At 63.0% G+C, this 57,671-nt stretch carries 40 protein-coding genes; 20 read left to right on the top strand and 20 right to left on the bottom strand.

The annotated features are described in order from the left end of the window. Nucleotides 1-110: 110 nt before the first annotated feature. The 5 genes from repB to HNQ95_RS17035 all read right to left on the bottom strand — a co-directional run bounded on the left by repB (nt 111) and on the right by HNQ95_RS17035 (nt 7,985). Nucleotides 111-1,166 carry a plasmid partitioning protein RepB gene (gene repB, locus HNQ95_RS17055; RefSeq protein WP_067968382.1) on the bottom strand — a complete coding sequence of 352 codons (1,056 nt, stop codon included), beginning with the start codon at nt 1,164-1,166 and terminating at the stop codon, nt 111-113. An 11-nt stretch (nt 1,167-1,177) separates the two neighbouring features. Then, nucleotides 1,178-2,371, bottom strand: a complete 1,194-nt coding sequence (gene repA, locus HNQ95_RS17050; protein WP_182574706.1) for a plasmid partitioning protein RepA — start codon at nt 2,369-2,371, stop codon at nt 1,178-1,180. A gap of 375 nt (nt 2,372-2,746) precedes the next feature. Then, nucleotides 2,747-2,992 carry a WGR domain-containing protein gene (locus HNQ95_RS17045; protein WP_182574746.1) on the bottom strand — a complete coding sequence of 82 codons (246 nt, stop codon included), beginning with the start codon at nt 2,990-2,992 and terminating at the stop codon, nt 2,747-2,749. 95 nt (nt 2,993-3,087) lie between these two features. After that, a complete protein-coding gene (locus HNQ95_RS17040; RefSeq protein WP_182574708.1) occupies nt 3,088-6,573 on the bottom strand; it encodes an indolepyruvate ferredoxin oxidoreductase family protein in 3,486 nt (1,161 codons plus the stop codon). An 8-nt stretch (nt 6,574-6,581) separates the two neighbouring features. Then, the gene (locus HNQ95_RS17035; RefSeq protein ID WP_182574710.1) at nt 6,582-7,985 is read right to left on the bottom strand and encodes an FAD-binding oxidoreductase; all 1,404 of its coding nucleotides are present in this window, start codon (nt 7,983-7,985) and stop codon (nt 6,582-6,584) included. Nucleotides 7,986-8,126: 141 nt separating this feature from the next. Here HNQ95_RS17035 and HNQ95_RS17030 point away from each other — a divergent pair, with 141 nt between their 5' ends. Genes HNQ95_RS17030 through HNQ95_RS17020 form a run of 3 tightly spaced genes read left to right on the top strand, consistent with a single transcriptional unit; the run spans nt 8,127 to nt 10,728 of the window. Next, nucleotides 8,127-8,876, top strand: coding sequence for a FadR/GntR family transcriptional regulator (locus HNQ95_RS17030; protein ID WP_154384421.1), 750 nt, complete (start codon nt 8,127-8,129; stop codon nt 8,874-8,876). A gap of 35 nt (nt 8,877-8,911) precedes the next feature. Further along, the gene (locus HNQ95_RS17025) at nt 8,912-9,904 is read left to right on the top strand and encodes an MDR family oxidoreductase (RefSeq protein WP_154384420.1); all 993 of its coding nucleotides are present in this window, start codon (nt 8,912-8,914) and stop codon (nt 9,902-9,904) included. Nucleotides 9,905-9,918: 14 nt separating this feature from the next. Further along, nucleotides 9,919-10,728: an enoyl-CoA hydratase/isomerase family protein gene (locus HNQ95_RS17020; protein ID WP_182574712.1), complete on the top strand. Its 810-nt coding sequence runs from the start codon at nt 9,919-9,921 to the stop codon at nt 10,726-10,728. A 12-nt stretch (nt 10,729-10,740) separates the two neighbouring features. Here the strand turns inward: HNQ95_RS17020 and HNQ95_RS17015 are convergent, their stop codons facing one another. Together HNQ95_RS17015 and HNQ95_RS17010 are read right to left on the bottom strand one after the other, a co-directional pair. Further along, a complete protein-coding gene (locus tag HNQ95_RS17015) occupies nt 10,741-12,438 on the bottom strand; it encodes an AMP-binding protein (RefSeq protein ID WP_182574714.1) in 1,698 nt (565 codons plus the stop codon). Further along, the gene (locus HNQ95_RS17010) at nt 12,438-13,196 is read right to left on the bottom strand and encodes a FadR/GntR family transcriptional regulator (RefSeq protein WP_182574716.1); all 759 of its coding nucleotides are present in this window, start codon (nt 13,194-13,196) and stop codon (nt 12,438-12,440) included. Before HNQ95_RS17010 ends, HNQ95_RS17015 begins: the two co-directional genes overlap by 1 nt. A gap of 171 nt (nt 13,197-13,367) precedes the next feature. On the opposite strand from HNQ95_RS17010, the gene HNQ95_RS17005 reads away from it, so the two are divergent. The 7 genes from HNQ95_RS17005 (at nt 13,368) to HNQ95_RS16975 (ending at nt 20,151) form a co-directional block, all read left to right on the top strand. Beyond that, nucleotides 13,368-14,402, top strand: coding sequence for an ABC transporter substrate-binding protein (locus tag HNQ95_RS17005; protein ID WP_083948853.1), 1,035 nt, complete (start codon nt 13,368-13,370; stop codon nt 14,400-14,402). Nucleotides 14,403-14,482: 80 nt separating this feature from the next. Continuing rightward, nucleotides 14,483-15,559 carry an ABC transporter ATP-binding protein gene (locus HNQ95_RS17000; protein WP_067968361.1) on the top strand — a complete coding sequence of 359 codons (1,077 nt, stop codon included), beginning with the start codon at nt 14,483-14,485 and terminating at the stop codon, nt 15,557-15,559. Then, nucleotides 15,556-16,443 carry an ABC transporter permease gene (locus tag HNQ95_RS16995; RefSeq protein WP_083948852.1) on the top strand — a complete coding sequence of 296 codons (888 nt, stop codon included), beginning with the start codon at nt 15,556-15,558 and terminating at the stop codon, nt 16,441-16,443. The genes HNQ95_RS17000 and HNQ95_RS16995 overlap by 4 nt, the downstream gene beginning before the upstream one ends. Beyond that, on the top strand, nt 16,440-17,255 hold the full coding sequence (locus HNQ95_RS16990) for an ABC transporter permease (RefSeq protein ID WP_182574718.1): 816 nt from the start codon (nt 16,440-16,442) through the stop codon (nt 17,253-17,255). The genes HNQ95_RS16995 and HNQ95_RS16990 overlap by 4 nt, the downstream gene beginning before the upstream one ends. 225 nt (nt 17,256-17,480) lie before the next feature. Then, nucleotides 17,481-18,362, top strand: a complete 882-nt coding sequence (locus HNQ95_RS16985) for an ABC transporter substrate-binding protein (RefSeq protein WP_083948850.1) — start codon at nt 17,481-17,483, stop codon at nt 18,360-18,362. 65 nt (nt 18,363-18,427) lie between these two features. Next, entirely contained in the window at nt 18,428-19,351 is a 924-nt protein-coding gene (locus tag HNQ95_RS16980; protein WP_067968357.1) for an amino acid ABC transporter permease, read from the top strand. After that, complete coding sequence (locus HNQ95_RS16975; protein WP_067968354.1) at nt 19,348-20,151, top strand: amino acid ABC transporter ATP-binding protein; 804 nt, start codon at nt 19,348-19,350, stop codon at nt 20,149-20,151. The genes HNQ95_RS16980 and HNQ95_RS16975 overlap by 4 nt, the downstream gene beginning before the upstream one ends. A gap of 109 nt (nt 20,152-20,260) precedes the next feature. On the opposite strand, the gene HNQ95_RS34095 is transcribed toward HNQ95_RS16975, so the two are convergent. The 3 genes from HNQ95_RS34095 to HNQ95_RS16960 all read right to left on the bottom strand — a co-directional run bounded on the left by HNQ95_RS34095 (nt 20,261) and on the right by HNQ95_RS16960 (nt 21,774). Continuing rightward, nucleotides 20,261-20,428: a Thivi_2564 family membrane protein gene (locus HNQ95_RS34095; protein ID WP_154384416.1), complete on the bottom strand. Its 168-nt coding sequence runs from the start codon at nt 20,426-20,428 to the stop codon at nt 20,261-20,263. A gap of 56 nt (nt 20,429-20,484) precedes the next feature. After that, the gene (locus tag HNQ95_RS16965) at nt 20,485-20,841 is read right to left on the bottom strand and encodes a hypothetical protein (RefSeq protein ID WP_182574720.1); all 357 of its coding nucleotides are present in this window, start codon (nt 20,839-20,841) and stop codon (nt 20,485-20,487) included. Nucleotides 20,842-20,976: 135 nt separating this feature from the next. Further along, on the bottom strand, nt 20,977-21,774 hold the full coding sequence (locus HNQ95_RS16960) for a SapC family protein (RefSeq protein ID WP_067968349.1): 798 nt from the start codon (nt 21,772-21,774) through the stop codon (nt 20,977-20,979). A gap of 167 nt (nt 21,775-21,941) precedes the next feature. On the opposite strand from HNQ95_RS16960, the gene HNQ95_RS16955 reads away from it, so the two are divergent. Beyond that, nucleotides 21,942-22,217 carry a DUF6916 family protein gene (locus HNQ95_RS16955; protein ID WP_067968347.1) on the top strand — a complete coding sequence of 92 codons (276 nt, stop codon included), beginning with the start codon at nt 21,942-21,944 and terminating at the stop codon, nt 22,215-22,217. Between the two features lie 5 nt (nt 22,218-22,222). Here the strand turns inward: HNQ95_RS16955 and HNQ95_RS16950 are convergent, their stop codons facing one another. The 6 genes from HNQ95_RS16950 to HNQ95_RS16925 form a co-directional block, all read right to left on the bottom strand. Beyond that, nucleotides 22,223-22,780: a GNAT family N-acetyltransferase gene (locus HNQ95_RS16950; protein ID WP_067968340.1), complete on the bottom strand. Its 558-nt coding sequence runs from the start codon at nt 22,778-22,780 to the stop codon at nt 22,223-22,225. Beyond that, on the bottom strand, nt 22,780-24,264 hold the full coding sequence (locus HNQ95_RS16945) for a DUF8189 domain-containing protein (RefSeq protein ID WP_157097252.1): 1,485 nt from the start codon (nt 24,262-24,264) through the stop codon (nt 22,780-22,782). Before HNQ95_RS16945 ends, HNQ95_RS16950 begins: the two co-directional genes overlap by 1 nt. A gap of 29 nt (nt 24,265-24,293) precedes the next feature. Beyond that, complete coding sequence (locus HNQ95_RS16940) at nt 24,294-24,821, bottom strand: phage tail protein (protein ID WP_067968333.1); 528 nt, start codon at nt 24,819-24,821, stop codon at nt 24,294-24,296. Nucleotides 24,822-24,830: 9 nt separating this feature from the next. Beyond that, the gene (locus tag HNQ95_RS16935; RefSeq protein ID WP_067968330.1) at nt 24,831-25,334 is read right to left on the bottom strand and encodes a phage tail protein; all 504 of its coding nucleotides are present in this window, start codon (nt 25,332-25,334) and stop codon (nt 24,831-24,833) included. 12 nt (nt 25,335-25,346) lie between these two features. Next, nucleotides 25,347-25,865 carry a phage tail protein gene (locus HNQ95_RS16930; RefSeq protein WP_067968327.1) on the bottom strand — a complete coding sequence of 173 codons (519 nt, stop codon included), beginning with the start codon at nt 25,863-25,865 and terminating at the stop codon, nt 25,347-25,349. Nucleotides 25,866-26,013: 148 nt separating this feature from the next. Next, entirely contained in the window at nt 26,014-38,499 is a 12,486-nt protein-coding gene (locus tag HNQ95_RS16925; protein WP_246340819.1) for a hypothetical protein, read from the bottom strand. 363 nt (nt 38,500-38,862) lie between these two features. On the opposite strand from HNQ95_RS16925, the gene HNQ95_RS16920 reads away from it, so the two are divergent. Next, a complete protein-coding gene (locus HNQ95_RS16920; RefSeq protein ID WP_154384414.1) occupies nt 38,863-39,411 on the top strand; it encodes an invasion associated locus B family protein in 549 nt (182 codons plus the stop codon). A 54-nt stretch (nt 39,412-39,465) separates the two neighbouring features. On the opposite strand, the gene HNQ95_RS16915 is transcribed toward HNQ95_RS16920, so the two are convergent. Beyond that, a complete protein-coding gene (locus HNQ95_RS16915) occupies nt 39,466-41,934 on the bottom strand; it encodes a DNA translocase FtsK (protein WP_182574724.1) in 2,469 nt (822 codons plus the stop codon). A gap of 453 nt (nt 41,935-42,387) precedes the next feature. Here HNQ95_RS16915 and HNQ95_RS16910 point away from each other — a divergent pair, with 453 nt between their 5' ends. The 6 genes from HNQ95_RS16910 to HNQ95_RS16885 all read left to right on the top strand — a co-directional run bounded on the left by HNQ95_RS16910 (nt 42,388) and on the right by HNQ95_RS16885 (nt 49,083). After that, nucleotides 42,388-43,947: a putative bifunctional diguanylate cyclase/phosphodiesterase gene (locus HNQ95_RS16910; protein ID WP_246340822.1), complete on the top strand. Its 1,560-nt coding sequence runs from the start codon at nt 42,388-42,390 to the stop codon at nt 43,945-43,947. Nucleotides 43,948-44,095: 148 nt separating this feature from the next. Next, nucleotides 44,096-44,611 (top strand): ubiquinone biosynthesis methyltransferase UbiE, encoded by a 516-nt coding sequence (locus HNQ95_RS16905; protein ID WP_246340823.1) that lies wholly within the window; start codon nt 44,096-44,098, stop codon nt 44,609-44,611. After that, nucleotides 44,608-45,798, top strand: coding sequence for a class I SAM-dependent methyltransferase (locus HNQ95_RS16900; protein WP_182574728.1), 1,191 nt, complete (start codon nt 44,608-44,610; stop codon nt 45,796-45,798). Before HNQ95_RS16905 ends, HNQ95_RS16900 begins: the two co-directional genes overlap by 4 nt. 8 nt (nt 45,799-45,806) lie before the next feature. Beyond that, nucleotides 45,807-48,164: a SpoIIE family protein phosphatase gene (locus tag HNQ95_RS16895; protein WP_376769261.1), complete on the top strand. Its 2,358-nt coding sequence runs from the start codon at nt 45,807-45,809 to the stop codon at nt 48,162-48,164. Nucleotides 48,165-48,168: 4 nt separating this feature from the next. Further along, nucleotides 48,169-48,726, top strand: a complete 558-nt coding sequence (locus HNQ95_RS16890; protein WP_182574732.1) for a slr1658 superfamily regulator — start codon at nt 48,169-48,171, stop codon at nt 48,724-48,726. Nucleotides 48,727-48,744: 18 nt separating this feature from the next. Beyond that, on the top strand, nt 48,745-49,083 hold the full coding sequence (locus HNQ95_RS16885; RefSeq protein WP_182574733.1) for a slr1659 superfamily regulator: 339 nt from the start codon (nt 48,745-48,747) through the stop codon (nt 49,081-49,083). A gap of 91 nt (nt 49,084-49,174) precedes the next feature. Here the strand turns inward: HNQ95_RS16885 and HNQ95_RS16880 are convergent, their stop codons facing one another. From HNQ95_RS16880 to HNQ95_RS16870, 3 genes are all read right to left on the bottom strand, one after another. Next, entirely contained in the window at nt 49,175-51,370 is a 2,196-nt protein-coding gene (locus HNQ95_RS16880; protein WP_182574735.1) for an esterase-like activity of phytase family protein, read from the bottom strand. 181 nt (nt 51,371-51,551) lie between these two features. Further along, complete coding sequence (locus tag HNQ95_RS16875; protein ID WP_154384410.1) at nt 51,552-52,460, bottom strand: hypothetical protein; 909 nt, start codon at nt 52,458-52,460, stop codon at nt 51,552-51,554. 244 nt (nt 52,461-52,704) lie between these two features. Continuing rightward, a complete protein-coding gene (locus HNQ95_RS16870) occupies nt 52,705-53,769 on the bottom strand; it encodes a helix-turn-helix domain-containing protein (protein ID WP_182574737.1) in 1,065 nt (354 codons plus the stop codon). A gap of 508 nt (nt 53,770-54,277) precedes the next feature. Between HNQ95_RS16870 and HNQ95_RS16865 the strand changes: the two genes are divergently transcribed. Both HNQ95_RS16865 and HNQ95_RS16860 read left to right on the top strand, forming a co-directional pair. Continuing rightward, a complete protein-coding gene (locus HNQ95_RS16865; RefSeq protein WP_182574739.1) occupies nt 54,278-55,807 on the top strand; it encodes an ABC transporter substrate-binding protein in 1,530 nt (509 codons plus the stop codon). A gap of 67 nt (nt 55,808-55,874) precedes the next feature. Then, a complete protein-coding gene (locus HNQ95_RS16860; protein ID WP_182574741.1) occupies nt 55,875-57,500 on the top strand; it encodes a serine hydrolase domain-containing protein in 1,626 nt (541 codons plus the stop codon). Nucleotides 57,501-57,671: the final 171 nt, after the last annotated feature.

The raw sequence follows: 57,671 nt of genomic DNA, 5'->3' as shown, positions 1-57,671 counted from the left end.
TATCCTTCTGTTTCCGATCCTCTACGCGTTGGAACCCACGCTTTACGCTCCATCACCAGCGGGTGGCGCTGCGTTGAGGCAAACGCCCGTGCCGCTGGCTGTGGACAAACCTAGCCTTGCCCGGCCGAGCGGCCACGCTCCTGTTCGAACCTCTCCAACAGCTTGGGCAACTCCTCATCGAGGAAGTCTGCGAACCCATCCGCTGCCTTTTCCAGAAAATCGATCCTGGCTTTGCCCTTGGAAACAGTCAGGCTTGCAACCGCCCTGCCCTTGCCATCGCGGATTTCGCGCACGGCGCCGGCGATTGGCTGCGTCTTGCGCTGCAGGTGCATGAACAACATGTTGAAGCGTTCGTCGCTCGTTGCAGCAAGGAAGCGCTGGCTGGTGACCTCGTCGTCGGCCTTGACGCGAGCCGCCTCGCTCTTCAGCAGCTCGGCCAGTGCCATCCAGCGCGGACGGCCAATCTTGGGGGCCGCGCCGATCGCGCGTACGACCTGTTCAGGCACCGCGTCGGCCACCTGCAGGAAGCGCGTCATCTCGGCCTTGTGCAGCGACAGCGCGTCCTGAACGACGGCGCGCTCGAAGCCTCTGGCGATCAGCTCGTGGGCGAACAGCGCCCGCTCGATGAAGGAGAGGTCACGCCGCTCGCTGTTTTCCTTACCCTGGGCGAGCACCAGCTCGACGTCGGAGAGCGGCCGGACGATGGCCAGGACGGGAACGCCGAGCTTTCCGGCAGCGCGCACGCGGCGATGGCCGTAGGCGGTCTGGTAGCGCCCCGGCTTGTCGGGATGCGGCCTGAGCAACACCGGAACCTGCTGCCCAGACGTCTCGATGCTGCTGACCAGCGCGTCGAAATCCGGATCCTGCGCGCCATGGTCGAGCCGGTCGGCGACGAACGACGCCTCGATCAGTGACGCGTCGACCTGGCTTACACGCTCTGCGGCATCGAGGCTTTCCTTGAGCCTGCGCGCCTCCTCGATCTCCCTGGACAGGCCACCGAGCGACAGGCCCATGGCCTTGACGGCTCCAGAGGCGCTGCGCTGGCGCGCGGCATCCGGCTCAGCCGTTTTCGTCTCAGGCGCCTTCTCGGTCGGAGTTGCGGCCACAGGCGCCGGTTCGACCGTACCGAACAGCGCCTTGAGCTGATCCTTGCGGTTCAATGCCATGCCAGCCTCCCTCACGCCGCCCGGTTCCATGCCTTGAGCATCAGGCTCTCGATCTCGCCGTTGACAGCTGTCAACGACTCCATGGCGCGGTCATAGGTGGCACGGCTGAAGCTCTCACGTGACACTTCGTAAAGCGTCTGCTTGGTCAGGCCCGCATCCGAAAAGGCGGTCGACTTGACCAGCGGCGCGGTCAGCACCCGATCGCCGAACAGCGAGCGCAGGAAACCGACGATCTGGGTCTGCGGTCCGTCATTGGGCTCGTAGCGCGTGATCAGGTAGCGCATGAAATCGAAATTCAGCTCGCCGCCGGCCTCCCGCACCACCGACAGAAGGTCGGCGGTCATGAACAGGAACTGGCTCATCGAGGCAACGTCGAGCATCTGCGGATGAATGGTCACCAGCACCGAGGTCGCCGCGCACAGCGCCGACAGGGTCAGGAAGCCGAGCTGCGGCGGGCAGTCCATGACGACGACGTCGTAATTGTCGGCAACGGTCTGCAGCGCTTCCTGGACACGTGCAAAGAACATCGCCTTGTTGTCGCCGGCCTGCCGCGCCGCCAGCATCTGCGGCGTCGTATGCTCGAACTCCTGAAGCTCAAGATTGCCGGGCACGAAGTCGAGCCCGTCGAAATAGGTGCGGCGGATGATGTCGGTCAGCGGCCGGCGCTCCTCGTCATAGCGGATCGCGCCATAGAGCGTGTCGTTGCCGTCGAGATCGAGTTCCGGCTGGTAGCCCAGCAGTGCCGACATCGAAGCCTGCGGATCGAGATCGATCGCCAGCACCCGGTAACCGGCCAGCGCAAGATGCTGGGCAAGGTGCGTGCTGGTCGTGGTCTTGCCCGAGCCGCCCTTGAAATTGGTGACAGCGATGACCTGAAGGTGTTCGCCACGCCCGGTGTCGCGGCGCGGCAGATAATGGCGCGCCTTGGTGGGGTTCTGCTCGGCCAGATGCCGGCGCAGCCCGTTGATGTCGTCGAGTGCGTAGTAGCGTCGCCCCCCTGCCCCGGTTTCGGGCTGCGGCCCTTCGCCTGCGATGGAGAGCTGGCGCAGATAGCCGTCGGTGACACCGATCAGACGTGCGGCTTCGCCGCTCGAAAACTTGCGCAGGACCTTCTTCGAGGTCGGCGAAAACAGCCGGTCGCGCATTGCCTGCAATTGCGCCGACAACATCTCGGCGTCCCGCGCAATGGCACGATCAGTCGCCATGACCTCGGCCTCGTCGCTCGCGTTTTCCGCCCGTGCTTGAACTGCCCCAACCAAGTCTTTAGTCCCCTCTCGCCCAGCAGCGCATACGTAAGCGACGCACCGTCAGGCTTCGTTAAGATTTATGCGCCGATTCGCTGCAGAATCCGAATCCAGGTTACGCCTTCGCACATTTTAACGTGCCGGAGCGTGGATAACGGTTTTCTGAGGCGGTTACGCTGGACGCATCGAATTACGACCAATTAGCGTAACAAGGGTGCTGGAGAGGGCGAGTCGAGTCAACTTGTTTATAGTTAACGGAAATTAACCATTGTGACGGAGGCGTAACGGCGACCGTCGAGGACCGTTTCGGTCCCGGCATATCGTCGTTGACAGCTGTCAACCGACGGAGCTGTAGCCGCGCTTGACCTTGGACACCATCAAACGGCGCATCGCCTCCTGCGCTTGGGCAACGTTGGCAAAGAGATCGAGACGCCTCCGGCCCAGCGTACCTATGCGGCCCCATTCGCGCACCAGCACCGCGTCGCCAAACAGCGAACGCTCAACCGACAGGCAATAGAACCGCGCCATGTTACGGCTCGGATCACGACGCTGGAGGTGCAGGATGGGGCTCGGTTTGTGCATGGACGGCAGAATCGCGCGCGGCGAACCCACCGTCCAATGAAACTCCTGAATCGATCAGCCGTGGTCGATTCAGGCTGTTGATGGGATCAGGCTCGTCAGGCCGCCTGCCCTACAGCCGTGGCCTGATCAAATGCGGCGAGCAGTTCGAGCTTACGCTTTTCGTAACGCTCGACGGCAGCCAGCTTGATGTGGCCATAGCCGCGGACGGTCTCGGCCAGGCTGGCGATCTCTGTCGCCATTGCCAGGTTTGAAGCCGACAGGCGGGCGGCAAGCGCCTCGACCAGCGTGAAGTAGTCCGCCGCCAGTTTGCGTTCCATCTTGCGCTCGGCGGTGCGGCCGAATGGATCGAAGCGGGTGCCACGCAGGCTCTTGAGGCGAGCCAGCACGGCAAAGGCCGGCTCGATCCAGCGGCTGCCGATGGCGATCTTGGCGGGATGGCCGGTGCGCGGATCGGTACGGGTCAGCATCGGCGGCGCGAGATTATACTGGAGCTTGAAGTCGCCTTCGAACTGCTCGGCGAGCTTTTGCCGGAAGGCCGGATCCCGATGCAGCCGCGCTACCTCGTATTCGTCCTTATAGGCCATCAGCTTGAATGCGGCCTTGGCAACGGCCGTCGCGAACATAGCCTGCCCCGGAGCCACTCTCGCCTCGGCTTGCCGCGCCTTGTCAACAAGCGTCCGATAGCGCTCGGCATATCCCGCGTCCTGATACCCGGTGAGGAACACGACGCGCTGCGCGACGATCTCATCAAGCGACTTGGCTTCGGGCGCCGAAGCGGGTGCCGTCCCAGCCTGCCGGCTGACGAAGTCCATGTCGTCGACGGAACGCCGGCCCCAGGCAAAGGCAGCGCGGTTCATGGCGACGCCGGCGCCGTTGAGGTCGATCGCCTTCTCGATCGCTTCGCGCCCGATCGGCACCAGGCCCTTCTGCCAGGCATGGCCGAGCAGGAACATGTTGGCGGCGATCGCATCGCCGAACAGCGCGGTTGCCAGCTTCATTGCGGGAAGCGTGGTGAGCGCGTCCTCGCCGCCGGCAGTGCGCAGCCGCCGCAGCGTCGCGCTTTCGCGGAAGTCGATCGTCGTGTCCTTGACGAAGGACGCCGTCGGGGCGAAGTGGTCGTCGACCACGGCCCTGGTACGGCCCTTGCCGAAAGTGGCGACGGCATTCTGCGATGCAGCGACCACGATATCGAAGCCGAGCACCAGGTCGGCCTCGCCAGGGCCGATGCGGGCTGCGTTGAGCATCTCAGGCTGTCGCGCCAGGCGAATGTGCGAGACGACGGCACCATTCTTCTGTGCCAGGCCGGTCTGGTCGAGCGTCACCAGTGACAGGCCGTCGAGATGGGCTGCCTGTGACAGTATGGCACTGACGGTGATGACGCCTGTGCCGCCGATGCCAGTAAGCAGCAGGCTGTAGGGCGCATCGCCCAACCTGGGCAGGCTGGGCTCGGCCAGGCCGGCGTCGACGCCGCCGGCAGCCTTGGCGCGCGGCTTGCGCAGGCGCCCGCCTTCGACGGTGACAAAGCTCGGGCAAAAGCCCTTGGTGCAGCTGAGGTCGGTGTTGCAGCTCGACTGGTTGATGGCGCGCTTGCGGCCAAACTCGGTCTCGCGCGGCTCGATGGAGATGCAGTTCGAGACCGCCGAGCAATCACCGCAGCCTTCGCAGACCAGTTCGTTGATGAAGGCACGCTTGGGCGAGACGGCATAGGTGCCACGCTTGCGCCGGCGGCGCTTTTCGGCGGCGCAGACCTGGTCGTAGACCAGCACGGTGACACCTTCGACGTCGCGCAGCTCACGCTGTACCTCGTCGAGCTCGTCGCGATGCCGCACATCGACCGCACGCGGCAGCAGGCCGGCCAGCAATTGCGGCCTCTCGGAGACGACGACGACCCGCTTGGCACCCTCGGCGAGCACCTGGCCGACGATCGACGGCACCGACAATTCGCCGTCATGGCGCTGGCCACCGGTCATGGCGACCGCATCGTTGTAGAGGATCTTGTAGGTGGCGTTGACCTTGGCGGCGATGCCGGCGCGGATGGCCAGCAGACCGGAATGGAAATAAGTGCCGTCGCCCATGTTGACGAAGATGTGCTTCTCGTCGGTGAAGGGGGAAAGGCCGATCCACGAGCCGCCTTCGCCACCCATCTGGGTGAAGGTCGAGGTGTCGCGCTCCATGCCGATCACCATCATGTGGCAACCGATACCGGTGGAGGCGCGGCTGCCCTTGGGCAGAACCGTCGATGTCGAATGCGGGCACCCTGAGCAGAAATAGGGTTCGCGGTTGAGCAGACCCGGTTCGGCAGGGGAGGGGGCTCCAACCGTTGACAGCTGTACGGCGCGGGCCGCGAGGCCTGCGTCATCAGTGCCCAGCCATTGCAGGATGGCACGTGCCACCGAGAGCGCGCCAATCTCGCCGATCGAGGGCAGGAGTGGAGAGCCGTCCGGCCCGGTCTTGCCGAAGACTTGCGGCCGGCGGTCGCCCGGCTGGTTGAACAGCTGCGACTTGATCTGCTCCTCGATGACCGGACGCTTTTCTTCGACGACGAGGATCTGCTCCAGCCCGTCGGCAAATTCGCGCAGGCCCTCCGGCTCCAGCGGCCAGACCATGCCAACCTTGTAAAGGCGGATGCCAAGCTCGGCAGCGCGGCCCTCGTCGATGCCGAGCAGTGCCAGTGCACCCTTGAGGTCGAGCCAGGATTTGCCGGTCGAGACAATGCCGAGCCGTGCGGCAGGGGAGGGCCAGACCGGACGGTCGAGGCGATTGGCGCGGGCGAAGGCGAGCACCGCGGCAAGCTTGGTCTCGAGCCGCCGTTCCATCGCTTGCTGTCCGTCGGGCCAGCGCATCGACAGGCCGTCGGCGGGGAGAGGCATGTCTGGCGTGACGATCTCCAGCCGGGTCGGATCGAGGTCGACAGTTGCCGAGCACTCAACGATCTCGGTCTGGCATTTGAAGCCGACCCAAGCACCGGAATAGCGGCTCATGGCCCAGCCAAGCAGACCGTAGTCGATATATTCACTGATGCCGACCGGCGACAGAAGCGGCACCATGGCCGAGATCAGGTTGTGCTCGCTCTGGTGGGGCAGGGTCGACGACACCGCGCCATGGTCGTCGCCGACGAGCAACAGCACGCCGCCATGCTTGCTGGTGCCGACGGCATTGGCGTGGCGGATGACATCCATGGTGCGGTCGACGCCCGGGCCCTTGCCGTACCACATGGAAAAGACGCCGTCGTAGCGCGCGCCGGGGAACATGCCGGTCTGCTGCGTGCCCCACACCGCGGTCGCCGCCATGTCCTCATTGAGACCGGGCTGGAAGACGATATGGCTTTCCTTGAGATGTTTCCGGGCGCTGGCCATCTCGCGATCGAATCCGGCTAATGGAGAGCCGCGATAGCCCGAGACGTAACCTGCGGTGTTGAGCCCGACGGCCAGATCCCGCTGGCGTTGGACCATCGGCAGGCGCACCAGCGCCTGCGTGCCCGAAACCAGGATGCGGCCGCGTTCGAGCGTGTAGCGCTCGTCGAGCGCCGAGGGCATGTCGACCGGGCGGGCGCCATTTTCAGGAGAAGTCACAGCTTTCATTGCGGCACTCAGACGTTGGGCAGGGCAGGGGGCATGTCGAAGATGCGGCCCGGATTGAGAATGTTGTTGGGGTCGAGCGCGGCCTTCAGGCGGCGCATCGCCGCGAGCTCGGCCGGCGCGCGCGTCAGATGAAGATAGGCCTTCTTGTCCAATCCGATGCCATGCTCTGCCGAGATCGAGCCGCCGCTTTTCGCGACGCAATCGAACACCGCGCCGGCGACCTGGTCGGGCCTGTCGGTTCGCACGACGTAATGCAGGTTACCGTCGCCGAGATGGCCGAAGACATAATCCCGCGCCGCCGGGTCGACCTGCCGCTGGGCCGCACGCGCCATATCGAGGAAGGCGCCCATTTCAGGCAGCGGCAGGCTGACATCGAGGCTGAGCATCGCATCTTCGGCGAACAGGAAGCGATTGACGTCATCGCGCAGCGTCCACAGCGCATGAAACTCGCGATCCGACTGCGAGACCACGACGTCCTCGACCAGTCCGTCCTCGATTGCCTGCGACAAAGTCTCGATGAAGGCCTCCTCGTCGGTTCCCGGGCTCATGCCCTGGATATCGGCGAGCACGTAGACCGGTGTCGACAGGGCGACCGGCGCGGTGAAGCCGAGCGCTGCGACCATGTCACCCATCAGCGGCGCCAGGATGACTTCGAAGCCTGACAGCAGGTTGCCGAGGCGGGCACGCAGGAATGTGAGCAGGCCGAAGGCCGCGCCCAGCGACGGCAAGGAGCAGAAGGCCGCGGACTGCGTCACGGGCCTGGGATGCAGCCTGAGGCAGGCGCGGGTGACGACGCCGAGCGTGCCTTCGCTGCCAATGAAGAGCTGGCCGAGGTCGTAGCCCGAATTGTCCTTGGCGAGCCCCTTGAGCGAGGACAGAGCACTACCATCGGCGAGCACGGCCTCGAGCCCCAGCACCTGGGCGCGGAAGCTGCCATAGCGCAGAACGCGAATGCCGCCGGCATTGGTGGCGATGTTGCCGCCGATGGTGGCGGTGCCGCGTGCGCCGATGTCGACGCCGAAGACGAGGCCCGCAGTGTCGGCCTTTTCCTGCACGAGTTGCAGCGGCACGCCTGCATCGGCAACGATGGTTCCGGCCGTCGGCTCGACCTCCTGCAAGGTGGTCATGCGCTCGAGCGACAACACTGCCTCGCCTGCCAGCACCCTCGCCCCGCCCGACAGTCCGGTGCGGCCGCCCTGGACGACCAGCGGCAGGCGCACGTCGTTGCAGACCTTCAGGATCTCGGCGACCTCGTCGGTGCCGCGTGGCCGCAGCACAAGCTCCGGCCGGGCGCCCCGCTCACCGGCAAGATCGTCGCTGTAGCGTGGATCGATGGCGTCGCCTACCAGGATGGCGGCCTTGTCGAGCCGTGCCTGGAGGAGGGAGAGAACCTGATCGCTCTTGGGTGTCATGGCGCCTGGATGGCCCGGAGGAAGCCATTTCCGGGCGCTGTCTCGGTCAAGCTTATTTCGCTTGCAATATTTGTCAAACCTATATTGTTTATCTTCATATCGAAACGGAGGCGGCCGCAAGGCAGCACCGACGGAGGGCGAATGCCGATCGAATATCAGGACGTGGTTCGCACTGGCGTGGCCCGGCAGGTCGCCGACAAGATCCGCGCGGCCATTCTCGACGGCCGCCTGCAGATCGACGAACGCCTGCCGACCGAAGAAGACCTCGCCAAGAGCTTCGGCATATCGCGCCCGACGGTGCGCGAGGCGCTGAAGCGGCTTGCGGCACAGAACCTGATACGCTCGCAGCGTGGGCCGACCGGTGGCACCTTCGTCAGCCGCCCCGATCCGGAGGGCCTGTCATCGGCGATCACGGGGGCCGCGACATTGCTTGTCGGCGTCGGCGCCTTCGACATCGACGAGATCATAAGCGCGCGGCTGGAAACGGAAGCAATCTGCTGCCGGCTTGCCTGCGAGCGACGCAGCGACGCCGACCTTGCCGCGATGCGCGCCGAGATCACGCTGCAGCGTTCCAAGCTGCTCAGCGACGAGGATTTTTGCGCCTCAGACGTGCGCTTCCACCGCGCCGTTGTACAGGCGGCGGGCAACGGCCCGCTCAGCCTGATGATGTACACGGTGGTCGAGGCGTTCATGCCGATCACCAACATGATCGTTTCGCATGTGCGCGAGCGCAGCACAGTCGCCGATTTCCATGAAAAGCTTGCTGGCGCCATCGAGGCGCGTAACGCAAGCGATGCCACCGGCGTGCTGTCGGAGCTGCTCGCCTATGTTCGCGACAGCTATGCGCTCAGCCTGACGCGGCGCGCCGAACGCGAGGCCAAGCGCGGCTAAGCCGGAGATTACCCCATGCCTTCCTGGAGACTTTCATGAGCGAGACTTTTACGGCGTTGATGCTTGAAGATGTCGACGGCAAGCCGCGCGCCGGCTTCCGCGAGATCACCAAAGCCGACCTGCCAGACAACGACGTGCTGGTCGAGGTCGCCTATTCAAGCCTCAACTACAAGGATGGCCTCGCCATTTCGGGCAAGGGCCGTATCGCGCGCCGCCTGCCGATGGTCGTAGGCATCGATATTGCCGGCACTGTCGTCGAGTCGCGCTCACCGGCATGGAAGGCGGGCGACAAGGTCGTGGCCAATGGCTGGGGCATGTCGGAAACGGAGTGGGGTGCGTACACACGCTTTCAGCGGCTGAAGCCGGAATGGCTGATCCGCCTGCCTGATGCCTTCACCATGGAACAGGCGATGGCAATCGGCACCGCGGGTTACACTGCGGCCCTGTGCGTCGACGCGCTCGAAGACTGGGGCAAGATCCAGCCCGGCAAGGGCGAGGTGCTGGTGACGGGTGCTGCCGGCGGCGTCGGCTCGACAGCCGTCAGCCTGTTGTCCTCCAAGGGTTATGCCGTCGTTGCCTCGACCGGCCGGGCCGAGACGCATGACTATCTCCGCTCGCTGGGCGCAACTGCCTTCCTCGACCGGGCAGAACTCGCCGGTGAGGTCAGGCCGCTGCAGAAGGAGCGCTGGAGCGGTGCCGTCGACAGCGTCGGTTCGACCACGCTCGCCAATGCGCTGGCGCAGACTGTTTATGGCGGCGCTGTCGCGGCCTGTGGGCTGGCCGGCGGCCACGACCTGCCCGGCACCGTGATGCCGCACATCCTGCGCAGCGTGACGCTGATCGGTGTCGATTCCGTATTCGCGCCGCAGGCGAAGCGGGAGCGCGCCTGGCGCACGCTGGCCGACCATCTCGACCGCACCAAGCTTGCGGCAATGACCGAGACCCACAAGATGAGCGAACTGCCTGACCTCGCCAAACGCATCGTCGCCGGCCTGGTCCGCGGCCGCGTCGTCATCGAAATCGCCTGAGGGGAGGGGAGACCATGAGCACTGACGTCGTTATCTGGGAGAAGGACGCCGAGGATGCGTTCGTCACCCTGACGCTCAACCGCCCCGACAAGATGAACGCCATGAACCAGGAGCTCGGCGACGCGCTCGAGGCGGCGATCGCCCGGGCGGTCAAGGATCCCGAGATCCGCGCCGTCATCATCACCGGCGCCGGGCGCGCCTTCACCGCCGGCTTCGACCTCGGCGGCGAGGACTTCGAGATGGATGCGGAAGCCTGGCGCGAGGACATCGGCGCCAACATGCGCCGCATGAAGCTCATTCGCGAGGCGCCGATCCCGATCATTGCCGCCGTCAACGGCTATTGTCTAGCCGGCGGGCTGGAGCTGATGATGTGCTGCGACATGACGGTCGCCGCCGAGGACGCGATGCTGGGTGAGCCGGAAGTGCGCCATGTCTCGGCGCCACCGACGCTGATGCTGCCGTGGACCGTGCCGATGATCCATGCCCGCCACCTGATGTACACAGGCGACCTGATCGACGGCCGCGAGGCCGCGCGCATCCATCTGGTCAACAAGGCCGTCCCGCGTGACCAATTGAGGGTGGAAGCCGAAAAGCTGGCGCGCAAATGTGCGCGCATGCCGGGTGCCGCGATCAAGTTCGCCAAGGCAGCGCTCAACCACCAGCAGCAGACGGCCGGTCTCGAGAGCTCCTGGACTTACAATCGCGAAACCACCGCGATCCTGCATGCCTCGGAAGAGGGTCGCTACTGGATGCGGCTGCTCAAGGAGCATTCACTGAAGGAATTCCTCGACATCCGCGAAAAGCCGTTCCGCGATCTGGACTAGGCTTTCAAGGCGTCAGGCGCCCACGGGCGCCTGACCGCCACCTGCATGAAGCGCCTCGAACAGGTCCGCGTGGTTGCGCAGATAGCGTGACTGGACGATTTGGCCTTTGTCCGACTGCTCGCCCTTGCTGCGATCGGCCGGCGCAGTTGCGAGATCGAAACGGGCTATCGCGGTCGAACCTGAGGGATTGGCGGCGTTCCAGGCGGCAATGCGCACGCTGAGTTCGTTGGGACGAGCCTTGCCCGCCGGCGAGGGAAACACCAGCGCCACGAGGCGGTCACGGTTCTCGCCCGAAATGACGATGTCGTCGGCAAGCGGCGCGCATTGCGCCAGAAGGCCGGCGCGCAGCGGCCCGGTGCGCACCTTGACCCCACTCGACAGCTTGAAATCCTCGGCGAGACGGCCATCGAAGCCGAACACGGCAACGCCATCCGTGCGCTGCCGCAGCACCGCCGCATCACCGGTACGGTAGAAACCGTGCTCGTCCATCGGCAGTTCGACCTTTCGGCCCTCGATCAGATAGCAAGGTGCGATGTTGGGACCAGAGACGCGCAGCTCACTGCGGCCGTCGATGTCGACAAGCGCCACGCTGTGACCGGGCAGGGGGTGGCCAAGCTCACCCGGACGCTCGAGCGGCGCCGGCGACAGCGTGATCGTCGAAGCCGCTTCGGTCGCGCCATAACCTGAGAGAATCTGGAAATCGCCATGGCTGTCGCGAAAGGCGGCGAGACGGCGCCACAAATCGGCATCGATACCTGCGCCGGCAAAGAAGATGGCGCGCAGACGCCGCGTCAGGGCAAGAGCGCCGGCATCGTCGTTTTCCAGCCGATCGAGCAGGAGCCTCAGCCCGAGCGGAACGGCGATGTGCATGGTCGGGCAGACATCGGCCATCAGCTTTGCCGTTGCCTCGATCGTCGCGGGGCCGGGTGCGGCGTCGACATGCATCGCGCCGCCGTTCCAGATCACCTTGAAGATGTTGTCGAGGCCGCCGAAGACGTGGTGCCATGGCAGCCAGTCGACGAGCACGGGCGGCGTTTCCACGACGAACGGCCACATCGCTGCGATGGCGGCCTGGTTGGACGAAACCATGCCTCGCGTGATCGGCACGCCCTTGGGCGCACCGGTGCTGCCGGAGGTGAAGAAGATCGCGGCCCAGTCATCCGGCGACACGGACTCGTCCACTCCGGGCGTGGCCATGTCGCTGCCATCGACTGCAAGGTCGTTGAGCGAAACGGCGTCCATGCCCTGGATGGCCGGATGGCCTGACGGCGCCACGATCAGCCGGGGCCTGGCGTTTTCGAGAAACGATCTTGTCGCTTCGGTTTCAACGCCATCGCGGAAAGGAAAGGGAGGCAGCGCCGCATGGACGAAGCCGCCGGACAGGCAAGCGAGCTTGAGCACCAGCGCATCGATGCCGGCCGGAGCCAATGTCGCCACGCAATCGCCCTTGCGCAGGCCATAGCGGCCCGTCAGCAGCTGCCGCATGGCACGGGCGCGGGCAAGTGCCTCGCCATAGCTGATCGACCGCCTGGCGCCTTCCCGCGGCTCTGACAACAGCACCTTATCAGGCTGCTCCTTCGCCCATCTGGCAAGCCGCACCAGAATATCAGGCAGCTCGTCTGGCAGGGGGATCGAACTGCTGTAGACGCGGCGCCCGTCGGCAAGCTGCTCTTCGACCAGCTTCTGCCCCGGCGCCACGAGCTGTCCCATCAGGCTTCCTGCCGCTGGGCGCCGTCACCCTGGCGCGCCGACAACGCCTTTTCGTAGACGCTGGACTGATAGGCAATGAGCTCCTCGAAGGCCGCCGTGGCAGCCGAGGCGTCGCGGGCGCGCAGCGCTTCCAGGATATCGGCGTGCAGCGAGACGACGCGGCCGCGTTCGCGGAAGCGGAAGGAGATCATGTTGGTTGCCGGGATCAGCGAGTCGTTGACGACCAGCATGATGAAGCGCAGCTCGTTGTTGCCGGTCGCCTGGGCAATGGCGTGGTGGAAGGCGACGTCGAGCCGGCAAAACTCCTCGTCGGAAATGTCGTCACGCTCGAACGCCTCCAGCGTCGCCTCGATCGTTTCTAGATCTTCCGTAGTGGCGCGTTCGGCGGCGAGCTGGACGCAGGTGCGGCCGAGCAACAACCGCGCCTCGACGATCTCGTTGAGCCCGAAGACGCCGAGCCCGACAAACCATGTGGTCATCTCCTGCAGCATCTGGCTGGCGGCGGTGAGCGAAGGCGCATTGACGAAGACGCCGCCATTGGGGCCGCGCTTCGAACGCACCAGCTTCTTCGCCGCGAGAATCTTGAGCGCTTCGCGCACTGTCGGCTGTGAGACGCCGAAGCGCTGCGCGATCTCGGCTTCGGACGGCAGCCGCGCCTCGACGCTGAGCGTGCCCTGCACGATCTCCTGCTGCAGCGACGTCGCGATCTGATGTGCCAGGCTCTTGGTCGCCTGGACTGCCTGCTTGGCGTCCTCCATGCCCTTATGCTCTCCCTCGTTGGCCGCTTCTTATTATTTCAATATTACAATATCTAAATTGTTGACCGCCTGATCCAAAAATGCAAGCCTTCGATCCAACAGGGCTGCGCTTTCGACCCGCGACGCAAGCCACCATAAGAACTTCAGTGGGAACATGGGAGATAATTTCCGATGAAGCTGACCAGGCGTGAATTCGCCGTCGGTATGACGACGGCTATTGCCTCGATGACCCTGCCACGGCTTGCCGCGGCGCAATCGCCACTGGTCGTTCCGACCTATGGCGGGCTATGGGCCAAATTCTGGGAAGAGAAGCTCTTGCCCGGCCTCACGGCCGCAACAGGCATCCAGCCGCAGCTCGACGTCGGGCTCGGCAAGGATTTCGTCGCCAAGATCCGCGCCGGCGGCGGTCGGTCGCCCTACAGCATCTTCATGGGCAACGAAAACATCGCCGCCGTGCTGCGTGCCGAGGGCTTCTTCGAGCCTTTCGACCTCGCCAAGGTGCCGAATGCGGCAAAGACCTTCCCGCAATTCGTCAACAAGGACGCCAAAGGAATCCGCGCCATCGTCTCACCGATCGGACTCGCTTACCGCACCGACCTGGTGAAGACGGCGCCCACCTCCTGGCACGACCTCTGGGACAATCCCGAGTTCAAGGGCAAGACCGGGCTCTACCAGATCGGCAACACCGGTGCGGTCCTCTTCCTACGCCTGGTCGCCGAGCTGTTCGGCAGCGGCCCGGACGATTTCGACACTGCATTTGCCAAGATCAAGGAACTGCTGCCCTTCACGCAGGCTTCATGGAGCGGCGAGGTGGCGACGGCACTGATCCGCGGCGACGCCATCATCGCGCCGGTCGACTGGACCGAGATCATGACGCTGCAGGACAAGGGGGCACCGGTGGCCATCGTCGCCCCCAAGGAAGGGGTGCTCGCCTTCGAGCAGTCGTTCAACCTGGTCGCGACCGGGGCCGAGAAGGACGCCGCGCACGCCTATCTGAACTACATCCTCGACGCCAAGGTCCAGCAGGACATGGCCAAGGCCTTCTACACCTCTCCGAGCAACAGCGAGTCTTCCGTCGACGACGCGATGAAGGCGCGCACGCCGATCGTCGGCCCGCGCATGGCCGAGATCAAGAGCTACGACTGGGACAGCTACGTCGACAAGGCGGCAGACATTGCCGACCGCTGGAACCGGGAGATGGCGTAAGGCCACCCCGCCATCGCATCGACGTAATGGCCGGGAGGGATGCCCCCACCTCCCGGCCGAGAACCCCGCGAGGACGCCGGATGACCGCACTGACCATCGACCGTATCAACAAGCGGTATGGAAACCTGCACATCCTGAAGGACATATCGATCCCGATCGCCCAGGGCGAGTTTGTCTCGCTGCTCGGCCCCAGCGGCTGCGGCAAGACAACGACGCTGCGCTGCATCGCCGGCTTCGAGCGGCCCGACGATGGCCGCATCCTGTTTGGCAACCGCGACGTGACACGCGCCTTGCCGGAGCAGCGCGACATCGGCATGGTGTTCCAGTCCTACGCGCTTTTTCCGCACATGACGGTGGCCGAGAATCTGAGCTTCGGGCTCGAGGTGCGCAAGGTCTCCTTGCCCGACCGCCAGCGGCGCATTGCCGACGTGCTCGCGATGGTGCGCCTCGAAGGCTACGACAAGCGCTATCCGCGCGAGCTTTCCGGCGGCCAGCAGCAGCGCGTGGCGCTTGCCCGCGCGCTGGTCATCGAGCCGTCGGTGCTTTTGCTCGACGAGCCGCTGGCCAATCTCGACGCCACCTTGCGCGACGAGATGCGCTTCTTCATTCGTGACCTGCAGCAGCGCGTCGGCATCACCAGCATCTATGTCACCCACGACCAGGCCGAGGCGATGGTGATGTCGGACAAGATCGTCGTGATGAGCGCCGGCGCGATCTCGCAGTTCGGCTCGCCGCGCGACATCTATGAGCGGCCGGCGTCGCAATCGGTTGCCGGCTTCATCGGCCGGTCGAACACCATTGCGGGCAAGATCGCCGAGGCGCTTGGCCCGGACAGCTACAAGGTCGACACGCCATGCGGCAGCATCGGCACGACGGGCCCGGCGGGGCTCGCCAAGGGGGCTGAGGTCAAGATCATGATCCGGCCGGAAAACATCGACACCCGCAGGCAAGGGACAGGGGAGACGGGTGACAATGACAACGTGCTCGCCGGATCGGTGATCAACTCGGTCTATCAGGGCAGTGCCAACCAGCTGGCCGTCAGGCTCACCAGCGGCGACCGCATGATCGTCGACGTCAATGGCCGCAACCCGCTCGACATTGGCGAGCAGGTCGCCTTGCGTTTTGCCGCACGCGACAGCTGGGTCCTCGCATCATGAGCGCGGTCGAGGCGGCACCTCGCGTGGACAGCCGGGGCAACCGTGGCAGTGCTGCCTGGATGGTGGTGCCGGCGCTGGTGCTGCTGATCGGTTTCTTCGCGCTGCCATACCTGACGATCATCACCATGAGCCTGCGCGAGGCATCGACCCGCGCCGTCTATGGCGACGGCTTCACGCTGGCGCATTACACGACGGCGCTCGGTGATTTCTACATCTGGGGCATCCTCGGACGCACCTTGCTGATCGGCGCGACCGTCACCGTCATTTCGCTGCTGCTGGGCTATCCGGTCGCCTATCACCTCGCCAAGTCGCGCTCGCGCTGGACCAGCCTGCTCTACATCTTCGTGCTGTCGCCGCTGCTGGTCGGGCTGGTCGTCAGGACCTTTGCCTGGATGATCATCCTGTCCAACAACGGCGTCGCCAACCAGGCGCTCAAGGCGGCCGGCCTGATCGACTTCCCGCTGCAGCTGATGAACAATTCGCTCGGCGTCACCATCGCGCTGACGCATGTGTTCCTGCCCTTCATCATCCTGCCTTTGCTCGGCAATTTGCAGGCGATCAGTCCCGACCTTGCCATGGCGTCGCGCTCGCTCGGCGCCTCGCGCATGCGCACCTTCTGGAAGGTGACGTTGCCGCTCAGCATGCCCGGCATCCAGGCCGGCACGATCCTGGTGTTCGTGCTGTCGATCAGCGCCTATGTCACGCCCGCCATGCTTGGCGGCACCGGCGGCCGCACCATGTCGGTGCTGGTGGTGCAATACCTTGTCGACAACTTCCGCTGGCCGGCGGGGGCGGCACTGGCCATCATCATGGCGGCGGTGGCGGTCATCTTCGTCGGGCTCTATCTCAGGCTCACGGCGCGCGCGATGCGGAGACTGCCATGACAGGTTCGTCGAACGGCGTCGAAAAGACCATCTGGGACCGCCTGTTCACCGCGCTGGTCACGGCGATCTACATCTTCCTGATGTTCCCGATCGTGCTGGTCGTGCTGTTGTCGTTCAACTCGGGCGAGTTCCTGGCGTTCCCGCTCGAGGGCTTTTCGCTGCGCTGGTTCGAGGCGCTGTTTTCCAACAAGCGCTTCCTCGATGCCACGCTCTACTCGATCCAGATCGCCGCGACATCGACGGTCGTCAATGGCGTGATCGGCACACTGGCGGCGATCTACGTTGCCCGCCACGCAACGATGGCCCGCGACTACATCCGCTTGATCATGACCGCACCGCTGCTGGTGCCGGAGATTCTGACGGCGATCGCGCTGCTGTTCTATTTCTACGAAATCCGGATCGGCACCGACTATTCGATCGCCATCCAGATCGGCCACATCGTCGTCACCTTCCCCTATGTCTTCCTCAACGTGTCGTCGGCGCTGTTCAACTTCGACCGTTCGCAGGAAGAGGCGGCGCGCAGCCTCGGTGCCGGCGGCTGGATGACCTTCCGGCGCGTGACGCTGCCGGCGATCAAGCCTGGCATCATCACCGGCTGCCTGTTTGCCTTCGTCATCTCCTTCGACATCTTCAACATTTCGCTTTTGCTGAAGTCGCTCGGCAAGAACACGCTGCCGCTCGAACTGTTCGACTACCTGCGCTTCAACTTCGATCCGACCGCAGCGGCCATCGCCTCGCTCAGCATCTTCATGACCTTTGCCGCAATCCTGATCATCGACCGCACGGTCGGGCTGCGTTCGCTTCGGTTCTGATCGTGGCGGGTGAAGCACGAAGCGATATCGAGTGCCCGTTCTGCCGCCGCGATTTCTGTGACAGGGCCAGTGCTGCTCGCTTGACAATTCAGCGGCCATAAAAATACATTTCAATATCAGAATTGGTTCTGACGTGAACGCCGACGGCAAGAAGCACGCTCCATCGAGGGGAGGGCGGTCACGGGGACGAAGCCAGGGGCAGCCGCCGCCGGCCATCTCAGCATCATGAGGAGGAACAAAGTGCATCATTTTTCGCTTCTGCGCGGCGCAACGTTGGCCGCAACGGCTGCAACCGCCCTGGTGACTTTTGCCGGCGCGCTGACCGCCGCCGAACTGCCGAAATCGGCCGAGGTCAAGGACACCGGCAAGCTGATCATCGCCAACACCCTCGAATACGCGCCGTTCGAATTCATCGACGAAAACGGCAAGCAGGTCGGCATCAACATCGAGCTGGCCCAGGAAACCGCCAAGCTGCTCGGCGCCGAGCTTGAAGTCACCCGCATTCCCTTCCCCTCGATGGTGCCGGGCCTCGCCGCCGGCCGCTTCAAGGTCGCGTGGGAAACCTTCGCCGCCACCGACGAGCGCCTGAAGCAGGTCGACTTCGTGATGTTCATCAAGTCAGGCATCGTTGCGTCTACGACCGCCGACAAAGTCTCGCAGTTCCAGGGCGAGAACAATCTCTGCGGCAAGCGGATCGGCGTCATCGGCGGCGCGGTGTCGGACTTCATCGCCGACCGCCTGAGCGCCGAGTGCAAGGAAAAAGGCCTGCCGGAGATTGCCAAGAGCATCTTCCCGGAGGGTAAGGACATCATCCAGGCCGCGCTCTCCGATCGTATCGATGCCCGCCTCGACGACGCCACCGCATCGGGCTATTTCGAGGTGACCAGCAAGGGGCAGATGGTGGTCGTTCCGGGTCTCTACGACGTCGCACCGCTCGGCATCGCCATCCCCAAGGGTGACAAGGAAACGGCCGACATGCTGGCCGCCGGCGTCAACGAGCTGATCAAGAACGGCACCTACAAGACGATCATGGCCAAGTACGGCATGACCAGCGCCATGATCGACGAAGCCTATATCGTCGACAGCGCCGACAAGATCCGCAAGTAATACGAAAGGCCGGCGAGGGACATGGAACCTTCGCCGGCCATCAGCACTGCTGGGAGGGCGGCTGAATGGACCGGGCCGAAACGCAAACGCCGCCGCCGGAGGCGCTGACAGTCGTGCCGCTGCGCCACTATGGCCTGTGGGTCGGCACAGCGATCACGCTGGCTATCCTCGGACTGATCCTCAAGGCGCTGGCCACCAATCCCGCCTTCGACTGGCCGACAGTCGGAAAGTACCTGTTCCACCCCTCGATCATGCGCGGCCTCGGCCAGACGCTGGTACTGACCGTCACCATCATGGTGCTGGCGATCGTCATCGGCACCATCGTCGCCATCATGCGGCTGTCGCCGAGCCGCATCCTGAACGCCTTTGCCAGCGCCTACATCTGGTTCTTCCGCGGCGCACCGGCGCTGATCCAGCTGATCTTCTGGTTCAACCTGGCACTGGTGGTGCGCGAGTTCTCGCTGACGCTGCCCTTCATCGGCACGCTGTTCACGGTCAAGACCAACGATTTCATGACACCTTTCGTGGCGGCCGTCATCGCGCTGTCGCTGCATGAAGCCGGCTACATGGCCGAGATCGTGCGCGCCGGCATCAACTCGGTGGCTTCAGGCCAGACCGAGGCTGCCGGCAGTCTCGGCATGAACCACCGGCTGATCCTGCGCCGCATCACGCTGCCCCAGGCAATGCGCTTCATCGTGCCGCCGACCGGCAACGAAACGATCAACCTTCTGAAGACGACATCGCTGGTCACCATCATCGCCGTCAACGATTTGCTCTATGCCGCGCAGAGCATCTATGCGCGCACCTTCGAGACCATCCCGCTGCTGATCGTCGTGGCTTTCTGGTATCTGTTCGTCGTCACCATCCTGTCGATCTGCCAGCACTACATCGAGCAATATTACGGCAGAAGCGACCTGCAGCAGGGCGCCTCCTTCGGCGACACGCTGAAACGCGCCTTCAGGTTCGGACGGGTGGCACAGCCAGCATGACATCGAAAGCAGAAAACCAGGCCCGCTTCGGCGTTCCCGACAATTCGATGGTGTTCGCACGCGGCGTGCGCAAGTCCTTCGGCGCAGTCGAAGTGCTGAAAGGCATCGACCTCAACGTGCCGACCGGCTCTGTCGCCTGTGTCATCGGACCGTCGGGTTCGGGCAAGAGCACCTTCCTGCGCTGCATCAACCATCTCGAAGAGGTCAGCGGCGGCGTGCTCCTGGTCGACGGCGAATTCGTCGGCTACGACCTGCGCCACGGCAAGCTCTACGAGGTCAACAACAAGCTTTTGTGCCAACGCCGTGCCGACATCGGCATGGTATTCCAGTCCTTCAACCTGTTCTCGCACATGACCGCACTGGAGAATTTGATCGAAGCGCCGATCATGGTGAAGGGCATGTCCAAGGCCGAAGCCAAGGACAAGGCCCATGCGCTGCTCGAGCGCGTCGGGCTATCGGCCAAGGCAGACGCCTATCCGCGCCAGCTTTCCGGCGGACAGCAGCAGCGCGTCGCGATCGCGCGAGCATTGGCGATGAACCCAAAGGTGTTGCTGTTCGACGAGCCGACCTCGGCGCTCGATCCGGAGCTCGTCGGCGAGGTGCTGGTGGTCATGCGCGACCTGGCCGAGAGCGGCATGACCATGGTCGTCGTCACCCACGAGATCGGCTTCGCCCGCGAGGTCGGCGACCAGCTGATCTTCATGGATCGCGGCGTCGTCGAGGAGCGCGGCGAACCGCGCGAAATGATCGCCAACCCGCAATCGCCGCGCACGCGCGAGTTCCTGTCCCACGTGCTGTAAGGCGACGGGCTGACCAGATATGTGGCGGTGCTGATACGCTTGGCGCATGGCGCCCGATGCTGACAAGAAGTGGCTCAAAGGCCGCTTTTTGTTGTCGTGGCACAGCCGGCTAAAAGACTGCCAAGTATTTAAGCAGCGAAACAATACCGATAATGATCACAATTATCTGCGCAATCTGCCGCATCTTGGCGTCGATGGGCAGGCGCTGAACCAGATAAAGCACAAGTATGATCACCAGGAACGTGATCAGGATACCGATGAGCACGGATGAAGCCATGGGGTTCTCCTATGGGAACTGAATGGAATGGGGCCGGCTGGTGGCGCTGTGATCGTTCAATACCAGCGGCCACCCTCACCGTTTGAGCCTTTCGCGATCGCAAAGCCGATCATGAACCCGACCAAACCTGCCAAACCAATCACGGCACCGGTCGTTGCCGGATTCTCGCGGGCGGCCTCGGAGACAGATTGGGCTTGCGAGCGAAGCTGCCGGGCCGCTCGCGACGTCCGCATCGACGCCCCCTCAATGACGCCGCGCGCCGTGTCGCGTGCTTCCGCGACAAGGTCCAAGCTGCGGTCGGTAAGGGATTTGTTGATTTTGGCGATCTCCTTGCGCAGTTCGGAGATCTGCTTTTCGACCGACTTTTGGATGCCGTCGATACCAGGAACTTCGGTTTTGGGGGTGTCAGCCATGATTTTTCCTTCTGCAACCAGATGGCAACGGTGCAGACAGGAATTTGTTCCGTGGCCGGTCGACCGCAACGGGTCACCCCGACGCCCCTCCAAAAGAGAGCCGCGCAACGGCTCTCCCAGCTTCGTCGTGAAAAATCAGACGCCCGTGACGAGCCGCCGCTGCGAAGCCTGGTAGACGAGCGAGGTCCAGCTGTTGCTCGATGCGAGGTGGCAATAGACCAGCCCGAGCGCGCCCGATCTGCGCAAATCGAGAAAGGCTTCGTCGGAGAGCTTGTTGAATGCCGGCTCGTCGATGACCTGGAAATCGGTGACGTTGAGCACTTCACCGCCTTCGAGCGTGACCGTGCTCTGGCGCGGCGCAAACAGGCCGTGGGCGTCGATCTTTTCCACCATCGCGCGGGTGGCATTGAAATCGATCTGGAACTGGTTGCAGAAGGCGAGCGCCTGCTTGCTTGCCTCGCTGGCTTCCGCCGCATTGAAGAACGGTGCGACCTTGCCGGCGCTGGAGGATACCTCGGTGACGCGCTCGCTGGCGCGGTCGACGCACAAGGTCAGCCGGCCGGTGCCCGTTCCGGAGTCGTTGGCGAGGATAAAGGGGTAGCGGCGGACATAGGCCGGGATGTAATGCGGCTCGAGCCACTTGCCGCTTGCCTCGACGAAGAGGTTTTCGTTCTGGCGCAATCCGGTGATGACGACAGGCGCCTTGGCGGCCCCGATAAAGACGATCGGATAGGAGCGCATCGCTGCCGGCATTTCGGATGCCACCACCGGGATGGCATGCGCCTCGCGGGCGAAGGAAAAATCACTGCGCGCCGTCAGGCCGAGCGAGCCATGCCGTGCCGGGTTGAGCGCCTCGGGCCTGGAATAGAACAGCGGCAGGCCGGCGGCCGCGGCACCTTCCACGGCTTTGGTTTCGGTCGTCGGTTCGGTCATCGGTTAAGTCCTTCCGGCGGCTCGGATCGCGTGGCGACTGCGCGATCGTCTTGATATGTGATTCATAGAGTTGGCAATGTCGTGAAACTGTACTGCGACTATGGACAGGACACTGGCAAGCAGCAAGATTGGGTGCTTCTCGGATTGTACACTAGTGGGCGGACCAGATGATTTCGGCTTCGGATTTTGAAAGCTCTGTCGGGCAGACCTTCACCGTCGACGCCGGCGGCACGCAGTTGCGGCTCGAATTGCATGCGGTGCGCCCACTGTCCTCGAGCGCGCGCCCGGGCGGCGGCTTTTCGCTGCAGTTCAAGGGGCCGCGCAATGCTGCCCTGCAGCAGGCAACGTACCGCTTTGTCGGCGCCGATTTCGCCGACGACATCTTCATCGTGCCAGTGTCGGCCGACGCGACTGCCGTGTTCTACGAGGCCGTGTTCAACTGAACGCGTCATGACGGCTGCGAGCCGGGCGGAAACGCCGCCATCAGGTCGTAGACGCCCTTGTCTTCGACGACGGTGAAACCCAGCCTGAGATAGAGCCGCTTCGCCGGATTGTTCTTTTCGACGTGGATCGAGGCGCGCTTGCCCGCTGCGAAAGCCTCGTCGAGCGCGTCGCCCAGCACGGCCGCGCCGTAGCCCTGGCCGCAGGCCTCGGCTACGAAAGCGACATCGACGATACGGTGCTCATCCTGCCAGCGCGCGACATAGAGCCTGCCGATGGGACGGCCCGCATGATCGATGACGAGCCGTTCGGCACCGGGATAATGCTTGATGTAGTGATGGTGCTGGGCGGCAAACTGCTGTGCCAGGAATGATTGTTTCTGGCCCTCCGACCATCCCGTCGGCTCGAGCTCCTGCCATCGCGACGAGGCATACAGCGCCGACAGGAACGGCAGGTCCTGATCACCAGCCGGCCGGAAACTCAGACCCGCCTGGCGAGAACGACGCCAGGACGACAGACTTCCCGCCGAGACGGTCTCGGCCTTACCCCTCAGAATTGCAGTCATCAGACCGGCGGCGTCAGGTCACGCACCACCGAGAAGCGGCGGATGCCGCCGTCGGCCAGTTGATCCCAGTCGAGGTCCCATTCCGTGCTGTCAAACGCTGTCTGGCGCTTGGCCCACAGGCCGCCTCCGGCCGGAGATCTCGTCGCATGGCTGAACAGCATCAGCCGGCCATCCGCGTTGTAGTCGAGCTTGAATTCGACATTGCTGTCGGAACTGGAAAAATCGCGCCAGCCGGTCCAGTTCTGCGTGCGCGCGCTGTTCTGCGCATTGAACTGATGAACGAAACTGCGGTCGCTGCCGACAAGGACTATGTCGTTGTCGCCCTGGATGCCGCTGGCGAGCGTGTAGATGGGCGTGCGCGAGAAGCCCGGTGTCGCCCATGGCGTCCACGTATCCGATCCCGCCGGCTGCTGCCTGGTGTGGACCACTTGGCCATTGCTGGTCAGGCCGAAGAAATTGAGCCCGCCGCCGGGCCCCAGCACCGGTGACATTCCCACAAACGTGCCTGTCGTCGGCGTGTTCATCATCACCCAGGGCGTCCACTGGCCGACAGCGGTCGTGCGCGCCACCGATTGCTGGCAGCGGTAGAGATTGAGGCCCGAATTGATGCCGAAAAGGACGATGCGGCCATCGCCCTGACGCTTGGCTGATATGGCAACGACGCTGCCCGGTATCTGCTGCCAGTCGCTCCACGGCTTGTCAGGCGGCGCCAGCTCCTGCACGGTTATGGTGATCGGCTTGTCGGTGCCGGGCGGCGTGACGGTGACCGTCTTCTCCACGACCTTGGGCGGGTTCTCCCGTATCCACCAGATCTGGCCATTGGCGGTAACGACAAAGATCTCAATCAGACCGTCGGCATCCCGTGCCATCGACATGCTCTGATAGCCCGTTGCGCCCGGTACCGCGCCGATGTTGACCGGCGGGTTCCATTTCTCGATCGGCCCAACCTGGTTGGCGTCTTCGGTGATGAAGACGAGTTGCGGGCCGCCGGACGGCTGTGCCACCACTGCGACCCGGCCATCGCGCGTCAAGCCTGTCGCCATGATGGCGTAGGTGCCCGGCGCGACAGGCGACCAAGCCTTGGCCCAGGGGCCATTGGGACCGTTCTGCGCCTTCTGCACGAGCTGACTGTTGCCATCGATGGCGATGACCATCAGCCGTGACAGCTCGAAAAACTTCACGCCAGGCGGCAGGTGGCGCAAGGCCGGTCCACTCGACCGTTTCGCGCGCACGGCCAAGGCTTTGACGGGCGTTGTTGCTTTCGCCGTCGAGGCAGACGCCTTGGCAAGGGCCGTTTTCTTCGTGGCCGAAGCAAGCGCGGCTTTCGCCTTCGATGCGGGCGCCGACTTGGCCGCCGCCTTCTTCGCTACCGGCGTCGACGTTGCCTTTGCGGTTGGTGCCTTGGCTGCAACAGGCTTCTTGGCGGTTGCGTTCTTGCCGGCGCTATCACGCGCCGTCGACTTTGGAGCTGCTTTCTTGGCCATGATGTTGGTCCTGCGTGGCTCGAAATTCATTAGCCTCTGGGCGGGAAGACACCCTGCAGCGCGATACAGAAATAGCAGGTGAGATAGGGCTGCAGATTGTTGTGTGCTGCGTCGCCACCGGCGGGTGCGAGAGCATTGGCATTCATGCTTGTCAGATTGGCTGAGACATTGGTCTGGTAAAGCTTGCCGCCAACCGAGGTGGCCACGGTAATGTCTGCCGTCAGCGAACCTTGCGTGCCATCCTCGTTTGTCACCATCAAGCTATGCGAATGCGTCGGGATCTCGGATTCGAGCAGGGTCACCGTCTCTTCCCCGCCTGTTTCGCCGAGATCGTGCAGCGACAGCCCCGGTCCCTGGCCGGGGTGCATCGGCGTTCGTCCCTGCAGATCGGGCAGGGCGAAATTGGACTTGCCATTGCCGCCATAGGTCGTGCCAAGCAGCGAGAACAGGGCGGTGTTCTGCGACAGCGGCAACAACTGGCCGTCGCACCACGCCCACCCCCTGGGCGCGAAGTTGAAGGGAAAAATACGGATTTCGGCGACGAAGGGGTCGGCCATTGCTTCCTCTCAGGTCGGCGACGGGAAAATTCCAAAAAGCGAGATGATGAAATTGATGCAGAGATAGGGCTGGAAGTTGGCGTGCGGCTGGCTGCCGCCGACCGATCCCACCGCGGCTTGCGCCATAGCTACAGTCACCGTCTCCGGAGCGTAGGGTGTGATCACAGTCGAGCTGGCCAGGACGTTACCCTCGGGTGCCGGCTGAGCGCCATTGACTGTCGAGCCGAGCAAGGGATGGGAGTGCGCGGGTATCTGGCCGATGGTCAGCGTGATCTCCTCGGCGCCGCCGGTCTCGGCCAGGATAAATCCATTGCCCTGGTGCAGCGGCACCCGGCCGCGCAGATCGGGCAGCGCGAACGTGCTCTCACCGTCGCCGCCATAGGTCGTACCGATGAGGTTGAACAGCGTCTCGTTTTCGGAGATCGGCAGCAGCTGACCTTCGCAGAACATCCATCCCGCCGGCGCGAAATTGCCGGCAAACATGCGAACCTCGCCAACATAGGGCTGTGCCATGGCTTTGCCTCCTCAGGTCGGCGAAGGGAAGATGCCCTGGAGGGCGATACAGAAGCTGAGCGTCAGGAACGGCTGCATGTTGAGATGCGCCTGGCTGCCGCCGACGTTGCTGATGCTGCCGGCTTTCAAAGCCACCAAACTCTGCGCGCTCGCCGAGTAGGTGTTGCCCGGGTCCTTGGCAAACACCGTGCCGTTGGTGTTCTGCGGTCGCGGATTGACGGCGTCACCTTGCGAACTGGACCCGCTGAGAACATGGGTGTGAGTGGGTATTTCGGAGATCGACAGCGTATGCGCCGGCTCACCACCACGTTCACCCAGTGTATGGTTGGAGCCGACATGGATCGGCAGCCGACCGCGATAGTCCGGCAGGGCAAAATTCACCCGGCCATCGCCGCCGAACGTCGTGCCCAGAAGAGAAAACAATCCCTGGTTCTGGTTTATCGGAAGAAGCTGTCCATTGCACAATGCCCATCCTCTGGGCGCAAACGCAAAGGACATGATGCGAATTTCCGATAGAAATGGCTCCGCCATGATCGCCCCTCAACCCATTTCAATCTAGAATCAAGAATTAGAACTGTCTACTAAAACAACTATTATATCAACTACTGAAATTATATTTCAAGACATCTTAGACACTATTCACCCAATCCGGACCATCCGAGCAAGAGATGAATGCCGGTCAAGGCAGCGGTGGTGGCGCCGCCCCGAAGGTGATTGTCCCTCCAATGCTAAGATCCGCCAGGGTGAGCCCGTTCAGCGTTGCGAGATCAGCCGCGCTGAGCTGAACCAGATTGAACGTTCCACCAGCCAGCTGGCGAAGCCGGATCTCGGTCCCGTCGCCGGCTTGGCCAGCGACATTGGCAAACGTGTTGCCATGAATGGTCGCGTTCATGATGCCTGGGGCCGTGCTGTTGTTCTGCTGGATGGTGATGCCGCGACTGTTGTCTACATCGGAAATAATGTTGTTCCGGACCGTGACGTTCTGGGTGCGGGTAAACGCCTGGCCGACGATGCCCTGGTTGACATTGATCGCCGCGAAATTGGCAAGTTCGCGCACTGTGTTATTTTCGATCAATACCGTAACCGCATTTGCAGTTGTGGTACTGCCCTCGTTCTGGACACGAATACCGAAGCCGAGATCGGCACCCGATCCTGTGACACCTGCCGTGCCGATGATGTTGTTGCGGAAGGTTCCGGTAACCGCTCCTGTGCTCGACGCACCAACAAAAAGATTGAGACCATGTGCACGATTGCCGGTGGCGGTGACGCCATTGATGTCGAAATCGAGATTGCCGCCATTTGCCGACGACACGCTCACGGCGACGTTGTTGTTGGTGAACGTGCCGCCATTGACGTTGGCCGTCATCAACCCACCGGTGCCCGAATGGTCGATATGCAGACCCGTCGCCGTGTCCGGCGCGGCGCCGGTGTAGCTGCCGCCACTCGCATTCAGCGTCATGTTGGCCGTGCCCAGGCCCAGGAAGTTGACGAGATTGCCATGGGCTCCGCCGACCGGGCCGTTGCTGCTGATGGTGTTGTTGGTCAGACGGAAATCGCTGAGCGTGCCGGCCGTGTTCGTTATCTGGATTTCGAACTCGTGGTTGTTGCTGATCACCGAGTCGATGATTCCGGTGTCGTTCGTGCCACCAAATGGGGTGCCGGTCAGCTCGTAAACATTGATGCCGGATTCGTCGGTCCCAGCGTCATTGCCGTTGCCGCTGATGTTGAACCGCTCGATCAGCAGCCCGTTGATCGTGGAACCACCGATGCCGCTGCCAAGGTTGTTGGTGATGTTCATCCGGGCGAGCCGCACCTGCGCGGTGTTGTTCAGGCTGATGCCGTCTCCGCTCGAATTCTGGATGATACCGCCTGAGCCGTTGTTGCTGCCGCCGCCGTCGCCGGTCACCGTCAGGCCGCCAAGAGCACCCGTGGTGTTGAGCACGATGCCGTTGGCGGCACCGTTGGACGAAATGCTGCGGAAGGTCAGGTCATTTGCGCCGATGGTCGTGCTGGTGACGGTGAGCGCCGTGCCGGTCGTCGAAGCGATCGTGTTATTCGAGCCCTGGACGCTGAACGTGCCGCCGCCCGTGGCACTGAAACCGGCGCCTGACGTCGTGGAGATGGCCAATCCGCCACCGGTGAAATTGATGGTCGTGCCGGTGTTGCTGGCGAGGCTGACTGCCGTGTTTGCGCCCGTCGTCAGGGTCTTGGTCGAACCCGAGAAGTTGATCATGCCACCGCTGTTGCCGCTGACCGAGATGCCATTGGCCACACCGCCCGTCGCGCTGAGGCTGCCGGACAGGGTCAGCGTGCCGCCGGTGCGGCCGGCGATGCTGACGACATTGCCGGCCGTCGTCTTGGCGATGGTGCCGGCATAGTCGACATTGGCAGATCCGCCGCCGACGAGGAACGCCACTCCCCCAGCTCCGGACAGCGTGCCCGTGCCCAGATTGACCGTGCCGGTGACGTTGGTCAGGCCGACATTGTTGGTGCCGCCGGTCGAGGTGACCGTGGTGAAGGTGGCGGTGGCGGCGACGCCGCTGAGCGACACGGCCTGCGCCGAGGTGGCGGCGATCGTGCCGGTGGTGACGTTGACCGTGCCGCCATTGCTGACCGAGAAGCCGGTCGTGCCGCTGGAGACGACGTCGAGGTTGGCGAAGGTCACCGTGGAGGCCTGGCCATTGTTGTTGATGGCAACGGCAGTGCCGGTCATGGCGGTCGTGGTGCCGAGGTCGACGGTTCCGGTGAAGCTCACCGCGCTTGCCGCCGTGGCGCCCGAGACGCTGATGCCGCTCGCCGCGCCATTTGCCACGACCGAGCCAGCGAAGCTGAAGCTGCCGCCGGTGCGGTTGGCGATCGTCACCGCCGTGCCCGAGCTGTTGGCGATGGAGCTTGCCGCATCGAAGCTGATCGCGGCATTGCCGCCGGTTATGGCAAGGGCGTTGGCGCCGCCGATGTCGACGTTGGTGGCGGTGATCGTGCCGGCCGGGCCGGAGACGCCGCCGAAGGAGATGCCGCCGGTACCAGCGCCGGTGATCGAGATGTTGCCGAGCGTCGTCGTGCCGCTGGCGTTGCGGATGTCGAGCGCGATGCCTGTCGCGCCGCTACTTGTCACATTGGTGATGGTGGTGTTCGAGGCGTTGAGGATCGCGTCGGACCCGTTGTCCGAGAACACGACGTTGTTGATCGTCGTGCTGGACGAAGGCGTGATCTCGATACCAGCGGTCAGGAAGTTCCTGATCGTCATGTTGGTCACCGCGGTGCCGGAAGCGCCGCCGCCATTGTCCTTGATACCGCGCGCCGCACCCGCCGGGCTGCCGTCGAGGATGAAGCCGTCGATGATGTTGCCGCTGGCGCCCAGCGTGATGACGTTGCTGCCGGCGCTGCTGGTAAGCGTCGCCGCACCGCTACCGACGGCGGCGATGGAGATTGTGTTGCTGGCGAGCTGGATCGTGCTCGGCACCGTCATCGCCAGGTTGATCGCACCATTGCCGAAGCCGCGCACCTGCGTGCCGGCAGCAAGATTGAGCGTGTTGTCGGCGTTGGTGCCGGCAGCCGTGATGACGCTACCGTTGTTGATCAGGACGATGATGTCGTTAACGCCCGCGACCGCCTCGGCCTCTGCCAGCGTCATCGGGTTGGCGCCGTCGATGCCCGACCCGTTGCCGCCGCCGATGGCGCCGTCCGAATCCACGAAATAGACCTTGCCGATGCCGAAGCCGAGGCCAGGGCTCGCCTGGAAGTCGACGTCCTGGAAGTCGTAGCTGCCGGCGACCGGCGCGCTGCTGGCGTCGATCGCCACATTGGCGCCGATCGTCGACAGCTTGTCGGTGGCAGACTCGCCGTCGCCATAGGTGAAGGCAAGGTTGGTCGAGCTGTTGAGGTAGATACCGGTATTGACGCCTGCAATGCTCGAGCTGTTGCCGCCGACGACGGCATCGCCGAGCCGCACGGTCTGGCCGCCTATGGCACCGCGCAGGTCGACGCCGATCGAGGTGCCCGCCGCGCCCGAATTGGTCACGTCGAAGTCGTTGGCCGTGACAGCGGCGTTGATGGTGGCGCCATTGAGGTCGAAGGCAACCGCCGAGCCGTTCAGGCCGATGTCCAGGTCGTTGAAGGAGACCGCAGTCCCCAGCGTGCCGGAGATGTCGACACCACGGACGGTGATGCCCTGGAGGTTGACGGTGCCCAGCGCGATGGCGCCACCGCCGCTCGAACTTACATTGTTCAGCACAATGCCCGTGGCCGCGCCGTTCGCTGAAACCGTCGCAAAATTCAGGCCTGCCGCGCCGACGGTGGCGCCGTCGAGGCTCAGAGCCGTGCCAGTCGTCGTGGTGATCGTGTTTGCGTTGACGCCGGTGCCGACACTGATGGTGCCGCCGCCGCTGGCGCTGAAGCCGCTGCCGCTGGTGGCACTGATCGCCAGCCCGCCATTGCTGAAATTGATCGTCGCGCCGGCATTGTTGGTCAGGTTGACGGCGTTCGCGATGCCAGAGGTCAGGATCTTCGTCGCGCCCGAGAAGTCGATGGTGCCGCCGCTGTTGCTGTTCGCGGCGATACCGGCCGCGTTCAGATCGCCCGACAGCGTAACCGTGCCCGACGTGACGCCCTGGACATTGGCCGCCAGACCGCTCGTCGAGGCGATCGCCGAATTGATGTCGACAGCGACTGCACCGACGCCGCCGGTGACGGTGACACCCGTGCCGGATCCGGTGTTGATCGTGTTGCCCGCGCCGGAGACGGCGACGCTCGCGGTGCCGCCGGTGCCGTTGACACTGATGCCGGTGCCCGTCGTGGTGTCGATGTCGAGGCCGCCATTGATGAAGCTGACCGCCGTCGGCGAGAACACACGCACGGCGTTGAAGGTGCCAGTGTTGAGGGTCTTCTGCGTGCCGGAGAAGACGACGCTGCCGCCGCTGCCGCCGCTGCCGCCATTGACCTCGACGCCGCGCAGCGCCTGGGTGATGTTGCCTGAGATGGTGACGGTTCCACCCGAACGACCGGTGATCGACGCACCGAGACCGACGCTCGAGATCGATGCGGCGCTGCTGATCGTTCCGCTGCCGCCAACGGCCAGGAATGCCGTCCCAGCCGCGTTCGTGGAGGTCAGGCTGCTCGATGCGTGCTGGATCGAGACCGCCAGATTGCCTGTCGTGTCGTTGAGGTCGACGGCATTCATGCCGGTGGTGACGTTCAGCGGCCCGGTAAAGTCGACGGTCAGCCCGGCGCCGGTGTTCCTGATGTAGACGCCATTGTCGTCGGCCCCGCCTGTGATGGTGGTCGAACCGGCGAAGGTGTAGGTGCCCGTCGTGCCGCCACCGATGCTGATGCCGTAGGCGGTTCCGACCGTGGCGGCATCCGGTGACAGGGTCACCGTCCCGCCGAAGCGGACGGCGCCGGAGCCGGCATTGATGTCAATGCCGCCACCGCTGAGATAGCCGTTGGCGCTGACATTGTTGAACTCGGCCGCGCCGGCAGCACCGTTGCTGAAATTGGCGCCGTTGATGACCAGCGCACGCCCATTCGTCGTGGCGATGTTTCTGGTCGCAGCACCCGACAGCACGACATTGCCGTAGGTGGCATTGAAGCCGACCCCAGCATTGTTCTGGATGTCGAGACCACCGGCGAAAGTCAGCGTATCGGTACTGCCGGCGGAGCGCTGCCACTTGACGCCGCCCTGGCCGGCATTGGTGATCCCGACGGTCCCGGCGAAGGTCACCGAAACGCCGTTGGTGACGTTGTCGAGCTGGATTGCGTTGACCGTGGTATTGGCGATGGTGACCGGGCCGTTGAACTGGACCGTCGGCGAGGCGATCAGGTTAAGCAGCTTGATGCCGTTCTGGCCGCCGGTCACATTGATAGAACCGAACTGTGCCGGGCCCGCAGCACCATTGGTGAGCGCAACATTCGAGACGTCCAGTGCCGGACCATTGACATTGAACGCGTTGCTGGCGCTGGCGAAGAACAGCTCGCCGCCAGTGGCTGCCGCGCTGTTGGCGGAGATGCCGCCGACACCGTTCGTGCCGGTGAAGCTGGTGGCGCCGGAGAAGCCAATCTTGTTGGTGCTGTTGACCAGCAGATACGCGCCGTTGAAGAAGCTGCCGGCCGTTCCGCCGCCCGCGATGTCGACCGTCGCCGTGCCGAAATCAAGCGTGCTTCCGGAACCGTCGAGAGCGTTGGCGTAGATGCCGAGTGCGACATTGCCGCCAAAGAGCACGTTCGTTGCCTGCTGGACGGCAATGTTCGTCGTGTCGAACTTCAGATTGCCGGAGATCGTATCGTCCAGCAAAAGACCAAAGCCGCCAACACGGTTGGCCGCGGTGCCGGCGACGAAGGCACCGCCATCGACCTGGTCGATGCCGGCGGTCGCCGCGTTGGCGTCAAAGACCACGCCCCCAAGAATGAAGCCGCCGACTTCGCCATTGTTGCCCAGCAGCGTGACGTCGGAGAAGGCACTGACCTTCAGGACTCCCGCCCCCACCGCACCATCGACGACGCCGATGTTGCCGCCGGTCGCCGACAGGATCAGGTCCGACAGCGCGATCTCGCCATTGGCAACACCGTCGGTCAGCGACAGCGCGCCACCACCGCCACCAGCGATCATGGCGCGGCTGAGCATCAACTTGGTGATGTCGCTGCCCTGGATGCCGATGCCTGAGGCACCGGTGTTGGCGATAATGACGTTGTCGATGCTCGCCGTGCCGGTGAAGCTGATCGTGTTGCCGTTGGCGGTGGTCAACGTCGGAAGCACGGTGTCGATGCCGCTGGGTGCATCGATGATCGTCGACGAGCTGATGCCGCTGAAGCTGAAGGCATTGCCAAGGCCACCGCCGACGGCGCCGAGCGGCGCCGTGTCGATGGATTCGCCTGCCTTAAGTCCGATCACCACCTGGCCATCGGCCAGGTTGAAGGTGTTGTTGCCGGCACCGACCTGCTGCGCCAGCATCATGTCGATGAAGTCGCTGGTGCCGTTTACCGACGTGTCGATGAAGACGATGACGTCGGCGCCCGAGGCTTCCGCGCCCTCGATAGATCCCGGATTTGCTGCCGTGCCGTTGCCGGTGCCGTTCTGGTCGACGTAATAGACCGTCGGCCCTTGCGCCTCCGAGATATCGCCGACGAAACCGCCATTGGCGCCGTCGACGTCCTTGAAATTGTAAGTTCCGGCGACGGGGAAGGCGCCAGTCGAGGCCATGATGTCGACGGCCTTCACCGTCGACAGCTTGTCGACTGACCCCTCGCCATCGCCATAAATGAAGTTGACGGCCGTCGTGCTGGTGAATTGAAAGCCGATCGCCGGTCCGTTCCCGCTGCCGCCGATGGTGGCAGCGGTCGTGTTGCCGGGCGCGCCCGCGTCGCCGAGCTGGATGGTACCCGTGCCGGTGGTGTTGGACAAATCCACTGCCGTCGTGCCGAGCGAACTGTCGCTGCTCAGGTCGAAGTCAGTGGCGGTGAAGTTCCCGTTCATCACCGCATTGGCGAAGCTGATGCCGGTAGCACCATTGCCGGACATGGCGATGCCGAGGCTGGCGAAGGACACCGTACCCGCATTGGTCCCGGACACGCTGACACCGGTCTGGCCCAGCCCTACGTTGGTCACACTGGTAGCGCCGAATGCAACGGTGCCGGTGTTGTTGCCGAGACCGATGCCGGTCGCGGCGTCACTGACCGTGACGGAATCGAAAGTGGCGCTGCCGGCGACATTGGTCACCAGCAAGCCGGTCCCGGTTGTGTTGGAAATCGACAGCGGCGCGCTGGCGTTGAAGGTCGCACCGGTGCCGAGCCCGGCCATCGTCACCGTTCCGCCGCCGCTCGCGGTCAGCGCCGAGCCGGTGAAGCTGATCGTGCCGCCGGTCGGCGCAGTCGTCGCGCCGATGGTCAACAGGTTGCCGAAGCTGGTCGAGGTGACAGGACCGGTGAACGCAACCGAGCCGCCTGTGATGCCGTCGATCTTGACGGCATTGCCCCCCAGGACGGCCGAGCTCGAGATCGAGGCTCCGATGGTGATCGCAGCGCTGCCGCCCGAAACGACGACGTCGTCGCCGGAGCCGCCATTGGTGATGGTACCGCCGATCGAGATCGTACCGGTGTTGTTGGTCAGGCTGACGTCGGCGCCGGCGACATTGGACGTGACCAGGTTGTTGACGTTGATGGTGGCGGCACTGCCCTGGACGGCGAAGCCCGGACCCGTTCCGCCAACCATTGCGATGGTGGTCGTACCACCAAAGGTATAGGTGCCGCTCTGAACATTTGTCAGCCGGATGGCGTCGCCCATGGCACGGCTGATGTTGACGGTACCGAAGGTGACGTTGCCGCCGCTGGTGTTCTCGATGAGGATGCCGGTCGGCACTGTGCCACCGGAGCCGTCGACGGTCACGCTGGCGAAACTGATTCCGCCAGTGCCAATCGTCAGGCCGGTGCCGCCGAGCTGGATGCCGCGTTCCGTCACGCCGGCGCCGGTGCTGATGGTGTTGCCGGCCGCCGTCACCGACACCGTGCCGCCATCGATGGCCCTGAAACCGAAGCCGCCATCCGTGGTCAGGCTGAGGGCACCAGTGAAATTGATCGTGCCGCCGGCATTGCTGGTGAGGTCGATGGCATTGGCCACGCCGGTACTGGCGGTGATTGCACCTCCGAATGTCGCGCTGCCTCCGGTCATGGAGCTGACGCGCACAGCGCTTGCCGCGCTGCTGTGGTTGATGGTGCCGTCATAGGTCAGGTCGGGCGTCGAGCTATCTATGTTGAACGCCATGCCCGCACTGTTGGCAATCGAGCTCGCCGCGTCGAAGCTCATCGTGCCGGTGGAGCCGCCGGCGATGCTGATACCGGTGAATGCGCCCGAAATGTCGAGATTGGCGAAGGTCGCCGTGCCGCTGTAATTGTTGAACGACAGCGCGGTGCCACTGACGCTGCCGATCGTATTGGCGCCGGTGAAGGTAACGGTGGCAGCCGTGTTGGCCAGCAGGATGCCGGTCTGGGCAGACTGGATGGCAAGATTCTGCACGCCGATCGCGCCAGCAGCACCCGTCAGGTCGAGTCCGGTAACAGCGCTGGCGATCGTGACGCCGGCAACATTGAGGCCCGAGATGCTCGTCCCGTCGATGGCAGCACCCGAGCCGCCATTGCTGACGGTGAGGTTCTGGACGAGGTTGCCATTGGCGAGGTTGATGGCGCTGCCGGCAGCGTTGTTGAGAACCGCGCCACCATGGCCGAAGGGATCCACCTGGGTCGCGCCGGTGACGACATTGGCGCCGGTGACGTTGGCAGGCGGCGCTCCCAGGTCGACCGTCGCGCCATTGGCGAAGGACACCACCGACTGGCCGTTGGCAAGCGTGAAGCCATCGGCGTCGGTGTTGATGAGATCGAGTGCCGAAGACTTGACGAAGACAAAGATCGTGTTGGCGTCAGTAGTCAGGTCGTCGGCGGCGGCGGCGTTGATGAGGTCGTTGACGCTCGAACCGGTGCCCGAACCGGTGTTGGACGATCCGACGAAAATCAGATTGGCCGTGTCGAACAGTTGCGGACCGACCAGAGCGGTCGTGCCGAAGGCATAGGTGCCACTGCCGGCTAGAAGCCCGCGCATATCGAGCGAGGCGACAGAGCCGGTGATCGAGCCGCCGCCAAACGAGAAAGTGATGTTCGCAGTCGCGCCGATCGCCCCATTGGGGCCCATCTGGACACCGGTGCCGACGCCCGAAATAACGCCGCTGCCGATAGTGACGGTGCCGCCCGAGGTGCCGGAGAGGTCGATACCCGTCGAGGTGCCGCCGGTTCCGGCAATATCGAGCGTCGTTGCCGTGAAGGTCGAGCTGCTGCCCGACAGGTCGAGCCCTGTTCCGGTAGCCGAGACGCCGGTAACGTCGATGTTCTGGAAACTGATCGTTCCGTTGACGCCCTGGACGTCGATGCCATTGGCGCTTGGCTGGCTGATCGCCACGTCGGCGAAGCTGACTGCGCCCGAGTTGCCGTCGAGCAGGATGCCGCTTCCGCCGGCATTGCTGATCGTGACTGCGCCCGCGAAGCCGACCATCGCCGAGCTGCTGACGATCGAGATACCGTGGCTGGTGGTGTTGGAAATCGTCGTCGTGCCGGAAACGGCGAAGCTTCCGGAAACGCCGTTGAGGTTGATGCCGGTCGCGCCACCGGTCTGGCTCAGGCTGCTCAGCGTGACATCGAGGCCGAGGCCTGTGGCGTCGAAACCGGAAGATGCGTTGCCGGAGATGGTTCCGCCGTCGATCGTCAGCAGACCCGCCGACGAGCCGGTGGCAACGACGCCGCTGGAGCCGTTGCCCGTCGCGTTGAGCGTGTCGAAACTGTAGCTGCCGGAGCCACTGCCGATCAGCAATCCACTACCCGTATTGCCGGTAAGCGTGGTCGTGCCGGTAAAGGCGTAGGTGCCACCACCCTGGAGCGAGAGACCGGCACCGCCATTGCCCGACGACGTCAGGTTGGAACCCGTGACACTGCTGGCACCCGCGAGCAGTACACCATTGAGGTCGGCACCCGAAATCGTCAGCCCCGTCAGTGCGACGTTGGTGACGTTGTTGCCATAGATGCCGTTGCCGCCGCCTGCATTGGACAAGTTGAAGTCGAGCAGCGACGTGTTGTTGGCCAATGTGACCGTGTCGCCGCCACCGGTGTTTGTTAGCGTCGCGGCGCCGCCGGCGTCCGATATGGTGGTGCTGTGCTGGACGTTGGCGCCGGTCACGTTGATCGGCACGCCGCCGAGCGAGAACTGTCGTCCGTTGCCGAAGGAAGCAAGCGTCTGGCCGGCACTGAGCGAGAAGCCGTCGGCGTCGTTGATGTCCGTGCCACGATTGACCAGCACGAAGATCGCCGTGCCGTCGGTGTTGGCATCGGCGGTGGCGATCGAGGCCAGGTCCAGCAGCGACGAGCCTGTGCCCGAACCGGTGGCCGAGGCGCCGACGAAGATCAGATTCTGGGCGTCGAAGAGCTGCGGCCCGACGAAGGTCGTCGATCCAAAGGCATAGCTACCGAGCGTCTGGTTGAGGCCGCGCGCGTCGAGCGACGCAGTGACGCCCGAGATCGAGCCGCCGCCGAATGTGAACTGGGCATTTGCAGAATTGACCAGCGAGCCGGAGATGCCGAGGCGGACGCCGGTGCCGACATTGGCAATGACGCCGCCATTGGTGATGACGATCGTCGAGCCGCCGACGGTCTGGGCCAGATCGATGCCGATCGATCCGGCGCCGGTACCTGTGATGTCGACCGACTGGGCGGTGAAATTCGTCTTGCTGCCGGAGAGATCGAGACCGGTGCCGAGGCCCAGACCCGAAATGACGATGTTGCCGGCAACGACAGTGGCATTGACGCCGGCAAAGGAGATGCCGTCGCCGCCCGGATTGGTGATGCTGATGTCGCCGAAACGGATCGACGCCGGCGAATTGACGATGTCGATCGCCGGGCCAGACGTGTTCGAGATCGTCGTCTGGCCGGTGACGGTGAAGCTGCCGGCGAGGTTGTCGAGCACCACGCCCGACGTGCCGCCGGTATGGCTGATCGAATTCAGGGTCACATGGGCCGTGATCGGGTCGATGAAGACGGCGATGCCGCCATTGCCCGAAACGGTGCCGCCTGTGGTTGTGAAGCTGCCCGCAACGGAGGTGCCGGCGACGTAGATGCCGGCGTCCGCATTGTCCTGCGCATTCAGGATGGCGAAGCTGTAGGTGCCCTGGCCTGATATATCCAGGCCATCGTCGCCATTGTCCTGCAGCAGCGTGGTGCCGGTGAAATTGTAGGTGCCGTTGCCTACGATGTGCAGGCCATCGAGGCCATTGCCGGTCGAGGTGAAGTTGGAACCCTTGATGCCGGTCGACGTGCCGGTGAAGTTGGCGCCATGGCCGCCGGCGCCGCTCACGGTCACGCTGGTCAGGGTGGCGCCGTTGACGTTGTTGCCGAAGATGCCGTCGGCACCGCCTGTGATGGTGATGCCCCGGAGCGTGTTGCCGTTGCCGAGCGTAATGACGTTGTTGCCGGCGTTTGTGCCGGCGATAGTGCCGTTGCTGCCGCCGAGATTGTAGGAACCGGTGCCGCCGCCGAACAGCTGGGCGGTGACGCTCTCACCACCGCCGATGACCGTCTGGCCGTTGGCCAGTGTCACGCCCGCCGTCAGCAGGTTGCCGCTGCCGCCAAGCACGACGACAAAACCGTTGGCGCCCGCATCAGTGACGGCATCATCCAGGGTCGTAGGATCGCCTAACGTACCGAGGCCGAGCGTGTTGGCGCCGTCGGCGAAGAAGAATTTGCCGAACGCCGTGCCCGTGGCGGCGTTTATCGCCACCCGCGTCGACGAGCCGACGAGCTTTTCGCCACCCTCGATACGGACACCGATGTCACCGCGGACGCGCTCGTTGACCCGCTTGCGCAAGCCTTCGCCGACCGCATGGACCGGCTCCGGTCCCTCGGCGTCACCCTGGGCCTCGCCCCCCGGATTGAACGGGATCGTCAGCCTGACGCTGCCGGCGAACTGCGTATCGTCGCGATTGTCGTTGCGCACCTCGCCGGCGAAGGCGAGGGACGCGCCGCTGCCGAAGACGTCGCCGATCTGATATTCGAAGCCGGCCTTGCCGCCGGTGATGCCGTCGTCGTCGCCGTCGGGGTCGCCGAAATGGTAGGCGCCGATGGAGAGCCGAAGCGCATGGTTCTCGGGCAGCTCGACCGGCACCTGCGCGCCGATCTCACCCTCGATGCCCCATGCGGCATAATTGCGCCGGTCGATGACCGATATCTGCTCGAGCAGTTGGTTGCCGACCATCGACAGACTGGATCTGGTCGATTGTTCTGCCCGGTCTCCGCTGATCGGCAGGAAGACGTTCACATGCGCGTCGAAATTGGTCGTGATCGCTTCGAGACCCAGCGTGGCGCCGGTGAACTGGTGTCCGTCCTGTCGCTGGGTGTTGATGTAGGCATAGCCGCCAAGCATCAGGTCCGGATTGACGATCCGGCGGATGCCGATGCCGAAGTCCTGGCCAAAACCGTCCTCGAAGTCGTGCTTGGCCCTGACATCGAGGAACAGGACCGATTCGGCCGTCTGCTTGAGCGGAACGAAACCTTCGAGCGCCGCGGTGGCGCCGTCATTGTTGGCGCCGATGATGGCGCGCACTTGCGGCTGCCACAGCCCGCCTTCCTCGGCAAAGGCCGCCATGCCCGACAAGGCCAACGCGATCGTTGATAGGGCGGACGTCCGCAACAAGCCCCGAGCGCTGCGCGACAGCCTATACTCGACCGAAACTTGCGTCGCGGTCGCGGGCGGTACATTAGACACTGCTTGTCTTGCGTTTCCGGGCAGGAACAAACGCGAATGCATAGATCATCCATCCAAGGGGGGCGTTCTTGGTTGCTGCGATTGATCTGCCAATGCCCGGCACTTGCAAGAGGAGTCTTTGCTACCAACGCGTGTACACACACAAAAAACAAAGATGTTGCCGTCAAGCAACACCTAATATGATTGTTTGCGCATAAGTTTCGCGCAGTTCACCAAGTCGATTTCCCAGAAAAGGCAAGCAATATGCGCTCCACGTTCACGCGAACAACAAAGCCAGGTCGCATCATCAACATGATGGCCGCCGCAATCGGACTGTTGTTTGCCGGCAGCGCGTTTGCGCAGGAAGCCAAGCCAGTCGAAGCCAAGCCGGCCGACGCCAACCCCTGGGCGGTCAACTGCGCCAGCGGTGCGACGATCAACGAACTACAATGCCAGGTGTCGCAGAACCTGACCGAGTCGAAGACAGGTCAACGCGTGTTGACGGTCACTATTCGCAAGGAAAACGACAAAGGCGGCCTGGCCATGCTGCTTGCGCTGCCGCACGGCCTGTTCCTGCCCTCCGGCGCGTCCTACCAGATCGACCAGGGTGAGAAGGTGACCGTCGCGATTCAGACGAGCGACCAGAACGGCGCCTATGCCGCGGCACCGCTGACGCCGGAATTGATCACGGCAATGAAGGCAGGCACCAATCTGAACGTTGGCATGGAATCGGTCACGCGCAAGGCGGTGGCGATCCCGGTGTCGCTGGCGGGCTTCACCGCCGCGATCGAAAAGCTGCAGGCCATCAAGTAGCGCGAGCAAGGACGGGGCGGTTCACCCCGCCCTGTCTTTCAACCAGGCCTGCGATCACTCCTGATCGTCATTCGTCTGCGCGTGGTCACGGCGACCGGCCATGATCTCGCGCTTGCCGACATGGTTCGGCGCGCCGACGAGGCCTTCCTTTTCCATGCGCTCGACCAAAGATGCAGCACGGTTGTAGCCGATGCCGAGGCGGCGCTGGATATAGGAAGTCGAGCACTTCTTGTCGCGCTGCACCACCTTCACCGCCTCGTCATACATTGCATCGCCGTCCTCGGCAGCGACCGAGCCCTTGTCGAAGATCGGGCTGTCATCGACGTCCGGCACCTCGTCCTCCTCGTCGGCGGTGACGGTCTCGAGATACTCGGGACGTCCCTGTGCCTTGAGGTGATTGACGACATGCTCGACCTCGGCGTCCGAGACGAACGGGCCGTGGACGCGGGCGATGCGGCCGCCTCCGGCCATGTGCAACATATCCCCCTGGCCGAGCAGTTGTTCGGCGCCTTGCTCACCAAGGATGGTGCGGCTGTCGATCTTGGACGTCACCTGGAACGAGATGCGGGTCGGGAAGTTGGCCTTGATGGTGCCGGTGATGACGTCGACCGAGGGTCGCTGGGTTGCCATGATCAGATGTATGCCGGCGGCACGTGCCATCTGCGCCAGGCGCTGGATCGCACCTTCGATCTCCTTGCCGGCGACCATCATCAGGTCGGCCATCTCGTCGACGATGACGACGATATAGGGCATCGGGGCAAGGTCGATTTCCTGCTCCTCGAACAGCGGCACGCCGGTGCCCTTCTCGAAGCCGGTCTGCACCTGCATCACCACCGTTTCGCCCTTGTCGCGGGCGATCGCGGCACGCTCGTTGTAGCCGTCGATGTTACGCACGCCGAGCCGCGCCATCTTGCGGTAGCGATCCTCCATCTCGCGCACTGCCCATTTGAGTGCCGTGACCGCCTTCTTCGGATCGGTGACGACAGGCGTCAGCAGATGCGGGATGCCGTCATAGATGGAGAGCTCCAGCATCTTCGGGTCGACCATGATCAGGCGGCACTCTTCCGGCTTCAGCCGATAGAGCAGCGACAGGATCATGGTGTTGATGGCGACAGACTTGCCCGAGCCGGTGGTGCCTGCGACGAGCAGATGGGGCATCTTGGCGAGTTCGGCGATGACCGGCTCGCCGCCGATCGTCTTGCCGAGGCAAAGCGCCAGCTTGCAGGCGGTGTTGCGGAAGCCGTCCGATTCGATCAGCTCGCGGAAATAGACCGTCTCGCGTGTCTCATTGGGCAGTTCGATGCCGATGACGTTGCGGCCGGGGATGACCGCGACACGCGCGGAGATCGCGCTCATCGAGCGAGCGATGTCGTCGGCAAGGCCGATCACGCGCGACGATTTCACGCCCGGCGCCGGCTCGAATTCATAGAGCGTCACAACAGGGCCCGGGCGAACATGGATAATCTCGCCACGCACGCCAAAGTCCTCGAGAACGCTTTCCAGCAGGTCGGCGTTCTGCTCCAGCCGCTCCTGCGACATGTAGAAGCCCTGGCCTGCCGGCGGCAGCTGCAACAACTCCTCTGAGGGCAATTCGTAGGTATCGCCGGTGGTCGCCGGCACGATCTTGCCCATCAGAGGCAATGGCGACACCGCGCGAAGGGGAGCCGTCGGCTCGGCGATGGTGACTGGTTCTGGCGTGGCAGCGACGACCGACGCGGGCTCAGCGCGTTCGGCAATCGTGGGAGCTTCGATCTTCACCTCATTGGAGTTGGCAGGTGCTGCAGGCGCTGTGTTGACCTGTTGGGTCGGAATGCACTCGATGACCCTGAACAGCGCCGTGATTTCGGCTGCGGCAATCTCGGCCTGCCTGGCGACAACAGGTACCGGCGCAACTCGCACCGGCACCGGCGCGGGGCGGGCGGTAGCAACCGCGGCTACCGGTGACGGACCGTCCGATGTGCTCGGCGCCATCAGCTCGAAAAATGCGTGATCGGAAAGATAGGACCACCGAGCCTTCTTGGGCTGGGCCGCCGCATATTCACCGGCGCCGGCCAGCTTGGCTGCGGCTTGCACTGGCGGGTTGGCGGAGTTCACTGCTGCAACGGGCTGTCGTACGGGCGAGGGCGCCTGTGGAACCGGCGCGGCAATCCTGCTTGCGATTTGCGCCTGCAAGGCCTCGATGACCTGGGCCCCCGTCGTCACGGTCGCCGGTCTTGCCGGAACTGCGACAGGTGCGACAGCTGTCGCGCGCTCGGCCGTCAGCGGCTGCAGGCCGGCGGCGTTCGCCTGGGCTTCATTGTGGGCGGCCTCCGCCGCTTCATATGCCTGGCGCTTGGCGGCATCGTAATCCGGAGTGCGGGTAAAGCGCACATTGGGCGCGAGGAAGAAATAGTCCTGCCAGCCGGGGCCATCGGCCGGCGAAGCCACATGCGTTCCGTCTGCCTTGCTTTCCGGGCGATTCTGGCCGTCATTGTGCGAGACTTGGTTCGAAAAATTCACTCGAGGCAAACGCGTGCTTCCCATGCTCAAGACTCGCTGATGAAACGTCCCCCGAGCAATAGGAAGCCAGTGGTTAACAGTTCCTTCCAGCTTCCTGCTTTGTGATCTGGAAGCGGCAATTCGCGACCACCGCATCGCGCCATGCTGTGATTGTTAGATGAGTGTACGGCAATCACTGACACCAATGGATGGTTGTGGAGTTCGCACGCCGAGTGTTTGCAAGCCTTTGTTCCGCTGTGCTAACTTTACGTCATGCGGTAAGGAGATGCAGACTTGTACCGCTTTTGGAATTGGTTTGCGTATCCAAAGTCTGGGAGCAAGAGAGGCGGAGGGCCTGCGTCCTCGAACCTATCAACGGCCCTTGATGCCCGCCTTTCAGGTTTCCTCGCCAACACCACCGATCTCGTATCGTTTTATGACCACGAATTCCGGCTGACCGACTGCTCGGCCCGACTGAAAAGCATTCGCGGAAACGCCATGACCCCGGGCGCGGTGGCGTGGGAGATCTATCCGAACTTTGGCGAAAACGAGCTTCGCGCGGCAATGCAGCTCGCCGCGCGCGATGGCTCGTCGACGCGAATCAAGCTCAAGGCGCTGTCGGGCCAGCCGGCGGGAGTGGTTTTCTGTTTCGGAATGGCCGACGGCGTCGGCATCATCGAGACAGCGGAAACCGGTCATGACGGCCGCGCTGCCACCGAGGAAGCCGATCGCGTCAAACTTCTGCAGCATCAGGCGACACATGATGCGCTGACCGGATTGCAGAACCGCCGCCGCTTCAGCGAGCGCCTGGACGAGGTTCTGGCGGAAAGCGGCGATTTCCGGGACAAGTCGGCGCTGCTGCAGATTGATCTCGACGACTTCAAGTCGGTCAACGACACGCTTGGCCATGGCACTGGCGACACCTTGCTGCAGCTGGCGGCAAATCGAATCCGCGGCGCGCTCCAGGACGGCGATGCGGCCTACAGATATGCCGGCGACGAGTTCGCGGTGATCCAGGCCAACAAGCAGCAGCCCATGGCGGCCGAACGGCTGGCTCAGGCGATCGTCGATTCCTTCAAGGCGCCCTTCGTCATCAACGACATCCCGCTGTTTGTCGGCGCGAGTGTCGGTATCGCCTTCGGCCCGCAGCACGGCGCGGAGAGCGAGGAGCTCATGAAGGCGGCCGACATCGCCCTCTACGCCGCCAAGCGCGACGGCCGTGGCTGCGCCCGCACCTTCAATCGCTCGATGATGCTGCTTCTGGAGCAACGGGAGAACCTTAGGCGAAGCCTGCGTATGGCCCTGGAACGGCAGGAACTCTATCTCGAATATCAGCCACTCATCCGCCCGCCATCGACGGTAGTCGGGTTCGAGGCGCTGCTGCGATGGCACCATCCCGAGGTTGGCCTCATCCCGCCCAACGTCTTCATTCCGATCGCCGAGGCCGATGGCCTGATGGACGACATCGGCCGTTGGGTGCTCGAGGAGGCCTGCCGCCAGGCGATGACCTGGCCATCGTCCATGAACGTCGCGGTCAACCTGTCGCCGGCGCAGTTCCTGAGTGGCTCGCTCACCGACACCGTGGCGCACATCATCGACAAGGTCGGCATCCGCGCCGACCGCATCGAGCTCGAAATCACCGAAACGGTGCTGCTGGAGCAGACAGTCGACAACCTCGACACGCTGAACACGTTGAACGTCCTGGGGATCCGGATTTCGCTCGACGACTTCGGCACGCACTACTCGTCGCTGAGCTATCTCAAGAATTTCCCGTTCGACACGCTGAAGATCGACCAGTATTTCATCAAGGACCTGGTAGCCGACCGCAAGAGCCAGGCCATCGTCCGGTCCGTCATGAGCCTGGCACACGGCCTGGGTATCAGCGTCACCGCGGAAGGGGTCGAAACGGCCGGCCAGGCAAACTGGCTGATCGAAGAGGGCTGCGATTGCTTGCAGGGCAACTTCCTGGGGCGGCCGATGGGGGCGGACGCGACGGGTGAGTTTGCGGACCGCCCGCCGGCGGAACAGAAGGCGCCGCAAGAACAAGACCGATCATGACGACAGGCAACACCCTGCAAGCTTGCCTCGACGGGGCAAGCGAAGAAGGCCATACATACGCATAGTGTGACGGCGCACCGACTTCGGGCCGGACACCGCAGATAAGCCGAGCAACCCTGTTGCACGGCCAGAACGGTAAGAGGGTGACATGCCTACGAAAGATGCGAATGCGGAACCAAGTTTTCGCACGATGATCCAGGTCGACATGGAGATCGTATCTTTCCTTTCGAATTGGGCGCATTGCGACTACATTTCGAGTTACCTTGCGCGTACTATCAGCCATAACAGACCAGACTCCGTTCTTTTCTCCAATCTCTTTTCGTCCGCACTGAATGAATTGCTGGAGGTCACTTTCAGGACGCGTCATTCTGGGGGAGCACTCGAGTGCAGGCTGTCTCGCTTGGGCGAGACTGACCGAATCGAGTTGACGTTTGCCTGCAGCCGGGAAGAGCACACCTTCCTGGAGGATGCCATTGCGCGGGTCCAGGGTGCCGACCGGCAGGCGCGTTACCTGAGTTCGCTTTCAGGCGATGTCGCGCCTAGCCGCGACATGATGCTTCTCGAACTGACCGTCAACTACAACGCCACGCTTCGGCTTGAAGAGGTTGATGCCGATACGGTCACGATCGTTGTCGACCTCCCGCTCGGGGGCCTGGCAAATTGACTGCGCACCCTGCCCCTTCCAGTATTTCAGGGCGCTTCAAGGCGCATTTCGACCTGAACAACCAGGAATTCTCGCTTGCCGGGTCGGTACGCCCGCAAACGATTGACGAGCTGGCGCCCAGCCTGGGCCTGCTGAAAGAATCCATCGAAAGCGTCCGCGGCGTGCTTTACATCAACGTCAGACGCCTCGCGCAGATGAACAACACTGCGTTCCATGCCTTTTCACGCGTCATCATCGACGCCTGCCGGGTCAGGCCGGACCTGAGATTTGTCGTCATTACCTCCAGCGTCGTCGGCTGGACGACGCGCAAATTCGGCCGTCTCAGCAAGATCGAGCCGGGTATCACCGTCGAGGAATATGACAGCGAGTTCTACCCCGGCCAGAGCTTCCTAGAAGAGGGTGGGTTCATTCCCATCCTGCGGACCCAGACCAAGATGACCTGGCGTCACGAACGCTCTATCTTGCCGCGTCACGGCATGCGGCCGGGCATCGTCATGGCCGACATCTGCTGCGGCATCGGTGATTTCGCGGTGCTCGTGCAGAAGGAGTTCGAGCCGTCGCGGATCGTCGCCCTCGATCACTCCAAGTCGAGCCTGGCCTACGCCCGCAACGTCGCCAGCGAGTTCGACATCACCGGCATCGAATACACCTATGGCGATGCCTCCGAGATGCTGCTCGATGACGACCAGTTCGATCTCGTCACCTGCCGGCACTCGCTGCAGATCTTCAATCGTCCTGCGCAAATCCTCAAGGAGCTGTTCCGGATCTGCAAGCCGGGTGGCCGGGTCTACATCACCAACGAGAAGAACTCGCACTGCCTGGGCGAACCACGCGGCGAAAGCATCCGCTGGACCTACAACGAGGTAGCCAAACTGTTCGAACATTTCGACATGGACGTCGAGCTCGGGCCCAAGAGCCGGCGCTATCTGGCGGATGCTGGCTTCGACGACATCCGCGTCGAACAGTTCATGGTCACCAATCTCGACGGCGATCCGAAGGACTTTGCCGACATGATCGCGGCATGGGAAGACGTCTATGCCGGCGACATGGCCGTCAAGCGCGGCGATTCCAGCGAGTTCATCAAGCAGTTCAGGCAAGGGTTCAAGGACCACATCTCGGCCGCCCTCCACCCGAAGGGGTATGCCGGTTGGCCAATCTGGGCTGCCTCAGGGCAGAAGCCACTATGAGCACGGACATGCAGGACACCCCTCGTTTCGGACTGCATTCCTTCCGCGCGAAGTTCGTCCTGGTGGTGGGCGGAGCAGTGCTGTTCGACCTACTGATGAGCGGCGGCCTGGCGCTATGGAACGTGCAGCGGCTGTCCCAGGACGCGACCTCCGAGGTCGGCGCCGGCCTGACGACGGCAAACCAGGAGTATATCCGCTCCTATGCCGAGTCGACGGCGTCGCGGGTCGACCTGTTGCTCGACCGGGTCCATGCTGACGTCAAGACGCTTGCCGGCGTCATGCAAGGGCAGATCGATGACCCTGACCGGCAGAAGCAGGTCGGCGCCACGCTGGCAAACCAGGCCGCAGCCTCGGTGAATGTGGTCTATGACACCAAGGGACAGTGGGCGCAGAACCTGCCCGGCGCACCTTCCGTTGTCAGCGTCTGGGGTTACCTGCTTGGCCCCGACCACAAGCCGCTGCCGGCGGTCCAGGATGAGATTGAAAACAGCGCGGTGCTCGACCTCGTCGCGCCGAGCCTGCTGACCAGCGGTTCGTCAAAGCTGCAGATGTATTACATTGGCCCGAAGGAGCGCCCGATCTTCAGGACGGCGCCTTATACGGACCAGGCGCAGACCTTCGATCGCCTCTATCCCGGCCACAACAACTCGGAATTCTGGGAGTTCTTTTTCCCCGGCATCTATGGCTCGTGGCAGAAATGGGCGCTCGATCCGGCGTCGCGTTTCATCCCTGACAACGACATCACCCAGACCGCGCCCTATACCGACGCGATCACCGGCAAGCTGATCGTCAGCTTTTTCCATCCGCTGTGGACGCGCGACCGCACGGGCGTTGCAGGTGCCGCCGGCGCCGATATCACCCTCGACCAGCTCGCCGAGATCGTCGAGAACGTCAAGATCGCCGAAACGGGTTTCGGCTTCCTCACGATGCCGAACGGCAATGTGGTCGCCATCAACGCGAAGAGCGAAGCGACGATCGGGCTGGTTTCCTCAAATGAAAAGGGCACGGACGGGGTTACCGGCCTCGAGCGCTCTCTGCGTGCCAGCACCCAACCAGCGATCGCAACCCTCGACCTCGACAGCAGCAATGACGGTGCGATTCAGCATGTCCTCTTGCAGAAGGACGGGGAGGACGTCCCTTACATCGTTGTCCTGAAGGGGCTGAAGCCGACAAACCTATGGACCACCGGGCCTATCGAAAAACAGGCGATGTCGGTCGGCATCGTCGTGCCCGAGCGCGAGATCTATGCTGCGCTGTTTGCAGCGCAGGACAGCATTTCGAAGGCGACGAACCGGATCCTGCTTTATCAGCTCCTGGCCATCATCGTTTCACTGATGATCGTGTTTGCCGCAGTGTTTGGCTTGTCCAAGCGCATCACGGCAGGCCTCAGCGCGCTTGCCGCTGGCGCCAGGAGGCTGCAGGCAAAGGACTATTCCGTCCGCGTCAACATCCCGTCGAAGGATGAGGTGGGCGAGGTCGGTGTGGCCTTCAACCGCATGGCCGAGCAGATCAGCTTCCACACAGAGAACCTCGAGCAGCTGGTTGACGCGCGCACCAGGGATCTCGAAGACGCCAACGTCGAAATCTCGACGCTCAACGAAAAGCTGCGCAGCGAAAATGTGCGGCTCGGCGCCGAACTCGACGTCGCGCGCCAGATCCAGATGATGGTGCTGCCCAAGCCACGCGAACTGGCGCTGATCCCGGGCATCGAGATCGCGGCCTACATGCGGCCGGCAGACGAGGTGGGCGGCGACTATTACGACGTCCTACAGGATGGACACCGCCTGAAGATCGGCATTGGCGACGTCACTGGACACGGCCTCGAGAGCGGCGTGCTGATGCTGATGGTGCAGTCGGTGGCACGTGCGCTGCAGGAGACCGGCGAGGACAATCCCCGCCAGTTCCTCGACCGCTTGAACCGCGCCATCTTCAAGAACCTGGAGCGCACCAACTCCGACAAGCACCTGTCACTGGCCTTCCTCGACTATGAAGACGAGCGCCTGGTTCTGTCGGGTCAGCATGAAGAGGTGCTTGTCGTCCGCGACGGCGGCAAGGTCGAACGGATCGACACGCTCGACCTCGGCTTGCCGGTCGGCCTCGAACGGGACATCTCGCCGTTTGTCGCCACTCGCAACATCCCGTTCAGCAGCGGCGACGTCATCATTCTTCACACCGACGGCGTGACCGAGGCTGAAGGAACGGGCGGCAAACTGTTCGGCCTCGACCGGCTCAGCGAAAGTGCACGATCACGCTACGGTAGCAGCGCGGAAGAGATCAAGAGCGGAATTGTCGACGACCTGATGGCGTATATCGGCACACGGAAGATACACGACGACATTACACTCGTCGTCATGAGGCACAGGTGAGCACATGACAACTATGTATGGACCGGCCGACATTGCGATGGGCATGCGGGACAACATCAGCCGCGTCAGGTTGTTTGACGGGCCGCTGGACCTGAAATGGCACCACTGCGCAACGACTTCGGACTTCATCGCTGATCTTTTCGCGCTGCCCTTCCACGCGTCGCGAAACGACTACAAGGAAGTGCGCCACAGCATTGGATACCTCGTCAACGAGCTGATCGAGAATGCCGTGAAGTTTCGCGAGCCGGGCGAGATCATCGTCGAAGCATCGATGGACTCAAACAATTTCAAGGTGAAGGTTTCCAACGTCGTGGCAGACAAGACCGCGATAACGTTTCAGAAGCTTCTCTCCCAGATTACCATAGGAGATCCGGGAGACCTTTTGATCCAGCAGATCGAGGCGAATGCAGCTGATCCCGATGCTACCGGCTCGGGGCTTGTATTGCTGACGCTGATGAGCGACTATGGCGCCAGACTGGCATGGATATTCAGCCCGGTTGAGTCCAGCAACCGAGTGCACGTCGAGACCTATGCCACGATCCCGATCTCGCAGGCTCACTAGGAAAGAATGAAGGCGCACATGGAAGTAAGAACCGATGACTATCGCGTCTGGACCGAAAACAGCGATGTCTATTTCGACGGCTCCATGCGGCTTGCCGGCTCCGAAGCCTATGCGCCGGTGCTGGCTGTCATGACCGCCATTCTGGCTGAAAAGCCTGAGACGATGACGCTCAACTTGACCGACCTCGAATTTCTCAACTCATCCGGCATCAACCTTTTGGCCAAGTTCACCATCGAGGTGCGCAAACACCCAGATGTGCAACTCGTCGTGCGCGGCAGCTCCGAGATCCCATGGCAGTCGAAGTCGCTGCCGAACCTGAAGAAGCTGCATCCGGCGCTGGTCCTGCAGATCGATTGAACGAACACCATCCAGCCTCCGCAACGCCGGACAGCAGAAAAAGCCGCGGCATCGATGCCGCGGCTTTTTCGTTTCGACTGACGTCATCCGATCAGTTGACCGCTGCGATATTGCCCAGACGAATGAACAGGGTTTCGCCCGAAGAGTCGTCGACGCCGTCATTGTCGGTGACGACAAAGGCCTCACCCGACGTATCGATGGCAAAACCTTCGACCTTGTCGACGACGTAGCCGTTGGTCGCGGCCTTGAGATCCGGCACCAGGTCGCGTACCAGCGTCTTCGCCACCACCGGCAGCTCACCGCCGAGCTTGGCCGGCTTGAAGCCATCGAGCGCGACCGAATAGAGACGCTTGTTGACGGCCTCCTGGCTGATCAGATTGTCGCGTTCGACGATGAACAGCTTGCCGTCATGGGCGGTGATTTCCGACAGGCCGACCCAGCCCTTCTCGGTCTTGTCGAGGGGATAGCGGACCGCCGACCATTCCTTGTCCTTGGGCTTGTAGGCCAGGAGCTTGACCTGACCCTTGGGGTCGTCTGCCCATTCACGCTGGATCGCCATGACCAGGGTCAGGTCGTCGCCTTCGCCAAGCGTGGTGATGCCTTCGAGGCCGAAGCGGGTCTCGTGCGCCAGCAGTTCGGCCGGGAACGCTATCTCTTCCTTGATCTCACCCTTGGCGTTGACGTTGAAGATGGCGTGCGGGGTCAGCTTGTCGGTACGGCCTTCGGAGGCGAGCCAGAAGCCGCCCTTGCCATCCGGTGCCAGGCCTTCGAGATCAAGCTTCTGCGCCGGTTTGCCGTCACGCGTGACGACGGTCTTTGCGGTGATCAGGGCAGGGGTCTTGGTGGTGTCGACGGTGAAGATCGCCGGCGCCGAGCGGTAGACCGAATCCGACACCGCATAAAGCTTGCCGGCTTCCTTGGGGTCGGCGGCGAGACCCGAAAGTGCGCCCCAGCCGAGCGGCGTGCCGTCTTCGTTGGGAGCTGCCACGATCTGCGGATAGTTGGCTGCACCTTCGCCGAGTTCATAGACCATGACATGCGAACGTGCGAGGCCGTCCTCGCCGAGATCCGTCTCGTTGGCAGTGACCAGCAGGTTGCGCTGCGGGATGGCGACGAGGCCCTCGGGGCCGATGCCCGAGGGCAGCAACTGGACGAATTCCGGCTCCTTGCCGGTGTCTCTGTAGACGCCGATCAGCGACGCCCGCTCGGCGGCTACGAAGATGTATTTCTCATCGCCGAACTGGGCGAACTCCAGGCCTTCCGGCTCAATGCCCTTCTTGTTGCGGGCATCGGGATAGTGACCGGCAGCGGCGGCCTGGTATTCGAAGGATGGACCGGACTCGTAGAGCACTTCGCCTGATTTGGAGAAGATGGTGAAGCCGCGCGCACCGCCCTTGTAGTCGCCTTCATTGGCAACGACGAGACGATCATTGTCGAGCCACTTCACCGCATCGGGTTCGCGCACAGCGTTCTCGACCTTGCCGGTGAAGCTGAGCGCCCCATCCTTCTTGGTATCGACGTTTTCGAGCGTCACTTCGCCTGCCGAAAAATGCGAGACGACCTTGCCCGAGGCTGCATCCACGATGGCGATGTGGTTGTTTTCCTGCAGCGTGACGGCGATCTCTCCAGCTTCGTTGAAGGCGACGAATTCCGGCTCCGGGTCTTCCGGCGCAACCGCTGCGATACCGGTCAGGTCGACCGTCCTGATCGACGCACAGTCGGCTGTACCGTCCTTCAACGAGACGATCTTCAGATTGCCGGCCGGCAGCTGCGGCAGCGCACCTTCGTTCAGCTCTTCGTCGCGCTCGTTTTCGATCGCAATGGCGAGGAACTTGCCGTCCTTGCTCAGCGCCACCGAGTCCGGCTGGCCGCCGAGATCGCAGGAGGCGTCGATTGCCTTGGAGGCGAGGTCGATAATGGTCAGGTTGCCCGAAGGCTCCTGCTTGGTCTTCGATGTGTTGACGCCGGCGAAGATCTTGCCGCCCAGGACCGTGACGGAAGTCGGCTCGCCTTCGATCTTGACGATACCGGCAGCCTTCGGCGCCTTGGCGTCGGTGATGTCGATGAAGCCGACGGCGCCGAGCGGGCTGTCGGAATAGACCAGCGTCATGCCGTCTTCGGTCGCGGCGATGATCTCCGACGAGGTCAGGGTCGCGGCGTCGACGCCAGCCGGCAGATTGGTTGCGACCGGGAAGGTGGCGATCCGGTTGAACGCCTGGTCGGCATAAGCGGGGAAGGCTGCGGACGCCGCCAGCGCGGACGTCAAAAGCAGGAGCTTGCGTGACATGGGAAACCTCTTTGCCTGAACGGAATTGCGGTCCTCGTTTGGGGCAATGAGATTTCAGCGCGATGACAACAGCATGATGGTTTCATGACAGGTGCGACGAGCGCCGAACGATGGTGAGGGGGTATTGCGTTGCCGCGAAAGACCTCCCGGGCGACGAGCACCGCCCGGGAGTCTTTGCAGGTCAGGATGGGGTCGACCACTGGCCGCCCTTGTAGAGGCGGGTGGCGGTGTTGGTCGAGGTGAGGTCGATCTCGGTGGACATGGAGCGAGCCGAACTGAACATCGTCGAGGTGGCGATGTCCTGCTGGAACCACACCATCACGGTGTCGATCGGGGTCAGCGTCACCGAGCCCTGAACCATGCCGCTGGGCGCCACGTAGAGCGGCGTCGTCTGCTGGACACCGTTCAGCGTCGAGATCTGGCTCAGCGCCGGGTGGATCAGGCCGAACTGGTTCTGCATGGAGACACCGGTGACTGGACCGCCGGTCGCCGGCGGCTGCAGGATACCGTTCGCGTCGAGCAGGCACTGCTGGCCGAGGCCGAGCGCCCGCTGGTTGGTTGTCGCCGTGACCGTCACCGTGTCGGCGAAGACATTGGTGCCGAACAGCGAGAATTGAGGCGTCCACGAGAAGGCAGTGCTGTAGACATATTTGGTCAGCGACTGCCAGACGACGTTGTAGCTGCCGCCGTCGCTGCCGGAGGCGACCTTCTTGGCAAAGCACATGGCGTAGTTGTTGGTCTTGAGCGTGGCCAGGTCATCGAGATCGACAAGGATTGTCACTGCCTTGGACACCGCGTCCAGGGCCGCGTAGAAGCTCGCCAGGCTCTGCCGTGCGACATCCCGTTCGTAGGTCTCCACCTCGTCGGCCGCCGCCGCGCTGAAGGTCGCGTTCTTGCCGTTGACCGCAGTGCAATTGCACAGGTCGCCGGTCACCGACTGGCCTTGCCTGATGTCGTAGGTGTTTCCGCTGGTGACGGACCCTGACGACAAGGTAACCGTGAACGGCTCGTCGGTGCTGACGGTGCCGTCACCATTGGCGATCTTCGTCCATGTATTCCCGACCTTCTTGTAGATGTGTAGCTTCGCCATTTTGGCCTCCTGGAACTATGGTTGACAAAAATCAGACACAACAGAAATCGTCGCGAAGCGCGCTCCCACGAAACTCTTGGAACTCCAAGAATATTTCGTATTATTTTAAGTAACCTTCCGCCACGCCGCTAAATATAATCTGTCGCAATTTCGGAGGCCCGTCCTCCGGCTGGCGTCCCAAAAACATGTCTGTCTGTCCCAGCAAGCTCTGCTGGCTCTCCACCGCGAGGCGCCTGTGGGTAGGTCACCCAGCCATCAACTCTTTGAGCCAATGCTCCAGCTGATTACCGCCCGGTGCGGGAGAGGCGACCGCGAGCCATTCAGCATCGCCGCGCTTGCTGGCAGCGCGTGCAGCACGGGGCGAACTGCCGAAGGCGTCGTGGAAGATCCGGCTGAAATGAGCCTCATTCCTGAAGCCGAGATCGTAGGCGATGTCGCCGATACGCCTATGGCGAAGGGCCGGGCTGCAGATGTCGAGCAGCGCGCGGCGAAGGCGGCGGCGGCTGATGTAGTGCCTGACGCCGCCAGATGTCTCGAACAACCGATAGAGTTGGCTTCGCGAAATGAGGAACGCTGAGGCCACTTCTTCGGGCGCCAGGTCCGGCTGATGCAGCCGCGCTTCGATGTAACCTCGGATGGACCGCATGAGACCGCCGTGAGACGTCGTCGTGGGCGCCGGATACGAGACGGCGCCGATGCCCAGGCATGTGTCGGCCAGGTTCGCCGTCACCCGAGCGAGCGCCACCGCCTCGTGGAGCCATAGCCGTGGCGCCGTCTGGCACAAGGTCACGATGTGCTGCCCAAGCAGACCGCCAACCGGGGTATCCCGCAACAGAATGCGGCCATGCTGCCTGTCCAGTTCGCCGGTGGTCGGCGACAGGAGCGATCGCGGCAACACAAGGCTTACGCTTTCGCTGGCATAGGCGACGAAATCGAGCGGGCTTGCCAGGTCGACGATCCCGACGTCGAGATGGTTCAGTCGCCTGCTCTCGCCGGCGCGCCTGAGATGGCCGCCGCCCTGGCTACAGACATGGATGAAAAGGTGATCCAAGTCATCGCGCAGGGTCCAGGCATCGGATCGCGAGTAACGCACGGCATCGCTCTTTCCGTGCAGAACCAGCGCCAAGCCTAGGTGGTAAACGGTCAGCGAGGCGAAAAAACCATGCTCTCGCCGATGAAACGGCCGCGTCACCCTGAACAGCGACGCCAGAAGCTGTTGCCAAGATTTAAAGCTATCAGAGTCCGTATCACCTGAGACTGAATAATTGAGAGTCTGTACTTTTGAGCCATTCGTACCGGTCTGTTGCATCTCGGGAAATATACTTGACAAGACCACATCGCACCCCATGCGACCTACGGAGGTGATCAATTATCAAACTATCCTCTATTCATGAAGTTGCTTTTAAGATGCACATAAATTTAAGTATATATATACAATATATCTCGGCAGGTTCGGCCATGGCAGCAAGACCAGACGCAGGCCATGTCGCCTGGCGATATCGAGATCCAGCCGCGGTCCAGGCATCAGCTCCACCAGATCAGGGACCGCTGACGCGGCGCCGCTCCACAACTGAAGCGCAACGCCAAGCTTCACGGCCGTGTGGGCGTGGGCACGCGGTTCCATGCCATCAGGGCCGATCCTAACCGGGCAAACCTTCGCGCCCCGAAGTAGCTCGGCGAAGAGGGATCGACGTGCATTGGCCCAAGCGTCAATGCCACTGGATCGGCAGAAATGGTTTGACAAGAACCGACAAAAGCCTAGCCTCTAAAATATGGAACATATTCCATTAAACTGGAAGTCTGGGAGGACTGGCATTATGACGATGAGACTGGCTCTTGTTTCTGCGTTGGCCGCGCTTTCAACTGCATCTGCGGCTTATGCGGAGCCGACCAAAGGTGGCATCATCAATGTCGCAACGGTTGGAGAGCCACCAACGCTCGACGCGATGATTACGTCGACAGATCTCGTCGGCATGATCAGCCAGCACATCTTCGAGACGCTCTTTACCTTCGACAAGAACTGGAATGTCGCGCCGCTGCTGGCGGAGAGCATGCCCGAGGTGAACGACGATGGGACCGTGTACACCATCAAGCTGCGCCAGGACGTCGTCTTCCACGACGACACCCAGTTCGACGCCGCAGACGTCGTCGCTTCCCTGGACCGCTGGATGAAGCTCGCAGGCCGGGGTAAGCAGATCGCTCCGACCGTCAAGCAGATCGAGGCTGTCGATCAGTCGACAATTCGTATCACCCTGACCAAGCCCTATTCAGCACTGCCGGCTCTGCTTGCATTCAACAATTCCGCCGCGATCATGCTGCCCAGCGAAAAGCAGGCAGACCCGATGGTCGAGGTCATCGGCACCGGCCCCTATCAGCTCAAGGAGCGCAAGCCGGATCAATACATCCAGCTGACGCGCTTTGACAAATACAAGCCGCGCGCCGAGGAAGGCTCCGGTTATGCTGGTGCGAGGATCGCTTATCTCGACGAGATCAGGTTCGTTCCGGCACCGGACGCCTCCACCCGTCTCGAAGGGGCCATTGCGGGGCAATTTGCATATACGGACTCGCTGCCCGTCGAACAAATGGGCCGGCTCGCCGACAGCAAGTCAGAGGCGGTTCTGTTGCAGAACTCCGGTTGGCTGATGATGCGCATGAATGCCAAGCAAGGCGTTCTTGTTGACGTAAAGGTGAGAAAGGCCGTGCAGGCGGCCCTCAGCGAAAGCGATATGCTCGCTGCCGCCTTTGGCGACCCGAAATTCTTTGCTGTCGAGGGCGCAATGTATCCGGAGGGATACCAATGGCATAGCAACGTCGGTGTTGAGGGCAACTATGATGTCGGCGATGCCGATGCAGCAAAGAAGCTGCTCACCGACGCCGGGCTGACGACGCCGACGCCCCTGCGGATCCTGACCAGCCGCCAGTACGAGTTTCATTACAAGATGGCGCTGGTCGCTGCAGAATACCTGAAGCTCGCTGGTTTCGACGTGAAAATGGAGGTCGTCGATTGGGCGACACTGACCCAGCGCATCCTGAATCCTGAATTGTGGGACATCTTCATCACGCACAGCCCGTTCTTGGCTGAGCCGGCGCTGATCAATATCTTTTCTCCAACGGCGGTCGGCTGGTGGAGCACGCCAGAAATTGCGGATGCGATGACGGCGCTGACAGGCACCGCCGATCCGGCGAAGCGCGTTGCTGCTTTTGGCACCGTGCAGTCGCTGATCATGGAGCAAGCACCAATAATCAAGGTTGGAAATTTTAGCGCACTTTCGGCCAAGGCGCCCGGATTGAAAGGTTTCTGGCCGTCTCCTTGGGCCTCGTTCTGGAACGTGTCGCTGGAGAAGTGAGGGACCAGCCTGTCCCCGTTCCTCACGGGGACAGGCTTCTTGTCGCGGAATATTAGCGGAACATCAAATGTCTGTTTCTCAGCGTTCGGGATCGCTCGGATCAACCGAAGCCGCATTGCTTGATGCATGTATCTCCGAGGCAGCATCGCCCGACGGCCCCGGCGTCGCCGTAGCTGTTCTGCACAAGGGCCGCCCTGTCTATCAACGGGCGAGGGGGCTTGCCAGCCTGGCCCATCGACTGCCGCTGACGGACCGCTCGGTGGTGCGAATAGCGTCCCAAAGCAAGCAGTTCACTGTGCTGATGATCCTCATGCTGGAGAGTGAGGGTAAGCTTTCGCTCGAAGATGACATACGAGATCACTTTCCATGGCTGCCCGATTGGGGCAGCCGGGTGACGCTTGGCCATCTGGCATCGAACACCAGCGGCATTCGCGACATCCTGGATTCGATGATCATGGCCGGTATTCCAATCACCGCGCCGTCCTCCAGGTCGGCTGCAAAGGCGATCGTCGCACGGCAACAGGGGCTCAATTTCGAGCCCCTGACGGACCTCCTCTACAGCAATTCCAACTTTCTCCTGCTGTCCGAACTGATCGAGAAGGTAACAGGCAAGAGTTTCAACGAGGCGCTTGAGCACTACATCACCGGTCCCCTCGGGATGTCCGACACGCAACTGATGGTGAGAGATGACGAAATCCGTCCCCGTCTGGCGGATCATCACCGCCGTGGGCCACAGGGCCAATGGCTCAAATCTGCCTGGGGCATTGCGATCGGCGGGGAAGGCGGCCTGGTGTCGACCCTGGCGGACATGATCATCTGGCAGCAAAACCTGCGGGAGCCAAAGGTTGGCACAGCCGAGATGATCGAGCGCATGGGAAAGCCCTATGTAACGATCAACGGCGTCGCGTCGCCCTATGGACTTGGCCTCGTCAACACATGCCACAAGGGCGCTCCGCTCGTCGGCCATGGCGGCTGGATCGCCGGCTCGCGTTCGGAATCTTTCCGCAACCTGTCGGAGGACATCTCGATCATCGTCTTGTCCAATCACGATGATTTTTCATCGTTTGGGCTCGCGCGCGACATGCTCGACATCGTGCTTGGCCGCAGCCCCGGCGGCCTGCTCTCGCCGGAAGGCATTGCATCCCTCGAGACCCGTTACGGGTTCTGGCGATCCGACGATGGCGGCCGCGTCTTTGGTCTCGAGGAGTCGGGCGGACTGCCGGCAATCGTCGGCAGCATGGGCGTCTCGGCACTGGAGGAACCGGAAGTGGGTAAGTTCCATGCCCGTGGTTCGCTGCCGGCATTTGTCTTTTGGTTGGAAGCGGACGGATCCATACGAACCGAAACGTTCGGCCGTTCAAGGCGCTATCGACGGGTGGAAGCATCAAGGCAAACCGGGAGCGACCCGTCTGGCACGTACAGCAGCACAGAGAGCGGTTTGACCGCAAGCATCGGAAATGTTGACGGCCGCTGGAGCATGCGCGTGACATCGCCTTTTGGCACGGCACGGCTTTCGCTCGATGCATGCGATGCGGACATGTATCTCGCTCGCCCGAGCGAAACCGACATCCACGACCAATGGCATATCGCGCCCTGGGTGCTGCCGTGGCTCTACAGTGTTCGCATCAGGAGCGACGCGATCGTGCTCAACAGCGATCGCGGTCGTGACGTGGTGCTCACCAGGCTGCCCTAGACACGCGCCGGACGCCTCGCAATGGCAGGCGGCGTGGCCGAATGTCCGTCAGCGGCCACCACCCGGGCAACAGCAATGTCACAGCAATTTAAAGATGAGACAAAGCAGTCAACTTAGAAATGCGACACGATACTATCGTTTATTACTGCGGTTTCAAGCGAGCATATTTTC

Origin of the sequence: Aminobacter ciceronei (assembly GCF_014138625.1) — a bacterium.
GTDB classification, from domain to species: domain Bacteria; phylum Pseudomonadota; class Alphaproteobacteria; order Rhizobiales; family Rhizobiaceae; genus Aminobacter; species Aminobacter ciceronei.
Note: the sequence above shows the minus strand (reverse complement) of the source record. Positions and strands in the feature narration are given on the sequence as shown.

What these genes read in the sequence shown, in the direction of transcription:
- repB (WP_067968382.1), bottom strand. Translation starts at nt 1,166, where the DNA reads ATGGCATTGAACCGCAAGGATCAGCTCAAGGCGCTGTTCGGTACGGTC.
- repA (WP_182574706.1), bottom strand. Translation starts at nt 2,371, where the DNA reads ATGGCGACTGATCGTGCCATTGCGCGGGACGCCGAGATGTTGTCGGCG.
- HNQ95_RS17045 (WP_182574746.1), bottom strand. Translation starts at nt 2,992, where the DNA reads ATGCACAAACCGAGCCCCATCCTGCACCTCCAGCGTCGTGATCCGAGC.
- HNQ95_RS17040 (WP_182574708.1), bottom strand. Translation starts at nt 6,573, where the DNA reads ATGAAAGCTGTGACTTCTCCTGAAAATGGCGCCCGCCCGGTCGACATG.
- HNQ95_RS17035 (WP_182574710.1), bottom strand. Translation starts at nt 7,985, where the DNA reads ATGACACCCAAGAGCGATCAGGTTCTCTCCCTCCTCCAGGCACGGCTC.
- HNQ95_RS17030 (WP_154384421.1), top strand. Translation starts at nt 8,127, where the DNA reads ATGCCGATCGAATATCAGGACGTGGTTCGCACTGGCGTGGCCCGGCAG.
- HNQ95_RS17025 (WP_154384420.1), top strand. Translation starts at nt 8,912, where the DNA reads ATGAGCGAGACTTTTACGGCGTTGATGCTTGAAGATGTCGACGGCAAG.
- HNQ95_RS17020 (WP_182574712.1), top strand. Translation starts at nt 9,919, where the DNA reads ATGAGCACTGACGTCGTTATCTGGGAGAAGGACGCCGAGGATGCGTTC.
- HNQ95_RS17015 (WP_182574714.1), bottom strand. Translation starts at nt 12,438, where the DNA reads ATGGGACAGCTCGTGGCGCCGGGGCAGAAGCTGGTCGAAGAGCAGCTT.
- HNQ95_RS17010 (WP_182574716.1), bottom strand. Translation starts at nt 13,196, where the DNA reads ATGGAGGACGCCAAGCAGGCAGTCCAGGCGACCAAGAGCCTGGCACAT.
- HNQ95_RS17005 (WP_083948853.1), top strand. Translation starts at nt 13,368, where the DNA reads ATGAAGCTGACCAGGCGTGAATTCGCCGTCGGTATGACGACGGCTATT.
- HNQ95_RS17000 (WP_067968361.1), top strand. Translation starts at nt 14,483, where the DNA reads ATGACCGCACTGACCATCGACCGTATCAACAAGCGGTATGGAAACCTG.
- HNQ95_RS16995 (WP_083948852.1), top strand. Translation starts at nt 15,556, where the DNA reads ATGAGCGCGGTCGAGGCGGCACCTCGCGTGGACAGCCGGGGCAACCGT.
- HNQ95_RS16990 (WP_182574718.1), top strand. Translation starts at nt 16,440, where the DNA reads ATGACAGGTTCGTCGAACGGCGTCGAAAAGACCATCTGGGACCGCCTG.
- HNQ95_RS16985 (WP_083948850.1), top strand. Translation starts at nt 17,481, where the DNA reads ATGAGGAGGAACAAAGTGCATCATTTTTCGCTTCTGCGCGGCGCAACG.
- HNQ95_RS16980 (WP_067968357.1), top strand. Translation starts at nt 18,428, where the DNA reads ATGGACCGGGCCGAAACGCAAACGCCGCCGCCGGAGGCGCTGACAGTC.
- HNQ95_RS16975 (WP_067968354.1), top strand. Translation starts at nt 19,348, where the DNA reads ATGACATCGAAAGCAGAAAACCAGGCCCGCTTCGGCGTTCCCGACAAT.
- HNQ95_RS34095 (WP_154384416.1), bottom strand. Translation starts at nt 20,428, where the DNA reads ATGGCTTCATCCGTGCTCATCGGTATCCTGATCACGTTCCTGGTGATC.
- HNQ95_RS16965 (WP_182574720.1), bottom strand. Translation starts at nt 20,841, where the DNA reads ATGGCTGACACCCCCAAAACCGAAGTTCCTGGTATCGACGGCATCCAA.
- HNQ95_RS16960 (WP_067968349.1), bottom strand. Translation starts at nt 21,774, where the DNA reads ATGACCGAACCGACGACCGAAACCAAAGCCGTGGAAGGTGCCGCGGCC.
- HNQ95_RS16955 (WP_067968347.1), top strand. Translation starts at nt 21,942, where the DNA reads ATGATTTCGGCTTCGGATTTTGAAAGCTCTGTCGGGCAGACCTTCACC.
- HNQ95_RS16950 (WP_067968340.1), bottom strand. Translation starts at nt 22,780, where the DNA reads ATGACTGCAATTCTGAGGGGTAAGGCCGAGACCGTCTCGGCGGGAAGT.
- HNQ95_RS16945 (WP_157097252.1), bottom strand. Translation starts at nt 24,264, where the DNA reads ATGGCCAAGAAAGCAGCTCCAAAGTCGACGGCGCGTGATAGCGCCGGC.
- HNQ95_RS16940 (WP_067968333.1), bottom strand. Translation starts at nt 24,821, where the DNA reads ATGGCCGACCCCTTCGTCGCCGAAATCCGTATTTTTCCCTTCAACTTC.
- HNQ95_RS16935 (WP_067968330.1), bottom strand. Translation starts at nt 25,334, where the DNA reads ATGGCACAGCCCTATGTTGGCGAGGTTCGCATGTTTGCCGGCAATTTC.
- HNQ95_RS16930 (WP_067968327.1), bottom strand. Translation starts at nt 25,865, where the DNA reads ATGGCGGAGCCATTTCTATCGGAAATTCGCATCATGTCCTTTGCGTTT.
- HNQ95_RS16925 (WP_246340819.1), bottom strand. Translation starts at nt 38,499, where the DNA reads ATGGCGGCCTTTGCCGAGGAAGGCGGGCTGTGGCAGCCGCAAGTGCGC.
- HNQ95_RS16920 (WP_154384414.1), top strand. Translation starts at nt 38,863, where the DNA reads ATGCGCTCCACGTTCACGCGAACAACAAAGCCAGGTCGCATCATCAAC.
- HNQ95_RS16915 (WP_182574724.1), bottom strand. Translation starts at nt 41,934, where the DNA reads ATGGGAAGCACGCGTTTGCCTCGAGTGAATTTTTCGAACCAAGTCTCG.
- HNQ95_RS16910 (WP_246340822.1), top strand. Translation starts at nt 42,388, where the DNA reads ATGACCCCGGGCGCGGTGGCGTGGGAGATCTATCCGAACTTTGGCGAA.
- HNQ95_RS16905 (WP_246340823.1), top strand. Translation starts at nt 44,096, where the DNA reads ATGCCTACGAAAGATGCGAATGCGGAACCAAGTTTTCGCACGATGATC.
- HNQ95_RS16895 (WP_376769261.1), top strand. Translation starts at nt 45,807, where the DNA reads ATGCAGGACACCCCTCGTTTCGGACTGCATTCCTTCCGCGCGAAGTTC.
- HNQ95_RS16890 (WP_182574732.1), top strand. Translation starts at nt 48,169, where the DNA reads ATGACAACTATGTATGGACCGGCCGACATTGCGATGGGCATGCGGGAC.
- HNQ95_RS16885 (WP_182574733.1), top strand. Translation starts at nt 48,745, where the DNA reads ATGGAAGTAAGAACCGATGACTATCGCGTCTGGACCGAAAACAGCGAT.
- HNQ95_RS16880 (WP_182574735.1), bottom strand. Translation starts at nt 51,370, where the DNA reads ATGTCACGCAAGCTCCTGCTTTTGACGTCCGCGCTGGCGGCGTCCGCA.
- HNQ95_RS16875 (WP_154384410.1), bottom strand. Translation starts at nt 52,460, where the DNA reads ATGGCGAAGCTACACATCTACAAGAAGGTCGGGAATACATGGACGAAG.
- HNQ95_RS16870 (WP_182574737.1), bottom strand. Translation starts at nt 53,769, where the DNA reads ATGCAACAGACCGGTACGAATGGCTCAAAAGTACAGACTCTCAATTAT.
- HNQ95_RS16865 (WP_182574739.1), top strand. Translation starts at nt 54,278, where the DNA reads ATGACGATGAGACTGGCTCTTGTTTCTGCGTTGGCCGCGCTTTCAACT.
- HNQ95_RS16860 (WP_182574741.1), top strand. Translation starts at nt 55,875, where the DNA reads ATGTCTGTTTCTCAGCGTTCGGGATCGCTCGGATCAACCGAAGCCGCA.